The following is a 54491-nucleotide window of genomic DNA, read 5'->3' on the forward strand; positions in this document are numbered from 1 at the left end:
CTGGCCGGGAACCAGGACCCCGGCAACTACCATTCCTCTCCATGAGCGCCCGGGAGATAATCGACGGGGTGCGCTCCGGCGCTCTGAACTACGAGGACGCGCTGGACGCCCTGACCGGCGCACCCGCCGCCGAGACCGACGCCGCCCTGAGTGCGGCGCTGAGCGGTGAGTTCGAGCGGCTGTTCGCCAACGGCTGGCAGCCGGCCGAGTTGCACCGGGCGGTGGCCCGGCGGGGCAATCCGATCCAGGGGCGGCTGGTCGCCGACGCCGCCCGTGACTATCTGCGTGGCCGCGAGCCGGTCGACGAGCGCTGGCGGGACCAGGCGGACGGGTTGCGTACCGCCGAAGGTCGTAAGCCGGACCGGATCGCCGTGCTGGACGCCTCGCTGGATCTGCTGGCCGAGTTGCGGCGGATGCCGCGCATCGAGATCCTCGTCCCGCCGCCGGGCACCCCGCTCACCACCGTGCCGCACCACGGTGACCAGCGGATCCTCGACCGGGTGCGGGCCCTGCTGGCGAAAGCGGAGTCGACCGAGTTCCCGGCCGAGGCGGAGAGCTACAGCGCGAAGGCGCAGGAGCTGATCACCCGGTACCGGATCGAGGAGGTCACCGTCGCGGCGGTCGACGTGGTCCCGTTCGCCCGGCGGGTCGGTGTCGACCACCCCTACGAGAGCGAGAAGGCGGGCCTGCTCGACGCGGTCGCCGTCGCCAACACCTGCCGCACGGTCTGGTCGCAGGATCTCGGTTTCAGCACCGTCTTCGGGTTCGACACCGACATCGACGCGGTCGAGCTGATCTACACGTCGCTGCTGGTGCAGGCCAACCGGGCGATGGTGCGGGACGAGAAGAACGTCCGCAAGGCCCGGTTGAAGGCGTTCCGCCGGTCGTTCCTGGTCGCCTACGGTGTGCGGATCGGTGAGCGGCTGCGGCAGACCGTCGAGCGGGAGCTGACCGGCCACGACCACCTGCTGCCGGTGCTGCGCAACCGCGAGATCAAGGTGCACGCGGCGCTGGACAAGGCGTTCCCGCGTACGGTCCGGGTCCGGGGCAGCCGGGTCGACAGCCTGGAGGGCTGGGAGTCCGGGCGAGCCGCCGCCGACGAGGCCGAATTGCGTTGACATCGGGCCAGGCCGGAGCAGGATGAAGGCCATGCACCCGATTTGACGCTGACACCTCTATGCGGTGCACGCGCTGCAGGACAGCGTGCTCCTCTACCCGGTCTACGCGCTGCTCTTCGCCGACGCCGGGCTCACCACCGCCGAGATCTCGTCGCTGTTCGCGATCTGGTCGGTGGTCTCCTTCGTGTGCGAGATCCCGTCCGGCGCGCTCGCCGACGCCTGGTCCCGCAAACGCCTCTACGCGCTCGGTGAGGTCATCTCCGCGGCCGGCTGGGCGATCTGGCTGATCCGGCCCGACTTCGTCGGCTTCGCCGCGGGCTTCGCCCTCTGGGGGCTGGGCGGTGCGTTCGCCTCCGGATCGCTGGAGGCGCTGGTCTACGACAATCTCGGCGACAGCACGGCGTACACCCGGGTCATGGGCCGGGCCCGCATGGCGAGCATGCTGGCGATGCTCGCGGCGACCCTCCTGGCCACCCCGGTACTCCTGGCCGGCGGATACGTCCTGGTCGGCGCCATCAGCATCGCGACGGTCACCGCAGGCGGCCTGCTCGCCCTTCGCCTCCCCTCATCCGCCACGGACGAATCTGGTACGGACGAATCTGGTACGGACCACGAAAACGCCCGGAATGCCGATGAGGCGGGCGGATACCTCTCAGTGCTACGAGCAGGCCTGCGGTCCGTCACCGGCAGCACCCGCGTGCTCCGGTTGCTGGCGGTGGCGATGGCCGTCCCCGGGTTCTCCGCCCTCGACGAGTACCTCCCCCTGCTCGCCCGCGAGATGGGGGCGCCGACTCCGGCCGTACCCCCGCTGTTTGCTCTGACGGCCCTGGCGATGGCGGCCGGAAGCGGCCTCGCCGACCGTCTCCCCCCGGATTCGCCGCGTCCGCTGACCGGCGCCCTGGCCCTGGCCGCCGCGCTGCTGGCCGCCGGTTCCCTGGTGCCGCACCCGGCCGGAATGGTCCCGGTGTCGGTGGCGTTCGGCCTGCTCCAGTTCGCGATGGTGCACGCCGAGGCCCGCCTGCAGGACGCGATCACCGGCCCGGCCCGGGCGACCGCCCTGTCGGTGGCCGGTTTCGGCGCCGAGGTGGCAGCGGTGATCCTCTATGCCGCGTTCGGTCTGCCGGTGGCGCTGCCGCTGCTGTGCGCGCTGATGGCCGTCCCGCTGGCGCTGACCGCGCTGCTGGCCTTTCAGCGCTGAAATCGTGCGCAACCTTTCCGGCCCCACCGCACACCTACAGGGCAGTTTCCCCACTGAAAGGACGCATCCCCCATGCGATCCCGTCTCCGCAGGACCCTGCTGGCCGGGGTGACCGGCCTGCTCGCCGTGACCGCCAGTGTCTACGGCCTGACCAGGGCCGACGCCGCGACCTACCCGAACCCGGGCGTGGTCACCGGCTCGACCTTCGCGCACGACCCGACGATCGTCAAGAAGCCCGCCGGCGGCTACATCCTCGCCTACACGGCGCCGGGCATCGGGCTGAAGACCTCGACGGACCGGACGAGGTTCACCGACGCGGGCAAGGCCTTCCCCAACGGTACGCCGTGGGCCGACGCCTACACCGGTGGCGACACCAACCTGTGGGCGCCGGACATCTCCTACCGCGGCGGAAAGTACCTGATGTACTACTCCGCCTCGACGTTCGGTTCCAGCAAATCAGCGATCTTCCTGGCCTCCAGCACCACCGGCGCGGCCGGCACCTGGACCAACCAGGGCAAGGTCGTCGAGAGCACCACGACCAGCGGGTTCAACGCGATCGACCCGAACCTCACGGTCACGCCCAGCGGCGAATGGTGGCTCAGCTTCGGCTCGTTCTGGAGCGGCATCAAGATGGTCAAGCTGAGCCCGTCGACCGGCAAGCGGGCCGACTCGACGATCCACCACATCGCCGAACGGTTCGTGAACAGCAAGTCGGTCGAGGCGCCGCACATCTACTACCGCAACGGTTACTACTATCTGTTCGTCGCCTTCGACCTGTGCTGCAAGGGCGCGTCCAGCACCTACCGGACCATGGTCGGCCGGTCGACCAGCATCACCGGGCCGTACAAGGACCGGGCCGGGACGCTGATGACGGCGGGCGGTGGCACCGAGATCCTCGCCTCGCACGACGCCGTGTACGGCCCCGGGCACCCGGCGGTCTTCCAGGACGGCACCCAGGACGTGCTGGTCTACCACTACTACACCGCCGCCGGGGACGCGCGGCTCGGCATCAACCTGCTGAGCTGGAGCTCGTCCGGCTGGCCGACGGTGTACTGACATGCGGCGCATCCGACCTCTCCGAGCCCTGCTCGTGACACTCCTGATGACCGCACCGGCCTATGTGGCGGTCGCCTTCAACCCGCTGAGCAGCGACGCCGCCGTCGGGTTCACCAATCCGGTCGCGTCCGCCCCGTACGGTGCCGACCCGTGGATGGGCTTCGACAACGGCTACTACTACCTGGCCGCCACGACGTGGAACAACCAGGTCGTGATCAAGAAGGCGAAGTCGGTGGCAGCGCTGCCCGGCGCCACCGAGACCGTCGTCCACACCGGAACCGCGGCCGCCAGCTGCTGCAACGTGTGGGCGCCGTCGATGCACAAGCTGGCCGGCCCGAACGGGACCCGCTGGTACCTGTACTACTCGGCCGGGACGGCGGCCTGCTGCGACGGGCAACGGTCGTTCGTGCTCGAGTCGGCCGGCACCGACCCGATGGGGCCGTACACGTTCAAGGGCCAGCTGGACCTCCAGGCGAACAACGGCTGGGCCATCGACGGAAGTGTCGCGACGATCGGCGGGAAGAACTACTTCCTCTACTCGTCGTGGGTCGGTGACCTGCAGAGCCTGTTCATCGCCCCGATGAGCAACCCGTGGACGGTCAGTGCCCACGGCACCCGCATCTCCTACCCGACCTACGACTGGGAGAAGCAGGGCGGCAATACCGAGGAGGGGCCGTACATCCTCCAGCGCAACGGGCAGACGTTCCTGACGTTCTCCGCCAGCTCGTGCAACACGCCCGACTACAAGCTGGGCATGCTGACGCTGACCGGCTCCAACCCGCTGTCCGCCGCGTCGTGGACCAAGAAGAGCACCCCGATCTTCCAGCGCTCCGACACCAACGGCGTCTACGGCCCCGGCCACCACTCGTTCTTCACCTCACCCGACGGCACCGAGACGTGGATGGCCTACCACGCCAACGACACGGCGGCCCAGGGCTGCGGCGCGACCCGCACGACGAGGATCAAGAAGGTCAACTTCAACAGCGACGGCACACCCAGCCTGGGTACGCCCGACAAGCTCACGACCACCCTGACGGCCCCGTCGGGTGATCCGGGCGGCGGCGTCTCGTTCCCGGTGGCCACCACCCGCTACCGCGTCGTCAACCAGGCGACCGGCAAACTCCTCGACGCGAAGAACTGCGCCGTCACCGACGGCACCGGCATCCAGCAGTGGTCGTCCCTGGGCAACGCCTGCCAGCAGTGGACGTTCACGAAGACGACCGGCAACTACTACCGGATCACCAACGCCAACAGCGGCACCGTCCTCGACTCGGTCAACTGCGGCACCGCCAACGGCACGGCCCTCAACCTGTGGTCGTCCCTCGGCAACGCCTGCCAGGAGTGGAGCCTCACCCCGATCAACGGCGGTTACCTGATCGCCAACCGCGGCAACGGACTGGTCCTCGACGTCACGAACTGCGGCACCGCCGACGGCGTCGCGGTCCGCCAGTGGGCCTCGCTGGGCAACGCCTGCCAGCAGTGGAACCTCACCACCTGACGGTCGTCCTGATGCCCCGGCACACGGCCGGGGCATCACCGTCAGCCGCCGGACTCGTCGGTCTCGGCGCCTTCGGGGACCGTCTCGTCGTCGCGGCTGTCCAGCCAGCCGTGCGGGAGCGACACCTTGCCCGGCGCGTTCACCCGGCCCCGCGGCAGCCCGAGCGCCTCCACCGGGAACGGCACCGACGGGTCGAGCCTGGCCAGCAGGTCGTCGAGCTCGGCCAGCGACGAGATCATCGCCAGGCTGCGGCGCAGGTCACCGCCGACCGGGAAACCCTTCAGATACCACGCCACGTGCTTACGGAAGTCGGCGCAACCGTGCCGCTCGTCCTCCAGTGCCTCGACCAGCAACTGCGCGTGCCGGGAGATGATCTTCGCGACCTCTCCCAGGGTGGGCAGCACCGGCCGGTAGTCGGCGCCCTGTGTGAACGCGGCCTCCAGGTCGGCGAAGAGCCACGGACGGCCCAGGCAGCCACGGCCCACGACGACGCCGTCGCAACCGGTGTGCTCGACCATCCGCAGTGCGTCCGAGCCCTCCCAGATGTCGCCGTTACCGAGAACCGGCACGTCGAGCGCCTGTTTCAGGGTGGCGATGGCGTCCCAGTCGGCCTGGCCCGAATAGCGCTGCTCGGCGGTCCGGGCGTGCAGCGCCACCGCGGTCACGCCGGCCTCCTGCGCGGCGAGGCCGGCCTCGACATACGTCAGATGGTCGTCGTCGATCCCCTTGCGCATCTTGATCGTCACCGGGATGCCGTAGGGCTTGGCCGCCGCGACCGCCTGACTGACGATCCGTCCGAACAGCCGGCGCCGCCACGGCAGGGCCGAGCCACCGCCACGCCGGGTGACCTTGGGCACCGGGCAGCCGAAGTTGAGGTCGATGTGATCAGCCAGGTCGTCCTCGCCGACCATCCGCACAGCGGCCGCGGTGACATCCGGGTCCACCCCGTAGAGCTGGAGGCTCCGGAACCCCTCGTCCTCCGCGAACGCGATCATCTTGAGCGTCTTGGGGATCCGCTCGACCAGCGCCCGCGTCGTGATCATCTCGCAGACGTAGACCCCGCCGCCCTGCTCCCGGCAGAGCCGCCGGAACGCCACGTTGGTGATCCCGGCCATCGGGGCGAGCACGACGGGCGGGTTAACGGCATGGTCGCCGAGCATGAGCGGTGCAGCAGTCACGAGCACTAGCGTGACACGCCCACCCCGGCGACCCCGAATCGCCCGCTCCGGCTACTGCCGGCCGCCCCGCTCGATCAGCGTGTCCAGCATCCCGACGATCCGCTGCACGCTGTCCTTGAGCGAGAAGACGTTGAGGGAGAGCTGCGCGAGCGACGTGGCGTGCTCCGTGTGCATCGCGGTGTGCCTGTCGAGGATCGCGGTGTGCCTGTCGAGGATCGTGGTGTGCCTGTCGAGGATCGTGGTGTGCCGCGCGAGGGTCGCGGTGTGCTCCGACTGGGTTTTGGCGATGGCTTGAATGAGCCCGTGCTGAGCCTGCACCTTCAGGCCCAGGTCGGACAGATCACCGTCCCGGCTGGCGCAGAGCCGCTTCTGCTCTTCCATGTGGTTCTCCAGTCGGGTGACGCGCTCTTCGAGGGTGGGCAAAAGGGCCTCCGGGGGTGAAGGGTAGCCGGTCAGAGTTGCCGGCGCCGCGCTTTCCGCTAGCGCCGTAACTATAGCCTGGCGCCTAGTGGTGATGCGACACCTGAACGGGTGCAGGGCGGGCTGTTTTCTGACAGAGTCGGGGCGTGACTGATGAGGTGAGCCCACGGCGGCTGATCGCCGTGTTCGAGTCCCCGGTGTCGGAGATGCTGTTCCGATTCGGGGTGGAGCTCGGCTTCCAGACCGTCCTGGTCGAGCCCGATCCGGCCCGTCTCGCCGGGACGCCACGGCCGCACGGCGACACCTTCGTGGGTGATCTGGTGGCGGCCGGGCCGGACGAGCACACCGACATCCTGCTGACCGACCATCACCGGCCGGAGATCGGCGACCTGCTCAAGGAGGCGCTCGGCGGCCGGTCCCGGTGGATCGGCATCGTGGGCAACCCACGGGCCGAGGGTCCGCACGTGGCGGCGCTGCGCGAGCTGGGCGTCGCCGACGAGGAGATCGGGCGGGTGCATCGTCCGGTCGGGCTGAACATCGGTAGCCGTACCCCCTCGGAGATCGCCGTTGCGGTGCTCGCGGGACTCATCGCCGACCGCAACCACCGCCCCGGCGGTTTCCTCTTCTGACGCCCGCCACCCCGCCCGCCCCGGCGGTTTCCTCTTCCGATGCCCGCCACGCCGCCCCCACGGACCGGACCGCATAGGCGCACATCGAAACCGCCGGGTGCCCGTACGGGCCCCCGGCGGTCCGTGTCACGTCCGGATCAGCAGCCGGGGAGCCGCTTGATCAGGTAGTCCTCGATCTGGTCGAGGGAGACGCGCTCCTGCTTCATGGTGTCCCGGTCGCGCACCGTCACCGCGTTGTCGGTGAGGGTGTCGAAGTCGACGGTGACGCAGAACGGCGTGCCGATCTCGTCCTGGCGACGGTAACGACGGCCGATGGCCTGCGAGTCGTCGAACTCGACGACCCAGCGCTTGCGCAGGTTGGCTGACAGCTCCTTGGCCTTCGGCGACAGCTCCGGGTTGCGCGACAGCGGCAGGACGGCGACCTTGACCGGCGCGAGCCGGGGGTCGAACCGCATGACGGTCCGCTTGTCCACGCCGCCCTTGGTGTTCGGCGCCTCGTCCTCGTCGTACGCCTCGAGGAGGAACGCCAGCACGGCACGGGTGAGGCCGGCGGCGGGCTCGATGACGTAGGGCACCCAGCGCTCGCCCTTCTCCTGGTCGAAGAAGGACAGGTCCACACCGGAGTGCTTCGAGTGCGTGGTCAGGTCGAAGTCGGTGCGGTTGGCGACACCCTCGAGCTCGGCGAACTCGGTGCCGCCGAACTGGAAGCGGTACTCGATGTCGACGGTCCGCTTCGAGTAGTGCGAGAGCTTCTCCCGCGGGTGCTCGTAGAACCGCAGGTTGCTCTCGGACAGGCCGAGATCGCGGTACCAGTTCCAGCGCTCCTGCAGCCAGTACTCGTGCCATTCCTCGTCGGAGCCCGGCGGGACGAAGAACTCCATCTCCATCTGCTCGAACTCACGCGTACGGAAGATGAAGTTGCCCGGGGTGATCTCGTTGCGGAAGCTCTTGCCGACCTGCGCGATGCCGAACGGCGGCTTCTTGCGGGCCGCGGTCGCCACGTTGTTGTAGTTGACGAAGATGCCCTGGGCGGTCTCCGGGCGCAGGTAGTGCAGGCCGTCGGCGCTCTCGGTCGGGCCGAGGAACGTCTTCATCAGGCCGTTGAACATCTTCGGCTCGGTGAAGGTGCCCTTGTTGCCGCAGTTCGGGCAGTTCAGCTCCTGCAGCGAGGACGGCAGCTTGCCATGCTTGGCCTCGAAGGCCTCCTCCAGGTGGTCGGCCCGGAAGCGCTTGTGGCAGGACTGGCACTCGGTCAGCGGGTCGACGAACGCGTCGAGGTGACCGGAGGCCGCCCACACGTCACGGGACAGGATGACCGCCGAGTCCAGGCCGACGATGTCGTCGCGCTGCTGGACCATGGTCTTCCACCACTGCCGGCGGACGTTCTCCTTCAGCTCCACGCCGAGCGGACCGTAGTCCCAGGCCGAACGGGTCCCTCCGTAGATCTCGCTGGAGGGGAAGACGAAGCCCCGGCGCTTGGCCAGGCTGACGACGCTGTCGATACGGTCGGCAGGCATGTGCGGGTTTCCTCCTACGCCGGCTGGGTGTCGGCGGGGAAATCAAGAGTTACAGGACGAAAAGCGAGATTACTCCCCGAGGTCGCAGACCTCGAACTTGCCCGTCGACCTGTTCTGTGCCAGGTCGGCCTGCAACTGCGTCGAGTCGCCGTCGGGATAGAAGATCTCCACCGGCACGGTCAGCCGGACCCCCATGGACAGCGAGCCCACGCTGTAGGAGTCGAAGGGCTCGGTGTCGGCCATCCGGGCGGTGAAGTCGGCGAGGGTCTCGGAGTCCTGCGAGTCCTGGCAGAGCTGCCCGTAGGCGCCGTCGAAGTCACGAGCCTGGATGTCGTCGACATAGCGGCTCACCACCACCTCGGCCTGCTCGTCGAGCGCACTGGTGATCGACGTGGCCAGCCCGATGCCGGCGACCGCGCCGACACCGCAGACCAGCACGACGATGCCGGCGACGATGCCCAGGCTCGTCCCGATCCGCTTGCCCCGGCCCTCGACCGGAGGGGCCGGGAAGGGCGGGTGCACACCCGGGCCCGGCGGCGGAGGCGGAGGAAGACTCATGTTGCCAGCCTAGTGTTCAGCGCCAGGGTTCGGCCGCCCGGTCGCTCGCGGTGATCACGACGTCGGCGCCCGGCTCGGCGGAGGCGAGGGTCTCGAAGGCCGACGGCTCGTCGAGGGAGTGTGCCAGCAGCGGTGTGGCGTACAGCTTGACGTCGTAGTTGCCGAGGGCGCGCCGGTAGGCTCCCACCGATTCCCACTCGGTGACGAGAGTCCAGCCGGTCGGGTCCTCCAGGGCCCGGGTGAGCCGGCCGGACCGGTAACCGGGGGTGCGCGCCAGGGCGGCGAGGGCGGCGTGCGCCTGATCCCGGAAGCCGTCCTGCGTTTCCGTGGGGACCGTGAAGCGGTTGAGCACCAGCATGTGACGAGGGTACGCACACGCGACAGGAGCGACAGGTGACGCGCACATTCCTGCACCGGCTGGCCCGGGTGAATCCGACCGCCGCGTTCGCCGGGACGCTGGCCGTACTCCTGCTCGGCCTGTTCCTGCCGGGCATCGTGGGTGCTCTGCTGCTCGGTGTGCTGGCCGTCGGCCTGGCCGGCCTGACCATGACCACCTGGCCGGTGCAAACGCCGGTCACCCGGCTGGTACGGGTGGTCCTGCTCACCATCCTGCTGGTCGCCGCGGTATCGAAGACCCTGTGAACTCATGCGGCTTTGACAATCATTGTCATTATCGACCACAGTTGGTGGCATGATGCGCCGCCTGCTCCCCGCCCTGCTCCTGCTGCCCGCTCTCACCGGCTGCGGGTCGGACTCCGCCGGCGCCGACGGCAAGCTCTCCGTCGTCACCGCCTTCTACCCGCTCCAGTTCGTCAGCGAGCGGGTCGGTGGTGAGGCGGTGCACGTCTCCTCGCTGACCAAGCCGGGCGCCGAGCCGCACGACGTCGAGCTGACCGCCCGCCAGGTCGGTGAGGTCGCCGACGCCGGGGTGATCGTCTACCTGGGCGGTTTCCAGCCCGCCGTCGACGACGCGGTGAAGCAGAACGGCGGCGACCGGGCCCTCGACGCCACCACAGCGGTCGAGATGATCACCGCGCAGGAGGCGGACGACCACGCCGGGGAGGGTGATGAGCCCGCCGAGGAGCACGGCGGCACCGACCCGCACGTCTGGCTCGACCCGACCCGGCTCGCGGCCATCGCCGACCAGGTGGCCGAGCGCCTCGGCAAGGCCGACCCGGCCCACGCCGCCGACTTCACCGCCCGCGCCGCCACCCTGCGGACCGAGCTGACCGCCCTGGACGGCGAGTTCCAGAAGGGCCTGGCCGAGTGCGCCCGCCGCGAGCTGGTGACCAGCCACACCGCGTTCGGCTACCTGGCGAGCCGCTACGAGCTGACCCAGATCGGCATCACCGGCATCGACCCGGAGACCGAGCCGTCGCCGCAGCGCCTGGCCGCCGTGGCCGCCGAGGCCCGGGAGCACGGCACCACCACGATCTTCTTCGAGACGCTGGTCAGCCCCAAGGTGGCGGAGACGATCGCCAAGGAGGTCGGCGCGAAGACCGCTGTCCTCGACCCGATCGAGGGCCTCACCGACGACTCGGCAGACTACTTCTCGGTGATGCGCGCCAACCTGACCGCACTCGAACTGGGCCTGGAGTGTCAATGAGCGTTGTCGAGGTCAGTCATCTCGCGGTCGGCTACGACGGACGCGAGGTCCTGCGGGACGTCTCGCTGAGCGTGACGGCCGGTGACGTCGTCGCGATCCTCGGCGCCAACGGCTCCGGCAAGTCCACCCTGATCCGGACGGTCCTCGGCCTGGTCCCGGCCCGCCGGGGCGAGATCAGGCTGTTCGGGACGCCGCAGCAGCGGTTCCGCGGATGGGAGCGGATCGGGTATGTGCCGCAGCGGCTCGGCGCCGGCAGCGGCGTGCCGGCCACCGTCGGCGAGGTCGTCGCATCGGGCCGGCTGGCCCGGCGCGGCGTCTTCCGTTTCCCCGGCAGGACCGACAAGGCGGCGGTACGGGACGCGCTGACCGCCGTCGGCCTGCTGGACCGGATCGACGACCCGGTGACGACCCTCTCCGGTGGCCAGCAGCAGCGCACCCTGATCGCCCGTGCGCTGGCCGGTTCTCCGGACCTGCTGGTGCTCGACGAGCCGAACGCCGGGGTGGACGCGGCCAGCCAGGAGGCGTTCGCCGCGGCGCTGACCCGGTTCGCCGGCGACGGCGGGACGATCCTGCTGGTCCTGCACGAGCTGGGCCCGCTACGGCCGCTGATCGGGCGGGCCGTGGTGGTGCACGACGGCCGGATCGCGTACGAGGGGACGCCCCCCGAGCCGGCCGGGCACCACGCCGAACCGGACCACGAGCACCTGCACCCGCATGCCGAGGAGTTCAAGGCCGGCATCTGCGAGTGGGCACCGACCGAGGGAACGAAGGCGTACTGATGGAACTGCTCACGCAGCCGTTCATGCAGCGGGCCCTGATCGCCGCGATGATCATCGGGCTGGCCGCTCCGGCGCTCGGCATCTACCTGGTGCAGCGCCGGCTGTCACTGATCGGCGACGGCATCGGCCACGTCGCGCTCACCGGCGTCGGCCTGGGACTGCTCACCGGCAACGACCCGGTCTACACCGCGGTCATCGTGTCGGCTCTCGGCGCGGTCGGCGTGGAGCTGATCCGCGAGCGTGGCCGTACCTCCGGGGATCTGGCCCTGGCCATGCTCTTCTACGGCGGGATCGCCGGTGGCGTGCTGCTGGTCGGCCTCTCCGACGGCAGTGGCAACAGCAGCCTGATGCAGTACCTCTTCGGCTCCCCGCTGACCACCTCCTCGACCGACCTGGTCGTGATCGGCGGGCTGGGCGCGGCCGTGCTGACCGCCATGCTCTTCCTGCGCCCGGCCCTCTTCGCGCTCTGCAACGACGAGGAGTACGCGAGGGTCAGCGGCCTCCCGGTGCGGACCCTCAACATCCTGCTGGCGGTGACGACCGCGGTGACGGTGACCATCGCCATGCGTACGGTCGGGTTGCTGCTGGTCTCGGCGATGATGGTCGTCCCGGTCGCCGCCGCCCAGCAGGTGACCCGTGGTTTCGTCAGCACGATGTCGGCGGCCATGGTGATCGGCGTGAGCGCGGCCGGCGGGGGCATCCTGGTCTCGGCCGAGGCGGACACCGCTCCGGGCGCGACCACCGTGCTCCTGGCCCTGGCCGTCTTCGTGGTCACCGCGGTCGGCGGGTCGATCCGGCACCGGTTGCGCAGGCCCACGCCGCAACCCGTGACGTCCGAGCCGCCGGATGTCGTGTTGCATGGCTGACGCCGGCCTGCCTGTACCGTTGTCGCAACGATGACGACGACCACCGGTTACGAAGCGTACGAATCGGCGGGGGCGCTGCTGCGCGCTCTCTCCGCGCCGATCCGTGTCGCCATCGTGGTCGAGCTGGGCGTGGGCGAGCGCTGTGTGCACGATCTCGTGGAGAAACTCGGCGCCCCGCAGCCGCTGGTGTCCCAGCACCTGCGCGTGCTGCGCGGGGCCGGCGTGGTGCGGGGTGTGCGGCGCGGCCGGGAGATCGCATACTCCCTGGTGGACGAACACGTCGCCCACATCGTCGCCGACGCCGTGAGCCATGCCAGGGAGAGCCGACAGTGAACGCCGACAGTCAGATCCGCAACACCAAGCAGCGCAGCGCGGTCAGCGCCGTGCTCGCCGAGACCGAGGGCTTCCACAGCGCCCAGGATCTGCACGCGATGTTGCGCGATCGGGGCGAGCGGGTCGGTCTGACCACGGTGTACCGGACTTTGCAGGGCCTGGCCGACGCCGGCGAGATCGACGTCATGCGGCCGCCGGGCGGGGAGCACCTCTACCGGCGGTGCAGCCAGGGCCACCACCACCATCTGGTGTGCCGGTCGTGCGGGCGGACCGTCGAGGTGCTCGGCCCGGCGGTCGAGTCGTGGGCCGACAAGATGGCCGGTGAACACGGCTTCGTCGACGTGTCGCACACATTGGAGATCTTCGGCACATGCCCGGAGTGCGCCGCCAAAGCCTGAGTGCGACGCTTCCGGTGTGAAGCTCTACGCGGACCGTGTTCCGGTCGCCCTTCGCCAACTCGTCACCGACATCCTCGTCGTCCTGTGGGTCTACCTGTGGATCAAGGTCGCCCTGTGGATCCACGACGTGGTGGAGAAGCTGGCCGTCCCCGGTCAGAAGCTGGAGAGCGCCGGCAGCGGCATCGCCGACAACCTGGCTGACGCGGGTGGCAAGGTGGGCCGGGTCCCGATCGTCGGCGACGAGCTGACCGCGCCGTTCACCGGCGCCGCCGATGCCGCCCGCTCGATCGCCGACGCCGGTCACCAGCAGCAGGAGTTCGTCGCGCAGCTGGCACTGATCCTTCCGGCGCTGGCACTGTCGGTGCCGCTGGCGCTGGTGTTGTTCGTCTGGCTGCCGCTGCGCCTGCGCTGGATCCGCCGGGCCGGGGTGGCCGCGGCGGTCCGCGACGACCCGGCCGGCCCGGACCTGCTGGCGTTGCGGGCGCTGGCCTCCCAGCCGCTGACCGAGCTGGCGAAGCTGGGACCGGACATCGCGCAGAGCTGGCGGGCCGGCGACGCCGACGCGGTCGCCGCCCTGGCCGGCCTGGAGCTGCGCCGGCTGGGCCTGCGAAAGCGTTAGTCCGTGGCGGACGCGGCGTCCTCGTCGTCGTCGCCCCACTCGCGGTGGGCGAACGGCAGGATGGCCCAGTAGGTGAGGAACCAGCCACCGGTGACGACGGTCAGCGGGATCGCCCACTGCCAGTCCAGCAGGTAGTCGGTGATCAGCAGGACGCTGCTGGTCATCGCGATCAGCATGAACGCCAGGCCGCCGGTGGCCATCTTGTGGGCGTACCGGACCAGCTCGGGTTTGCGGCCCTGCCGGAACAGTGCCCGGTGGAAGGCCACCGGCGAGATGATCATCGCGGTGGCGAACGCCGCGCTGATCAGAGCGACCGTGTAGACGTCCTTCTGGAACGCTGTGACGTTCGGGAAGCCGCTGCTGAACGGCAGGGTGAGCAGGAACGCGAAAAGGATCTGCACACCGGTCTGCGCTACGCGGAGCTCCTGGAGGAGATCGGCGAAGTTCCGGTCCCAGCGCTGCTTCTCGGTCTCTCGGGGGGAATGTGTATCGACCGCCATGACGCGCCGAATTCCCCGGCCGGGCCCCCGGTCAAACGCCGACGCGTGCCAGGATCGCATCGGCCAGCTCCCGCGGTGCCTGCTCCGGCACCCAATGGCTGACGCCGCGCATCGCCACCAGCCGGTAGTCGGCCCGCACCCAGTCCCGGGTCCGTAGTGCCGCGGTCAGCCCGACCACCCCGTCCTGGTCGCTCCAGACGTAGGTGGTCGGCACCGTGACCACGCCGAGTCTCGCGACCTGGGCGGTGTCGAAGGCCCGGTACCAGTTGAGGCCGCCGGTGAGCCGGCCCGGTTCGCGCATCGCCGCCACGTACTGCTCGGCGCGCATGCCGATCGGCCGCAGCATCAGGCGCAGGGTCAGGGCGTGCTGGGCGAGCAGCAGTTTCTCGGCGAACGACCGCTGGAACACCTTGAAGTAGGCGAGCCGCGCCTTCTGGCTGGGCCGGACCCGGACGGCGAGCATCAGTGCCCGCGGGTGCGGCACGGAGACCGCGGTCAGGGTGCGCACCCGGTCCGGGTGGCGGGCGGCCAGCTGCCAGCCCACCTGCGCACCCCAGTCGTGGCCGACGACGTGCGCCTTCTCGATGCCGAGCGCGTCGAGGACGGCGATCGCGTCGGCGGTCACCGAGGTCATGCTGTAGGCGGCGACGTCGGACGGACGGGCGCCGGGCGAGCATCCACGCTGGTCCATCGCGTACGTCCGCAGCCCGGCCGCGTGCAGGTGCGGCAGGACCAGGTCGAACTCCCGGGAGTCCTGCGGGAAGCCGTGCAGCAGCAGGACCGGTTCGCCGTCCTCCGGGCCGCTCTCGTGAACGTCGAACGTCAATCCCCGGGCCTTGACCTCGATCACGTCTTCCCTCCCGTTTGCATGCCGCTAACCAGGTGTTACGGTCATCGAAGCACATCCAACGAAGCTTTTTCGCGACGGCGGAGACGATGTGCATCGCTCGGGCGATGCGTGAGTCGAGGCAGGTCGCGAAAAAACTTCGATCCGACAGGGGAGCGCACAGCGCTGAGAGTGCGGTGAAATCCGCAGACCCTAGTACCTGATCTGGGTAATGCCAGCGCAGGAAGCTCGGTCTCTCCAGCCGCGTCGTGCCCTGGGCATCGCCGCCCGGGGGAACACGGCGTGCGTCTCCTCCCGGTACCCACTGGGAGGCATTCCAATGAACGACATCAATCCCCGTAGGTGGCGGACGATAGACATCGTCATCGCCTCCGTCATCGCCGTGACCTTCGGCGTGATCTTCTGGGCCTGGGGCACGGTCTGGTCGGTCACCGAGGGCGCCTTCGCCTTCTTCCCACCGGCACAGACCCTGATCTACGGCGTCTGGCTGGTCCCGGCCGTCCTGGGCGCCCTGATCGTCCGCAAGCCGGGTGCCTCGCTCTACACCGAGGCGGTCGCGGCCACCGTGTCCGCGCTGCTCGGCAGCCAGTGGGGCGTCGACACGATCGTGTCCGGCCTGCTCCAGGGGCTCGGCGCGGAGCTGGCGTTCGCGATCCTGCTCTACCGCAACTTCAAGCTGCCGGCCGCGGTGCTGGCCGGCACCCTGACCGGGGTCAGCGCGGCGTGCTACGACTTCGTCAAGTACACCGCCGGGACGGACCTGTGGTCCTACCGGATCCCGTACGCGGTGATCACCGTGATCAGCGGCGCGATCATCGCCGGCGCCGGCTCGTGGGCGCTCGTCCGGGCGCTCGCTCCGACCGGCGTGCTGGACCGGTTCGAAGCGGGCCGGGAACGGGCATCCGTCTGAGACATGAGTGACGTTCAGCTCCGTGACTTCGGGTGGCGGCACGCCGGGCGCCGCGCCTGGGCGGTCCGCGGGCTGGACCTGGAGATCCGGCACGGCGAGCGGGTGCTCCTGCTCGGTCCCTCGGGGGCCGGCAAGAGCACGCTGCTCGCCGCACTGGCCGGGCTGCTACCCGAGGACTCCGGCGAGTCCGAGGGCACGATCCGCATCGACGGGCTCGACCCGCGCAAGGCACGCGAGCGCGTCGGCATCCTCTTCCAGGACCCGCAGACCCAGCTGGTGATGGCCCGCAGCGGCGACGACGTCGCGTTCGGCCCGGAGAACCGGGGCGTGCCGGCCGGTGAGATCTGGCCACGGGTGTCCGACGTGCTGGATCGCGTCGGTTTCCCGTACCCCATCAATCGTCCGACCTCGGCCCTCTCCGGCGGTGAGGCGCAACGCCTCGCCCTCGCCGGGGTCCTCGCGCTGCGGCCCGGTCTGCTGCTGCTCGACGAGCCGACCGCCAACCTGGACCCGCCGGGCGCCGAGCTCATCCGCACCGCGGTGGCCCGGGCCACCGGCGCGGACACCACGCTGATCATCGTGGAACACCGGGTCGCCGAGGCACTTCCGCTCGTCGACCGGGTGGTGGTCCTGGATCCGGGCGGCGGCGTCCGCGCCGACGGGACGCCCGAGATGATCTTCGCCGCCTACGGCGACAGACTCGCTGACGAGGGCGTCTGGGTTCCGGGTTTCCACACCCCGCCGCTCAAGACGAGATCAACGTCAAGAGATCATTTGATACGGGCTACGGGTGCCGCCGTGGGCAGACGTCTCGGCCCCGTCACCATTGAAGCGAACGGTGGCGAGGTCCTGGCCGTGACCGGTCCCAACGGCGCCGGCAAGTCGACGCTGGCGCTGGTGCTCGGTGGCCTGCTCGCTCCCACGTCCGGCCGGGTCGAGGCGTTCGGTGACCGACGGCCGCCGCACCGATGGCGGGCCACGACGCTGGCCGGGCGGATCGGGTCGGTCTTCCAGAACCCGGAGCACCAGTTCGTCACGTCGAAGGTCTCCGACGAGCTGGCTCTCGGGCCGCGACGGCTGGGCCGCTCCCCCGCCGAGGTCGGCCGCATCGTCACCGAACTGCTCGAACGACTGCGGCTCACCAGGCTCGCCGAGGCCAACCCCTACACGCTCTCCGGTGGGGAGGCCCGGCGGCTGAGCGTGGCCACGGCACTGGCGACGGCACCGCGGCTGCTCGTGCTCGACGAGCCGACCTTCGGCCAGGACCGGCGCACCTGGCGGGAACTCGTCGACCTGCTCGCCGGCCTGCGTGACGAAGGGCACGGGATCGTCGCCGTCACGCATGATGACGCGTTCGTCCGTACCCTCGCCGATCGGACCGTCCCCCTCGGCGTGCCGGAACCGGACCCTCTGCCGCGGCGGACGCGGCCGTGACCCTCTCCTTCGCACCGGTCGCCGATCCGTCGGCGCCGCTCGCCCGCCGCAACCCGGTCGCCAAGGTCGGCGCCGCGCTGCTGTTCTCGATGCCGCTGATCGCCACGATGGACCCGTTCACGCCGGCCGTCGCGCTCGCCGTCGAGCTCCTGGTGCTGCCGTTCTTCGGCGTCCGGATCGGTGTGCTGGCCCGGCGGTCCACGCCGTTGCTGCTGGCCGCGGCCGGGATCCTGGTCACCATGGTGCTGTTCGCCGCCGACCGTGGCGGCGAACTGGTGGTGTCGCTCGGCCCGATCGACGTCACCACCGGGGTGCTGGCCACCGCGGGAGCGCTCATCCTGCGGATCTTCGCGGTCGCGCTGCCGGGCATCGTCGTGTTCGCCACCACCGACCCCACCGATCTGGCCGACGCTCTGGTGCAGAACGCCAAGGCGCCGGCCCGGTTCGCGATCGGCGCGCTCGCCGCGTTCCGGCTGGTGCCGCTGCTCGGAGACGAGTGGCGGTCACTCAGCCTGGCCCGCCGCGCCCGCGGTGTCGACGCCGGGCACAATCCGGCCGCCCGCGTGCGGCTGTTCGTGTCGACGGCGTTCGCGCTGCTGGTCGGGGCACTGCGGCGGGGGGTGCGGCTGGCGGTGGCGATGGACGCGCGCGGTTTCGACGCCGAGACACCCCGGACGTACGCCCGCCGTCAGCACTTCACCCCCGCCGACACCGTCCTGCTCGTGCTGTCGCTGCTCACCGCCCTGGCGATCATCGCCGCATCGGTCGCTCTGGGTCACTTCCACCCGGTCATCTGAACACTCTTCGTCTTCAGGTAACTAAATTGACAGCGGGCGTTGTCCTGTTCGGACGAGGGTGTCCGCCATGGGTCACGGCCACGATCATCTTCACGACCACGCGCACGCCGCAGCCGCCGGGGGCGACCTCCCCGAGGCTCTCGATCTCTCTGTCCCGTCCGCCGAGCTGGCGCCGTCCGACGCGTCCCGCCGGCGCTTCCTGCTGGGCGCGGGCCTGCTCGGCGCCGGTGCGGCCGCCTCCGTGCTCGCCCAGCCGGGCGCCGCCGCGGCCGCCGGGCTCCAGCACACCCACGACCCGGTGGGCGGCGGTACCGGCAAGGGTGGTTTCCGCTGGCTCGCGGGTGACCACCACATCCACACGCAGTACAGCTCGGACGCCCAGTACCGGGTGCTCGACCAGGCGCAGAAGGGTCACGCCTACGGCCTCGACTGGCTGGTCATCACCGACCACGGCAGCGCCACCCACGCCAAGATCGGTGTGGACAAGGTCAACCCGGACATCGTCAAGACCCGGTCCGCGCTTCCTTCGTTGTTGACTTTCCAGGGCCTGGAGTGGAACATCCCGGCCGCCGAGCACGCGACCGTCTTCGTGCACCCCGGCCGGAACGAGGTCGACGTCCTCAAGCAGTTCGAGAACGCGTACGACGGCTCGCTCCTGCCCGCCACCAACACCCCCGCCCAGAACGAGGCGATGGCGATCGCCGGCATCCGGTTCCTCGGCGAGCAGGTCCGCAAGCGCAAGATCGACGGCGCACTGTTCTTCGCCAACCACCCGGCCCGGCGCGGCATCGACTCCCCGCACGAGATCCGCAACTGGCGCGACGCCGACCCCACGGTCGCCGTCGGCTTCGAGGGCGCGCCCGGCCACCAGGCCGCCGGCATCCCCGCCCCCACGGCCGGGGCGGCGCCCGCGGCTACTACGACAACAACCCGTCGGCCGCGTCGTACGCCGGATACCCGCTGGAGAGCTACCGCACGTGGGGCGGCTTCGACTGGATGACCGCCACCGTCGGCGGACTCTGGGACAGCCTCCTCGCCGAGGGCAAGGCGTGGTGGATCACCGTCAACTCGGACAGCCACGTCAACTACCTCGACCAGACCGAGCGCGGCCCCGGCAGCGACTTCAACGCCAACGGCAAGTACAACGACCCGGTCTACAACGGATCGATCAACACGTCGGCCGGTGACTTCTGGCCCGGCTACTACGGCCGGACCAACGTGGGCTCGTCGTCGTTCTCCTACAAGGCGGTCATGGACGGCCTGCGCGCCGGGCGCGTCTGGGTCGACCACGGCCGGCTGATCAAGGCCCTCGACGCCCGCGTCCGGGTCACCGGCGACCGCCGCGGCCACACTGGAACCCCGCTCGGCGGCGTCCTCCGGGTCAAGCGCGGCACCTCCACCGAACTGGTCCTCGACATCGACCTGCAGGACATCCCGAACTGGGCCGGATTCGTGCCCGTCCTCAAGCGCGTCGACGTGATCGTCGGCACGGTCACCGGGCCCGTCGGCGACAAGGACACCTTCACCACCCCGAACACCAGGGTGGTCCAGTCGTTCGAGGTGTCGAAGACCAGCGGGCGGATCTCGTTCAGCTACGACCTCGGCCGCCTGGACAAGCCGTTCTACCTGCGGGTCCGCGGCACCGACGGGAACCGTACCCAGCCCGGCCTGCTCGGCACTGGAGTCGACCCGTACGGGCCGCAGCTCGACGTCGTCGGTGCCGCCGACCCGTGGGGCGACCTGTGGTTCTACACCAACCCCATCTGGGTCCTGCCCCGATGACGCCTCACCAGGCATCCGGAGCCCCGGCCGCTTCCGCGGCCGGGGCCACCCGGCCCACCCCTTCCCTGGCTCCGGTGACACGGCCCGTTCCCGCCTACCCGGACGCCACCCGGCCCGGCCGCTCCCCCTCCGTCTCCTCCGCCGGGGCCGCGCGGATCGTCGGATTCAGCCTGGGGCACGCGACGCTCGCCGAGGCCGATCACTGGATCCAGGCGATCGTGCCGCCCCCGGTCCTCGCCTGCACGCATCTGGTGAGCGAGCCGTTCCCGCACGTGGCGATCAGCCTGCTCACCACGCACGCCCTGGAGACGGCCCCGGAGCTCGAACCGGCCGCCACCACCGCCGCGTCCGGACAATTCGGACGGGCAGTTCGCTTTCCCGGTGTCGAACGCCTGACCGGCGCACTCACCGTCAGCGAAATCCTGCAGCGGAGTTCCATCGCCCGGGTCGAGGTGCTCGGCAGCGGCCCGGCGGCCCCGGAGACCATCGTCGAAACCGGCGATTTCGTGCGCCCCCAGTTCCGGAACGGCGAACTGATCCTCGTCACCACCCCGGCCGCCGGCGGAACCCTGGTCCCCTTCGAGACCAGGACCCCGACGCCCTGCTGCGCCGACCACTGACCGTTTCGCCAGCCGTCGCTCAGACCCCTTTCGCCCCGCCGAATACCGTCGTGAGCGACGGCCGGCGAGCTCCGCCGCCTCGACACCCGCAACCCACCCGAAACCACCACAAACGACGGCCAACCAACCCAGCCGTCACCCTGATACCTACCAACCCGCCCGAAACCACCCAGAACGACAGCCAACCAACCCAGCCGCCCCACACGTGAGTGACGGCCGGCGAACTCGGCCGGGGCTGTGGACGATGCGGGGATGACGGGCTCGGGTCCGCTGGACGTTGGTGATGGGCGGTTCGGAGTGGATGCCTCTTTCGTGGATTCGGGGCTCGTGGGCGTACCGCTGAAGTTCGCTCTTCGGGATGGGGTGTGTGCGGTGACCGGTCCGCATTGCCGGACCCATAGGGTTGTCGCATGTCTCGTCACCCCCTGCCGCAGCTCTTGGCGGAGGCGCGCAGCGGCGTGCTCGTGTTCAGCATCACGCCGCCGCGGCGCAGCGCCACCGAGGAGCGGATCAAGGAGATCGCCGAGGTCACTCTGGACCGGCTCACCGCGCTCGACCTCGATGGCCTGATTTTGTATGACATCGACGACGAGTCGGACAGGAACCCGGAAGACCGCCCGTTCCCGTATCTGCCGACCCTCGATCCGGGCCACTTCTACGCCGAGCACCTGACCGGCTGGCGGCAGCCGGTGATCATCTACCGATGTGTCGGGAAGTATTCGGAGGACGAGCTCCGCAGCTGGATGGCCGGCGCCGACGAGCGGGTGCTGAGCGTCTTCGTCGGCGCGTCGTCGGGCGGTAAGGAGGTCCGCACCGGTCTGCGCCGCGCCCAGGAGCTGCGGGCCGAGGTGCGACCGGACCTGCCGCTCGGCGCCGTCGCGATCGGTGAGCGCCCCGACGAGCACCTGCGCATGCTCGCCAAGCAGGAGCGGGGCGCGTCGTTCTTCGTGAGTCAGGTCGTCTACCACGTCAACGAGACGAAAAACCTGCTCAGTGACTATTTCTACGAGTGCCGGGCCCGCGGCGCCACGCCCCGCACGGTGATCTTCACGCTGTCCCTGTGCGGGTCGCTGAAGACGCTCGAGTTCGTCCGCTGGCTGGGCGTGGACGTGCCCCGCTGGCTGGAGAACTCGATCAAGCACGCGGACGATCCCCTCGCCGAGTCCTATCGGCAGTGTGTGGCGATCGCCCGCGACCTGATCGACTTCTGCGAGCACATGGGCCTGCCCTACGGCTTCAACATCGAGAGCGTGTCGATCCGCAAAGCCGAGATCGAGGCCAGCATCGATCTCGCCGCCGAGGTGTCCGGGATGCTCCGTTACCGCCGCTGATCCATTTCGGCCATCTCCTCAGGGGTGAGCCGCAGGGCCCCGGCGGCGACGTTCTCCTCCAGGTGAGCGACGTCGCCGGTGCCCGGAATGGCTAGAACGTGCGCGCCCTGCTGCAGCGTCCACGCCAGCCGCACCTGATGCCCGGTGACACCGCCCCCACGAGCCGCCGCGATCCGCCACTCGGCCGCGCCACCCGCATCCATCCCGCCGACTTCCCACGCCTGGCCGCCCTCCCCGGCCTCCCCCGCCCGACCTGCTTCCGCCGCCCGACCTGCTTCCGCCGCCCGACCTGCTTCCGCCGCCCGACCTCCTTCCGGCTCGGCGGCCGTGCTGGCCTCGCCGGCCGGCGACGGGCCTGCCTCGCGGGCGGCCGCCGGTCCGCTCTCGCGGGCGTTTCCGGCGATCGTGAAGAACGGGACGAATGCGATCCCCGCCTCACCGCATTTCCGCAGCAGTTCGGTATGCCGCCGCAGGTCCACCGCGAACGCATTCTGGACACACACGACCGGCGCGACCCGTTGCGCCGCCTCGACATGCCGCCACCGCACATTGGACAGTCCGAGATGGCGAATCAGCCCGTCGGCCTGCATCTCAGCAAGCGCCCCGAAACGCTCGGCCACCTGATCCTGCCCGGCCGGCGCGACAATCCGCAGATTGACCAGGTCAAGCGTCTCCACACCGAGCCGGCGCAGGTTCTCCTCCACCTGCCGACGCAGCCGCTCCGCCGTGACCGCTTCACCCCAGCTGCCATCCGGCAGCGGATCCGGTCCGACTTTCGTCGCAATGAAAAGCTTTTCCGGGTACGGCCGAAGCCCGTCCCGAATCAGCTCGGCCGCATATCGAACCGCTCCCGGCTCCCCGTCGAGGATCCCGCCCGGCGAAAAGTAGAAGGCTGCCGTGTCGATGTGATCGACCCCGAGCTCAACGGCCCGCCGCAACACCCGAACCGCAAGGTCCCGATCGTCCCGAACGGTGATCCGCATCGACCCGAACCCCATCCGGTTGACGACCCGATCCCCGAGCCGCCACTGCCCCGCCACTGACGCATCGATTCGCTTCGTTACCACCCGGCGAACCTACGCACCCACCTCCCCGAGCGCACTCGCCCGCACACCCGATACCGACGAACAGCATTTACTGATAGTTTTCAGACACAGGATGATCGCCCCGTCGCTCTGCCAATTCGTCCTCGTGCGCGCGAACTCGCAGGTAGAGGGCAGCGATCTCAGCCAAAGCCGCAGTCACGGTTTCCTGGACGCCGCTGGTCCCCAGGAAAGCGGCGGCCTCCTCCAGAGCCTCCCGGTCGACTTCCACCAGCCGCTTGACCATTCAATTCACCGTCCCCGGCTCGGCGATCCACTCGACGGACTGACCGGTGACCCGTGCGACGTTCGCGAAATCCCGGTCGTAATGCAGGACAGTCATCCGATGCTCCTCTGCCGTCGCCGCGACGAGCAGATCGATTGCCCCGGCAGAGCGCTGCATTCCCTGTTTCGTCATGTCCTCCTGGACATCCGCCGCTCGATCAATTGCACGATCAGAGATCGGAACCCAGACATAGAAGGCCGCAAAGGTCTCCTGGAGTTGCCGCCGATGCTCCATGGATTGCGCGGTGTAGAGAATTTCCAGCTCGGTCAGGGGACAGAGTGCCAGCCTGCCCGCCGCCATCTGGTCGTTCCATGCCTTCTGCAGCTGAGGCTGGGCCGACAGACGCATGAAGGCGCTCGTGTCGACGAGGTAGGTAGCACTCACCGGCGGTAACTCCGCTTGTCCAAGAAGTCGTCGAAGTCTCCCCTGGCGCCGATCTCCCCCAGAAGCTCGAACGCCTCCACCCGGCGGCGGATCCTGCCGATCTCCCGCAGAGCGGCGTTGATCGTGTCGCTCCAGCCGGATGTCCCCAGAAGCGCGGCCGCGTTGGCGAGAGCCCCTTCGTCGATCTCCACGATGCTGCCTTCGCGCATCAGAACCCCCATACGGTTACCAGCCTCTCCATCGTAGGGACCTAGTTATGCGCCACGTGCGCATACGACAAGGCTAGTCGTTCGCATTGATCGACTCAAGCGGGATCGGGCTGGGAGGATGGGGGCATGCTGGTTGCCTTTTCCGTCACACCGATCGGGGCCGGTGAGTCCGTCGGGGACGCCGTCGCCGAGGCGGTCCGCGTGGTCCGGGCCTCCGGGCTGCCCAACCGGACCGATGCCATGTTCACCACCGTCGAGGGCGAGTGGGACGAGGTGATGGCCGTCGTCAAGCAGGCCGTCGACGCCGTCGCGGCGGTCTCGCCCCGGGTCAGCCTCTCGCTGAAGGCGGATGTCCGCGCGGGTGTCACCGGCGCGCTGACCGCCAAGGTGGAGCACATCGAGCGGGTGCTGGCCGAGTGAGACGTCTGGTGATGTGGGACATCGACTACACCCTGCTCCGCGGCGGCGGTGTGGCGTCGACAGCGTGGAAGGCGGCGTTCACCGAGGTGACCGGCGTGCCCTGGCAGGACACTCCGATCTTCGGCGGCCGCACCGACACGGACATCTGCACCGAGGTGTTCGCGACGCACGGGGTGACCGACTGCACGCACGAGCGGTTCTTCGCCCGCTATGTGGAGACCGTGCACGAGAGCAGGCACGAGTTCGCGATCCAGGGCCACCTGATGCCGGGTGTCCGTGAGGTCCTGGCTCATCTCGGTGCGGACCCGACGGTGGTGCAGACCCTGGTGACCGGCAACGTGCCCCAGGTGGCGGCGATGAAGGTGGCGGCGTTCGGCCTGGACGGCGCGTTCGACGCGGAGATCGGTGGTTACGGCACCGACGACAGTGTGCGGGCGACGCTGGTGCGCCGGTCCCTGGAGCGGGCCCGCGCCAAGTACGGCGAGGATTTCCGCCCGGTGGTGATCGGCGACACGGTCAACGACGTGACGGCAGCGCTGGCCAACGACGCGGTGGCGATCGCGGTGGCGACCGGCGCGACCTCGGCGGCCGAGCTGACCGCCGCGGGCGCCCACGTGGTGCTGCCGGATCTGAGCGATCTGGAGGCCGCGGTGCAGGCTCTCAGAGCCTGAGCTCGGGCGGCGAGCCGGTCCACCGGAGCTGCTCGGGCAGGTGCGACAGGTCGTTGAAGACGATCATCCGGGTCCGCCCGCTGGGGAAGTACCGGATCACGGTGAGCCCGGTGTTGGCCGGGATGACGTCCCGCCACCGCGACTCCGGTGTCTCCAGCGCGTCCCGGACGAACCACGCCACCTGGAAGGCGTGCGTGACGACCAGCTCGTGCCGCTCACTGGGGGACGGGCCGGTGAACCGGGCGATCATCGCGGCGGACGCGGCCGGCTCGTCGGTCGGGAACCGATCGTCGAGCTCGTCGGCGGCCTGGACCGGCACCCCCGGCAGGTGCGCCGAGACGATCGCCGCGGTCCGCACCGCCCGTGGGAGCGGGCTGTGGCTGATCGCCGCGAACGGGACGCCGCTCAGCCGCTCCCCGAGGAGCGCCGCCTGCTGCTCACCGGCGGGGCTCAGCCCCGACTCGTCACCGGTGGCCTCGGCGTGCCGGGCGATCCAGAGGTGGCGCACACCGCTCACGTGGGGCTGACCGGGTTGGGCAGCGCCCCGCCGAAGCGCCGGTCCCGCTGGGCGAAGAGCTCACACGCATACCACAGGTGGCGGCGGTCGAAATCGGGCCAGAGCGTGTCCAGGTAGACCATCTCCGCATACGCCGACTGCCAGAGCAGGAAGTTCGACGTACGCTGCTCGCCGGACGGCCGCAGGAACATGTCCACCTCGGGGATCTCCGGGTGGTAGAGGTATTTCGCGATGGTCTTCTCGTTGACCTTGTCGGCCTTGAGCTTGCCGGCCGCCACGTCCCGGGCGATGGCCGCCGCCGCGTCGGCGATCTCGGCCTGGCCGCCGTAGTTGACGCAGAACTGGAGCGTCAGTTTCGAGTTGCCCCGGCTCATCTCCTCGGCGGTCTGCAGCTCGGAGATGACGCTCTTCCACAGCCGGCCGGCCCGCCCGGACCAGACGACCCGCACACCGAGGTCGACGAGCTGGTCCCGGCGACGGCGGATGACGTCACGGTTGAAGCCCATCAGGAAGCGCACCTCCTCGGGCGAACGCTTCCAGTTCTCCGTGGAGAAGGCGTAGGCCGACAGGTAGGGGATGCCGATCTCGATGGCGCCCTCGATGGTGTCGAAGAGCGAATGCTCCCCCTGCTCGTGCCCCTTGGTCCGGGACAGCCCGCGCTCCTTGGCCCAGCGGCCGTTGCCGTCCATGACGATGGCCACGTGTTTCGGCAGGGCCGCGGAGGGCAGCTGGGGTGGCCGGGCGCCGGATATGTGCGGGGTGGGCGGACGCGGGCTCACGGTTTCAACTCCCGTCGATCGACAAGCGGGAGCGAGCGCAGCGCCCGCTCCATGTGCCACTGCAGGTGGGCGGCGACGAGCCCGCTGCACTCGCGGCGCACCGACGGCGCGGACGCGTCCGCCACCGTCCAGTCGCCGGAGCTGAGGGCGGACATCAGGCCGAGGGTGTCGGGGCTGGGGTGGGCGGAGCCGGGTGGGCGGCAGTCGGGGCAGACCGCGCCACCGGCCGGCACGGAGAACGCCGCGTGCTGGCCGGTGGTGCCGCAGACGGCGCACTCGGTGATCGCCGGGGCCCACCCGGCGAAGGCCATCGCCCGCAGCAGGTAGGCGTCGAGCACCAGGCTGCCCGAGTGCTCCCCGGCGGAGAGGGCCTTGAACGCGCCGAGGGTGAGCTGGAACAGGCGCAGCGCCGGCTCCCGCTCGACCGGGGTGAGGCGCTCGGCGGTCTCGCAGATGGCGCTGGCCGCGGTGTAGCGCGGGTAGTCGGTGAGGAAGCTCTTGCCGTAGAGCGTGACCGCCTCGACCTGGCTGACCGAGTGCAGCGCGCTGCCCACACCCTCGGGGGAGCCGGCGAGCTGGAGATCGATGTGGCCGAACGGCTCGAGCCGGGCGCCGAAGCGGGACGAGGTGCGGCGCACCCCCCGGGCGACGGCGCGCAGGCGGCCGTGCCGGCGGGTCAGCAGGGTGACGATCCGGTCGCTCTCACCGAGTTTCTGCACGCGCAGGACCACCGCGTCGTCGCGGTAGAGCTGGCGGCGGTATCCGGCGGGCACCCCGCCATTCTGCCCCCTGCCTACGACAGACCCTGACCCGGATCTCAGGGTCGTCTAGGGGACGGGACCGATGGTTTCCTCCGGGCCGCCAAAATAGCGTCAGGACATGACCCGCAGAGTTGCCCTGATCCTCGCCGCCGTCTCGGTGGGCGCCCTCGCCGGCTGTGACGGCGTGGTGGGCGCTCGGATGACCTTCGACGACACCGAGCCCGCCAAGGTCACCGAGGTCGTGCTGACCGGTGGCGCCAGCAACGTCACGGTGGAGGCGGACGCCTCGGCCACCGGGACACGCATTCAACGGGTGATCTACGGCGGCACCGCTCCGGGCGGCTCCTACGCCCTGGCCGGCGGTGTGCTCACCCTGGACGGCGACTGCGGCCGCGACTGCCGGGTCGACTTCGTGATCACCACGCCACCGGGTGCGGCGGTCAGGGGCGAGCTGCGTTCCGGCGACGTGCTGCTCCGAGGGACCGGTCCGGTCGATCTGAAACTGACGTCCGGCGACGTGGTGGTGGAGAACGGCACCGGTCCGGTCAAGGTGCGGACGACATCGGGTGATCTCAACGTGATCGGCGGCAAGGAGGTCAGCCTCGAGTCGCATTCCGGCGATCTCTCCGTGCTGGATGTGACCGGTCCGGTGACGGCCAAGGCGACCTCCGGCAACATCGATCTGAAGCTGTCCGCGGCGGCGTCCGTGACCGCGTCGGTGAGCAGCGGCGACATCGACCTGATGGTGCCCGCCGGCGACTACCGGGTGCGGGCCGTGAGCGGCTCCGGCGATCAGGAGGTCTTCGGGATCACCGACGACCCGACCTCCGACAAGGTGCTGGAGTTGCGGACGGGCAGCGGCGACCTCCGGGTCACCGGAGGCTGACGGCCGGCTCCGGCGCGGTCCGCCCGGCCGGAGCGGGCGACACGGGGATGGGGATCCGCCGGCCGGGCAGCAGCACCGGGGGCCGGCCGGCGGCCACGTCCTCGATCCAGCCGAAGGCCGCGACCAGGCCGGCCAGCAGGATCGTGACGATGGTGAGCCGCCAGCTGATGCCGACCCAGCCGATGATCGGCAGGCCATGCCTCTCGCCGAACCCGGTGACCGCCACGACGACCGGCACGTGCCACAGATAGATCGTGAGCGCGCGGGCGTTGAGCACGGTCAGCACCCGGTTCCCGCTGATCACCGGCCGCACGCAGCCGAGGACGACCAGGATGAAGGCGGCCGACCAGAGGGCGTTGCCGAGGGGGATGTCGTTGAGGTCCCAGCCGCGCGGGCTGGGATGGGTGGCGATCCAGGCGACGGCCGCGACGGCGACGGCCGCGGCGATGCCGAGCAGCCGCCGGCGGCCGAGCCGTTCGAGGTGGCCGTCGTGGTGGGCGAAACCGAGCAGCCACGCTCCGCCGTAGAGGGCGAGGCCCTGCGCGACCGGCGGCACGGTCAGCCCGGCCACCGTGATCACGATCAGGGAGACGTACGGAACGAGGAGCGTGACCAGCGGAAACCGGCGGTAGACGGGCAGCACCAGCGGTGAGAGCAGCACCATCCAGAGGAAGTCACGCAGGTACCAGGTGTGGCCGAGGCCCTGGATCCACCAGCCGGTCGCCTCCGGCGTGTCGATCGGGAAGCCCCAGAGCAGCAGCATCGGGTTCCACGTGGAGGTGCCGGTCGCCAGCATGGTGGTCACGGCGATCGCGGCGATGGCCCACAGCGACGGCAGCAGCCGGCGGATCCGTCGCTCGACCGCCCACACCCCGAAACGGTCGAGCGACGCCGCCATCAGTGACCCCGCCAGTGCGAACATCACCGACATCGCGGGCAGGACCACAGTGAACGCGGCCCACCCCGTGATGTGGTAGATCACGACCCGGACGGTCGCCACGGCACGCAGCAGGTCCAGGTACCGATTTCGCATGGACCAAGGTGTTACCCGCGCCGAGTCAACCTGTGCAAACTATGGTGAATTTCACCATAGTCAGCGAATGTCCAAGTTTCGATCAGAAACCGAGCTTACGCAGCTGTTTGGGATCGCGCTGCCATTCCTTGGCCACTCGAACGTGCAGGTCCAGATAGATCCGTCGGCCCAGCAGCTGTTCGATCTCCGCGCGGGCCCGCGTGCCGACCTCCTTGAGCCTTGCGCCGCGGGTGCCGATCACGATCGACTTCTGACTGTCGCGTTCCACGTAGATGTCCGCGAAGATCCGGGTGAGGTTGCCCTCGACCAGCATCTCCTCGACGAGCACGGCGATCGAGTGGGGCAGTTCGTCGCGCACACCCTCCAGCGCGGACTCGCGGATCAGCTCGGCGATCAGCACCTGCTCGGGCTCGTCGGTGAGCACGTCGTCCGGGTAGAGCTGCGGTGACTCCGGCATGTGACGGACCATGACGTCGGTCAGGGTCTCCACCTGGTGCCCGGAGACCGCGCTGACCGGGACGATCTCGGCGAAGTCGTACAGCTCGGAGACGGCGAGCAGCCGCTGCGCCAGGGTCTGCGGATCGACCAGGTCCACCTTGGTCACCACCGCGATGACCTTGGCCTTCAGCTCGCTGATCTCCGACGAGATGAACCGGTCACCACGCCCGATCGGCTCGTCCGCCGGGAAGCACACCCCGATCACGTCGACCTCGCTCCACACCTCGCGGACCAGGTCGTTGAGCCGCTCGCCGAGCAGCGTGCGGGGGCGGTGCAGACCCGGCGTGTCGACCAGCACGAGCTGCGCGTCCGGCCGGTGCAGGATGCCGCGGATCACGTGCCGGGTGGTCTGCGGCTTGTTCGAGGTGATCGCGATCTTCTGGCCGACGATGGCGTTGGTCAGGGTCGATTTGCCGGCGTTGGGCCTTCCGACAAAACAGGCAAAACCCGCGCGGTAGACGTCGTCTTGCGGTGCGGCGACACGCGCGGCCTTGTGCCGGTGCTTCTTCTGCGAAAACCCTTTCCCGGTACGGACGTCGCCATCCCCGGGAGCACCAGCCCGTCCCCGGGAGCCGCCGGCGATCCCGGCCTTACCCGCAGGTCCGGTCGGACCACCGCCTCCACGGGCCGCCGTCGCGTCCTGCCCGTCGACTGAACCGCCGCTACGGGGCTTCTTCACACCCGGCGCGTCGGCGGAACCGCCTCTACGGGGCGTTTTCGCACCCTGGCGGTCGGCGGAACCGGCCCCACGGGACGCCTTCGTGCCCTGACCGTCGGCAGCGCCGGCTCTACGCGTACCGGAGAAGCCGGAAGCCCTGCCCCCGGCAGACCCGCCGGGCTTGCGCCCACGCTGGTCCCCGGCCTGCTCCTCGGCCCGCCGGGCCGCCCTGCGCTCCTGCCGCCGCTGCTCGTTGCGCTCCCCCGCGGTGAGACGCCGCTCACCCTGCGCGGGCCGCTGCTCCCTCGAGGCCGAACCCGAACCCGAGGCCGCGGCCGGACGCGGCGAACCGGAACCCGAACGCCGTTCCCGCTTCTCGTCGGCCATCACTGGACCGTGCCGGACACGACGCCGTCCGGGCCCGCCAGATGCACCGGCGCACCGGCCGCGAGGTCACGCACCGCGGCAAGCCCGGCGCTCTCCACCTCACCCGCCCCGGTGACGACCGCTGCCGCCTCCAGCGCGGTGGCCCCCGACGACACGGCCTGCGCCACGGCGAGCTGCAGCGCGCTCAACGCCAGGCTGGGAAGGTTCACCGAAGCGGCCGCATAGGTGCGGCCGTCCTGGTCGCGCACCGCCGCGCCCTCGGCCGCACCCACACGGGTCCGGGAATGGCGCGCGAGGGTCACCAGCTTGGCGTCCTCGGCGCTCAGCGCATTGTCGGCAACGTACTGCTCAGGCATCGGCGGGTTGTCTTTCCTCGTTCTCGGCAACGTTCTCGTCGTCCTGCTCGGCTCCGGGCTCCGGACGGATCCGGCGCACCAGCACCGAGTCGATCCTGTTCCGCCGGCCGGTGGTGCCTTCGGCGGTCAGGTGCAGGCCCCTGACCTCTGCTTTCGCGCCGGGGATCGGCACCCGGCCCAGTGTCTGGGCGAGCAGCCCACCGACCGTCTCGACCTCGTCGGCGGGCAGCTCGACGCCGAACACGTCGCCGAGGTCCTCGATCGGCAGGCGGGCCGCGACACGGACCGCCCCGTCGTCGAGGTGCTCGATCGGCGGGCGCTCCACGTCGTACTCGTCGGTGATCTCGCCGACGATCTCCTCCAGGATGTCCTCGATGGTGACCAGGCCGGCGGTGCCACCGTACTCGTCGACGACGATGACCAGGTGGTTGCGGGCGGCCTGCATCTCGGAGAGCAGATCGTCGACCGGTTTCGACTCGGGCACGAAGTTGGCCGGGCGCATCGCGTCGGCGACCGCCTGCGCGGTGGCGGCCGGGTCGCCGTTCTGCGTACGCCGGATCACGTCTTTCAGGTAGAGCACGCCCAGCACGTCGTCGACGCTCTCCCCGATCACCGGGATCCGGGAGAACCCGGACCGCAGGAAGAGGTAGAGCGCCTGTTGCAGGGTCTTGGCCGCCTCGATCCACACCATCTCGGTCCGCGGGACCATCACCTCGCGGGCGATGGTGTCACCCAGCGTGAACACCGAGTGGATCATCTCGCGCTCGCCGTGCTCCACGACACCGCGCTGCTCGGCCAGGTCGACCAGCTCACGCAACTCCACCTGACTGCCGAACGGTCCCTCCGGGAATCCCTTGCCGGGGGTCACCGCGTTACCGATCAGGATCAACAGCTTGGCCAGCGGGTTGAGGACCTTGCCCAGCCAGCGCACCAGCGGGGCGGTCGCCCGGCCCACCGCGTAGGCGTGCTGGCGGCCGAGGGTCCGTGGGGCCACCCCCACCACGACGAAGCTCACCAGCGTCATCGCACCCGCCGACACCAGAGCGGCCTGCCAGCCGACACCCCAGGTGTCGACGGCCACCAGGGCCACCAGGGTGGTCGCGGTCAGCTCACAGAGCAGCCGCAGCAGGAGCAGCAGGTTGACGTAGCGCACCACGTCGGAGGCGACCGCGGCCAGAGCGCCGGCACCGCGTTTCCCCTCCCGGGCCAGCTCGGTGGCCCGGGCGTGGGAGACGGTCGCCAGTGCGGCATCCGTCATCGAGGCCAGGCCGGCGAGGAGAACCAGCAGGACCGCGAGGATGATCAGTTGCAGATCCGGTAGGCCGGCCGAGGCGGGGTCCATGATCAGCCGGCTTTGCGTCCGGCACGCCAGCTCTGGAGCAGCTTGTTCTGGAGAGCGAACATCTCCCGCTCCTCCTCCGGCTCGGCATGGTCGTAACCGAGCAGGTGCAGCGCGCCGTGGACGGTCAGCAGGTGCAGCTCGTCGGCGGCGGCGTGACCGGCGACGGTGGCCTGCTTGGCGGCCACCTCCGGTGAGAGCACGATGTCGCCGAGCAGCGCCGGCTCACCGGCCCCGGACTCGCCGGGGCCGTGGTCGACGCTGCCCTCGTCCATCGGGAAGGCGAGCACGTCGGTCGGGCCGTCGCTGCCCATCCACCGATGGTTCAGCTCGGCCATGTAGTCGATGTCGACGAGCAGGATCGACAGCTCGGCGAGCGGGTTGACCCCCATCTCGTCCAGGGCGTGCCGGGCAACCGCGAGAATCGCGTCGGTGTCGACCTCGACTCCCGACTCGTTGGCGATCTCGATGGACATAGTGGTGCGATTACCCCTTGTGTATCAGCGCCGTCGGCCCGGGGACCGGCCACCGCTGGCGGCCCGGCCCGGCACGGCGTGGACGGATTGTGCTGCCTGTTGCTCCTGCACCGCGTCGAAGCGGGCGTAGGCGTCGACGATCTCGGCGACCAGCCGGTGGCGCACCACGTCGGAGCTGGACAGCTCCGCGAAGTGCACGTCCTCGACGTCGCGCAGGATCTCCCGGACGACCTTGAGGCCACTGCTGGTGCCGCCGGGCAGGTCGACCTGGGTGACGTCGCCGGTGACCACGATCTTCGCCCCGAACCCGAGACGCGTCAGGAACATCTTCATCTGCTCGGGCGTCGTGTTCTGCGCCTCGTCCAGGATGATGAACGCGTCGTTGAGGGTGCGGCCACGCATGTACGCCAGCGGCGCGACCTCGATCGTCCCGGCCGCCATGAGGCGCGGGATGGTCTCCGGGTCGAGCATGTCGTGCAGGGCGTCGTAGAGCGGCCGCAGATAGGGGTCGATCTTCTCGGTCAGCGTGCCCGGCAGGAAGCCGAGCCGCTCCCCCGCCTCGACCGCCGGCCGGGTCAGGATGATCCGGTTGATCTGCTTGGCCTGGAGTGCCTGGACCGCCTTGGCCATCGCCAGATACGTCTTACCGGTACCGGCGGGGCCGATGCCGAAGACGATCGTGTTCTTGTCGATGGCGTCGACGTAGTGTTTCTGACCCAGGGTCTTGGGCCGGATGGTGCGCCCGCGCCGGGACAGGATGTTGAGGGTGAGCACCTCGGCCGGCCGCTCCGTGGTGTTCTCCTGGAGCATGCGGAGGGTGCGGCGGACGGCGTCGACGGTGAGGGTCTCGCCCTTCTCGATGAGCTCGATCAGCTCGGAGAAGAGGCGCTCGGCCGTCGCGTTCTCAGCCGGATCGCCGGTGATGGTGATCTCGTTGCCGCGGACGTGCACGTCGCTGTCGAGAGTGCGCTCGATGAGCCGGAGGATCTCGTCCTTGGCGCCGAGCAGGTTCACCATGATCTTCGGATCGCTCACCGAGATCTTGGTCTGCGCCCGCACCGGGCTGGTCGAGCCAGTGCTGGATTCGTTCGGCGTACCGGTCATAGGGTGGCCCGAAGGGCCTCCGCCACCTGCTCTCTTCTTCATCGCCGTCCGGGTCGGGCGGCTCGCTCAAGGATCGTGCCATCCTATCCGCTCGCCCGCCCGCACGCCGATGCCATTATCGCCGGTCCGCTATTCGGGGCCGTCGGTCGCCCGCCCTCCGTCGAAAGCCTCCTGGGCCCGGGTGAAGCGGTAGGTCGCCCAGTGCATCCGGGCCACCCCGCCACGATCGTCGCGGGTCAGCCGCAGCAGTTCGCCGGCCTCCCGTCCGGAGATCGTCCGCAGCACGTCGACCTCGTCCGGCAGGGACTCGAAGATCGCCGGCGGGCGGCTCGCCGGCGCGTCCACCGCACGTGCCTGCAACCGGCCGTCATGCCAGGAGAAGACGAACTCCATCCCCTCGCTCCACCAGCGGCCCAGCACCGGGCGGTAGGTGGCCGGCGCCGGTGGGGCCGGGCGCCACGGCCGGATCTCCGCCGGGTCCGAGTCGACGGCGATCCGCAGCAGCTCGTGCACCAGCTCGTTGGTCTGCCAGGCCGTCCCGGACGAGCCGAGCACCGCGCAGCCGAGCGCACCCGGGTTGCCGTCGCCGCCGCGCCGTCCGTAGACGCCGGCCAGGAAGCCCGGCATCGCCCCGTCGTGGCCGACGTGCACGACCCGGTGCGGTTCCGGCACGAGGATCAGGCCGAGACCGAACCCGAGCGCCCAGAGGTTCTCGTCGGTGGTGGTCAGCGGCCAGCGCATCTCGTCGACGGTGGCGGCGGCCAGCACCCGGCCGGCCGGGTCGACGATCTCCGGGCTGGCCAGGAACGCCGCCCAGCGGGCCATGTCGCCGGCGGTGCTCCAGATCTGGGCGGCGGGCGCGAGACCGGCCACGTCGACCGGGGGCTCCGGGCGGGCCGCGTCGGAGTACGCGTCGACCAGGTAGCCGATCGCGGCCTGCTCCGGCCGGGCGACGGTGGTGGCGGCCAGTCCCAGCGGGGCCAGGATCCGCTCCTGCACGATCTCGGCCCAGGTGCCGCCGCGCAGTTTGGCGACGAGCTGGCCGAGGACTGCGAGGCCGAGGTTGGAGTAGTGGAAGCGCCGGGCGTTGGGCAGGACCCGCTCGGCCCGGTCGAGTTCGGCGAGCATCCGGCCGGCGTCCGGGGCGAGCAGGCTGTCCCAGACGTCGCCGTACGGCTCCCGCTGGTATCCGGCGGTGTGCGAGAGCAGCCGCCGGATGGTGGCGTCGCCGTGCGCGGGCAGGTCGAGGTAGGCCGAGACCGGCTGGTCGAGGTCGATCAGCCCGTCGTCACGGGCCTGCATGACCAGGACCGCGGTGAACGTCTTGGTGACCGAGCCGATCCGGAACCGGGTGTCCGGCCCGAGCGGGTGCCCGGGGTTGCCGGAGTCACCGACGGTGAAGACCCACGGCTCCCGGTCGGCACGGTGCAGCGCGACGGCGAGGGCGGGGATCCGGCCGTCGGCCTGGGCCCGGCGGACGGCCCGCTCGTAACGCGGGGCCGGCGTGCTCACGGGCGGGCCAGCATCGGGCCGAGCGGCACCCCGCCGACGACGTGCGCGTGCACGTGGAAGACCTCCTGGCCGCCGTGTTCCCCGGTGTTGAAGATGACCCGGAAGCCGTCGGCCAGGCCCTCGAGCTCGGCGACCTTCGCGGCGGTGGCCAGCACGTCGGCGGCCGCGGCCGGGTCGGCGGCGAGCTCGATCACGTTCGCGTGGTGGGCGACCGGGATGACCAGGACGTGCGTGGGCGCCTTGGGGTCGATGTCCCGGAAGGCGACGGTGGTCGCGGTGCGGTGCACGACGGTCGCGGGGATCTCGCCGGCCACGATCCGGCAGAACAGGCAGGAGTTTTCCACCTGACGGATCTTATGGGCCCCGGGTGGGCTTAGATGGTCGACGGATCCTCCGACACACCCCTGGGAGCGCTCTCATGACCGACCTCGACGACCTTGTCCGTCAACTCACGCTGGAGGAGAAGGTCTCCCTGCTGACCGGACAGGATTTCTGGTCGCTGCCGGCGATCCCCCGGATCGGGCTGCGTTCGCTGGTCATGTCGGACGGCCCGGTCGGCGTCCGCGGCACCGGTTACACCCCCGACGACCCGTCGGTCGCCCTGCCCAGCCCCACCGCGCTCGCCGCCACATGGGACGTGGCCCTGGCCCGCCGGGCCGGCCGGCTGCTCGGCCAGGAGTCCCGGCGCAAGGGCGTGCACCTGCTGCTCGGCCCGACCGTCAACCTGCACCGCACCCCACTCGGCGGCCGGCACTTCGAGTGTTACTCCGAGGACCCGCTGCTCACCGGTGAGATCGCCGTCGGGTTCGTGGAGGGCGTCCAGCAGCACCACGTCGGCACCACGGTGAAGCACCTGGTCGGCAACGACTTCGAGACCGACCGGATGACCGTCGACGTACGGATCCCGGAGCGGGCGCTGCGCGAGATGTACCTCGCGCCGTTCGAGCGGGTCGCCGCGGCCGGCGGGTGGGGCGTGATGAGCTCCTACAACGGGGTCAACGGGGCGCCGATGGCCGCGAACGGGCGCATCCAGGACGAGATCCTGAAGCGTGAGTGGGGCTTCGACGGGGTGGTCGTCTCCGACTGGCGGGCGGCCCGCGACACGGTGGCGTCCGCTCTCGGCGGACTCGACATCGCCATGCCGGCGATGGACAACCCGTGGGGCCCGGCGCTGGTCGAGGCGGTCCGGTCCGGCGCCGTCGGTGCGGACGTGATCGACGAGAAGGTACGCCGTGTGCTGCTCCTCGCCGCGCGTACCGGAGCCCTCACCGACGTCTCCCTGGACGATGTGCCGCTCGACGAGGACGGTGACGACGTGGCGCACGACGTGGCCGTGGGCTCGTTCGTGCTGGCCCGCAACGTCGACTACGCCCTCCCGCTGGAGCCGGCCGACCTGACCCGGGTCGCGGTGATCGGCGCCCTGGCCACCGACGCCCGGGTGCTCGGCGGCGGCAGCGCCCAGGTCACGCCCCGGCACGTGATCTCACCGCTCGACGGGCTGCGCGCCGACCTGCCCGGAGTCGACGTGGCCTACGCGATCGGCGCCGACCCGCGGCCGTTCCTGCCGGCCGCACAGGGCCCGGACTGGGCGCCGTTCCGGTTCGTCGTCCATGATCACGACGTTCCGGTCGAGACGGCGACGATCCGCTGGATCGGTGACCCGCCGGCCGGGCTGGACGTGGCCGGGATCACCACCCTGGAGCTGCACACCGAACTGACTCCCGAGGTGGGCGGTGAGCACGTCCTGGCGGTCTCCGGATTCGGCGCGTTCGAGCTGGTCGTCGGCGGCGAGCGGCTCTACCAGGGCTCGCTGCACCCGCCCGGCACCGGCCGCGCCGACCTGCTGCTGCACCCGAAGGAGCAGCGGTTCCCGATCACGCTGGAGGCCGGCGTGCCGGTCCCGGTGCTGCTGCGGCAGACCTTCGAGGCGGGTGCGGCGCACTCGGTGTCGACCACGCTGGGTCACCGCGCTCCCGGCCCCGACGAGGAAGGGCTGATCGCCGAGGCTGTCGAACTGGCCGCCCGGTCGGACGTCGCCGTCATCGTGGTCGGCACCACCGAGCAGGTCGAGTCGGAGGGCTTCGACCGTTCCTCGCTGGCCCTCCCCGGCCGTCAGGACGAGCTGGTCTCCCGGGTCGCGGCGGCCAATCCACGGACGATCGTGGTGGTCAACGCCGGTTCCCCGGTGCTGCTGCCGTGGACCGAGGAGGTGGCGGCGGTGCTCCTCACCTGGTTCCCGGGACAGGAGGCCGGCGCCGCGCTGGCCGACGTGCTGCTCGGGGTCGCCGAGCCGGGCGGCCGCCTGCCGACCACCTGGCCGCGCAGCGAGAAGGACTGCCCGGTCCTCGACGTCCGCCCCTCGGACGGCACTCTCGGTTACGACGAGGGCATCTTCATCGGCTATCGCGGCTGGTTGCGGCAGGCGGCCGAGCCACTGTTCGCGTTCGGTTCCGGTCAGGGCTACACCGAGTGGTCGTACGACCACATGGCCTGTTCCCGGTCGGAGGTCCGGGTGACCGTCACGAACACCGGCTGGCGCACGGGCCGTGAGGTCGTGCAGGTCTACCTGGCCCCCGGCGCCGACACCCTGGTCACCTCCGCCACCCCGGACAGCGGCTCGCCGGTCGAGCGGCCGGAACGCTGGCTGGCCGGGTTCGCGACGGCGGACGCCGAGCCGGGTGAGTCGGTCACCGTGACGATCCCGATCCCGGAGCGGGCCTTCCAGGTGTGGAACGACGGCTGGCAGACGATCCCCGGCGTGTACACGGTGATCGCCGCCCACGCCCTCGACGACCCGCGCCGCTCTGTCGAGATCACCGTCTGACCGGTTCCGGGGCGGGGCCTCCGGGTCCCGTCCCGGTTAGGTTGGCGGTCATGACGACGCGCGAACGTGGACAGGTCTTCGGTGAACTGGCCGAGGTGTACCACCGGGTCCGTCCCGGTTACCCGGGCGAGCTGGCCACCGATCTGCTGGCGGCGGCCGGTCCCGGCCCGGTGCTGGAGGTGGGCGCCGGCACCGGCAAGGCGACGGCGCTGTTCGCCGCCCACGACATCGACCTGACCTGTCTGGAGCCGGATCCGCGGATGGCCGCCGTGCTGCGCCGGACCGTCCCCGGCGTACCGGTGATCGAGTCCACCTTCGAGCGCTGGACGCCGGACCGCGGCTACGGCCTGGTGATCAGCGCCCAGGCCTGGCACTGGGTCGACCGGGACCGCCGTGACGCGCTGGCCTTCGCCGCTCTCGCCCCGGGTGGCCTGCTCGCCCCGTTCTGGAACGTCTATCTCGTCCCCGACCGTGACCTGCACACCGCCCTGGCCGAGGTGGACGCCCGGCACGGCCTGACCGGCGACCACTCCCCGCACTCACTGCACCCCGACGACATTCCGGGCTTCACACGCCCGTTCGCCGAGCAGTGGCCGGAGCTGGCCGGCATCGAGGCCCTCTTCACCGACCTGCGTACGCTGCGCTACCGCGCGTCCCGCTCCTACTCCCCCGACGAGTACCGGGCCCACCTGCAATCGATCTCGCTGTACCGGATGCTCGACGAGCCCCGCCGCGAGACCGTGATCAACGACACCGTCGAGGTGATCGAGGCCCACGGCGCCACCATCGACTTCGCCGTCCACACGTTCGTGGCCCTGGCCCGCCGCCCCACCTGACCCGCATGCCGGACCGCACCCGTGGTTCAGGTCACCAGCGGCCGAGACGGGCGGCGAGGACCGCGAGGGACGCGACGCCGGCGGTCGAGGGGGGCNCCCCCCCCCGCCGCCCAGGCGCACCGGCACCGCGCCGGCCTCCCGGAACGCGACGAGCTCCGGATCGCTGATGCCACCCTCCGGGCCGACCACCAGCACCACGTCACCGGACCCGGGCAGTTCGGCCGCGGTGAGCCGCCCGGTCGCCTCCTCGTGCAGCACGAACGCCGCCGCGGCCGCCGACAACCGGGCCGCCACCTGCCTGGTCGAGCAGTCCGGGTCGCCGCCGACGACCGGTAGCCACGACCGCCGGGCCTGCTTGGCGGCCTCCCGCGCGGTCGCCGCCCACTTGTCGCGTGCCTTGAACCCGCGGTCGCCACGCCACTGCGCCACCGACCGCGACGCCGCCCACGGAACGATCTCGTCCACGCCGACCTCGGTCATCGCCTGCACGGCCAGCTCGCCCCGGTCACCCTTGGCGATGCCCTGCACGACGACCAGCCGCGGGTCGGCGGCCGGCTCCGCGGCGGCGCTGAGGATCGTCAGGTCGACGCTGCCCCGGCCGACCGCGGCCACCTCGGCCCGGGCGGTGCCGCCCCGCCCGTCGGCGAGGATCAGGACCTCACCGGCACGCAGCCGCTGCACGGTGGCGGCATGGCGCCCCTCCGGCCCGTCGAGGGTGAACGACGATCCGGAGGGCAGGTTCTCGACCAGGAAGAGCGGCGCGGACATGCCCGCACGCTACCGAACCGCCCGGCTCCACCTACGCCGGACCGCCGCCGCAAGCCCATGCCGGACCGCCACCAGACCCAGGCCCGGTCACCCCCCGATCGGCCGGGGAGAGCGGTCAGGCGTCAGGGCGGTCAGGGCGATGTCGATCGTGGCGTGCAGGCTCGCCCGATCGGCACCGGCAGCCGCGTGCACGGCATTGCCCTCGCTGACGACCATGACGTAGCGGGCCAGCGCGACCGGATCGGTCCCGTCCGGCAGGTCGCCCTCGTCGACGGCTCGGCCCAGGCGCGCGGCCAGCGCCCTCTCCCCGGTGAGCCGGCTCTCGGCCAGGAACCGCGCGACATGCCCGTGATCACTCCCGGCGGCGAGCCCACCCTGGATGGAGAGGCATCCGGCCGGCCGGTCGGCCCTGGTGAGCGCGTCGGCGTTCGCCCGGAGAAAACCCTCGATCACGGCGTACGCCGTGGGCTGCGCCAATGCCTCCCGGGCGTACGCCATGTCGATCTCGGCATAGCGGGCGACCGCGAGCCGGAACAGGTCGTCCTTGTTGCCGAAGGCCGCGTACATGCTGGGCCGGTTGATGCCCATGGCCTCGGTGAGGTCACTGAGCGAGGCGCCCTCGTACCCCTGCCGCCAGAACACCTCAACGGCCCGGTCCAGGGCGGCACCGGCGTCGAACGAGCGCGGCCGTCCACGGGTCTTCTCCGCCATCGGCTCCTCCGCTCGTCGTGACGCAGCTCATCTTAACCGATCGGTACAGAAATAGCCGGGCCCGTGCTAGCGTTCCGTCATTACATACCGATCGGTACAGAAATGGAGTCGGTCATGACCAGCGACTTCGGGCGGGTCGGCCTCTGGAGCACCGAACTGCGCGGCGCCGCCCGCGCCGAGGTGCAGGACGCCGTCGGCGAGCTGGATGAGCTCGGTTGGAACACGCTCTGGCTACCCGGCCTGGACGGCGGCGGCACACTGGACGACCTCGGTCATCTGCTCGCCGCGGCACCGCACAGCCGGGTGGTGACCGGGGTGCTGAACATCTGGGGCCAGTCCGCCGCCGCACTCTCGGCCCGGATCGCCGAGCTCGACGACACGTACGGCCCGCGATCCGTCGTCGGCCTCGGCATCGGGAGCCCGGCCGGCGCCGCCGCACACGGCCGGGAGTACGGCAGCCCGGTCCGGACGATGAGCCACTACCTGGACGAACTCGGCCCACAGATCCCTGCCGACCGGCTGCTCCTGGGCGCGCTAGGACCACTGATGGTCGGGCTCGCGGTGGCCCGGACCGCGGGCTGGCATCCGTTCCTGGTCACTCCGGACTACGTCGCGGCCGAACGGTCCCGCGTCGGCGGCCGGGCGTTCATCGCACCGCACCAGGCGGTGGTGCTGGAGACCGACCCGGTTCGCGCCCGGGCGGCGGCCCGCGCGGGCATCGGCATGTTCCTCGGCTTCCCCACCTACCGGGCCAACCTGAAACGACTCGGCTTCGGCGACGACGACCTCGTCCCCGGTGGCAGTGACCGGCTGATCGACGCCCTGATCGCCTACGGCACCGCCGCCGACGTGGCCCGCCGGATCGACGAGCACCTGGCCGCCGGCGCCGACCACGTCGCCGTGCATGTGCTGACCGACCCGGACTCCCCCGGCCTTCCCCGCCAGGCGTGGCGGGAACTGGCCGCCCTCACCCACTGAAACACCCCGTCATCAAAGGAGAAAGATCATGGGACAGCTAGACGGAAAGACCGCGCTCGTCACCGGCGCCACCTCGGGTATCGGCCTCGCCACCGCCCGGGCCCTGGCTGCGGAGGGCGCGCACGTGATTCTCACCGGCCGCCGGACCGACGTGCTGGACGCGGCGGTCGCCTCGATCGGGGCCGCCGCCACCAGGGTCCGTGCCGACGTCGCCGACCTGACCGATCTGGACCGTGTCGTCGCCGCGATCGAGGAGCGTGGGCGAGGGCTCGACGTGCTGTTCGCCAACGCGGGCGGCGGCGAGTTCGGTGCGCTCGGGGGGATCACTTGGCAGCACTACGCCGACACGTTCAACACCAATGTCGGGGGCACCCTCTTCACGGTGCAGAAGGCGTTGCCGGTCCTCAACCGGGGAGCCTCGGTGATCATCACGAGCTCGAACATCGACGTCAAGGGAGCCGCCGCGTTCAGCGTCTACGCCGCGAGCAAGGCGGCGCTGCGGTCGTTCACCCGCAGCTGGGCCGCCGAGCTGACCGGCCGGGACATCCGAGTGAACAGCATCGCGCCCGGCCCGGTCGACACGCCCGGGCTGAGCGGCCTCGCTCCCGACCCGGCCGCCGCCGAGCAGCTGCTCAAGGGCCTCGCGGCCGGCGTGCCGATGAACCGGCTGGGCCGCCCGGACGAGATCGCCGACGCGGTGGTCTTCCTGGCCTCGGCACGGAGCAGCTTCATGACCGGCGCCGAGATCTACGTCGACGGCGGCGCAAGCCAGGTCTGAGCCGGGGCGCGGCAGGATGCCGCGGAGGTACGACCGGGAGCGGCGGGTCAGTACGCCCGTCGCTGAATCCCGCCTCGACGCCACTGCACCGGTCGATCAGCCGCCGGGCGAGGAGCCGTTGATCAGCGTGGTCGTGTTCGAACGGTCCGGCGGCTCGGCTCTGGGCCGTCAGCGAGACACTGACCGACCCGGAGCCGAGCAACTGGGCGTACCAGAAAAGGGTCAGTGGCCGTTGAAAGCGTCCCGCATCCGGCTGAAGAAGCCGCCCTGCTTGCTCAGCTCGGCGACGTCCTCCCCGCGGGTCTTGGCGAACTCGCGGAGCATCCGCTCCTGGTCGGCGGTGAGCTTGGTCGGCGTCTTGACGTCGAGGTGCACGAAGAGCTCGCCGCGGCCCTGGCCCCGCAGGTGCGGAACGCCCTTGCCGCGGATGCGCAGTGTGCTGGCCGGCTGGGTGCCCGGCTTGACCTCGATGTTCTCCTCGCCGTCGAGGGTCTTGATGGTCATCCTGGTGCCGAGGGCGGCCGCCGTCATCGGCAGGGTGACGCGGCAGTGCAGGTCGTCGCCCTTGCGGGAGTAGACGTCGTGCGGCCGCTCGTGGATCTCCACGTAGAGGTCGCCGGCGGTGCCGCCGCCGGGGCCGACCTCGCCCTGCTGGGCCAGGCGGATCCGCATGCCGTCCTCGACACCCGCCGGGATCTTGACGGTGAGCGAGCGGCGTGTCCTTATCCGGCCGTCACCGGCGCAGGTCGGACAGGGGCTGGGAATGACCGTGCCGTGACCCTGGCAGTTCTGGCAGGGGCGGGACGAGACGACCTGGCCGAGGAAGGTGCGCTGCACCGACTGGACCTCACCGCGGCCGGAGCAGACCTCGCACGTCGACAGGTGGGTGCCGGGCGCGGTGCCGGCGCCCGAGCACTGGGTGCAGAGCACCGCGGTGTCGACGGTGATCGGTGCCTCCACGCCGAAGGCGGTCTCGACGAGGTCGAGCTCCAGCCGGAGGATCGCGTCGGCGCCGGGACGCGTGCGCGGGCGCGGGCCACGGGAGCCACCGCCCGCGGCCGTGCCGAAGAACGCGTCCATGATGTCCTGGAAGCCGACGAACGGGCCGGCGCCACCGGCTCCACCGGGCATGCCCCCGCCCGGCGCGAGCGGGTCGCCACCGAGGTCGACGACCTGGCGCTTCTGCTCGTCGGAGAGCACCTCGTACGCCGCGTTGATCTCTTTGAACTTGTCGTGCGCCTCGGGATCCGGGTTGACGTCCGGGTGGTACTGCCGAGCGAGTTTGCGGTAGGCGCGCTTGATCTCGTCGTCGGTTGCCTCCCGGCTCACACCGAGAATTCCGTAATAGTCCTTGGCCACGGGGTTTGGAGTCCTCAATGTCTGCGCGAATCCGTCAATTCTGTGCCAACAGGTCGCCAACGTAGCGTGCCACTGCACGAACGGTAGCGATAGTGCCGGGGTAGTCCATCCGGGTGGGGCCCAGCACGCCGAGCCCCCCAACGATCGTGGTACCCGGTCCGTAACCGCTGCTCACCACGGACGCCGACCGCAGGTTGTCGATCTGGTTCTCGTCGCCGATCAGGACCCGGGTGGTCCGGGGCTCCAGATCGCCTATGAGCTTCAGAAGGATGACCTCCTCCTCGAGTGCTTCGAGGACGGGCCGCAGTGTGCCCTGGAAGTCCAGCACACCCCCGCGTGTCAAGTTGGCCGTACCGGCCAGCGCGAGGCGCTCCTCACTCCGCTCGACCAGAGTCTCCAGAAGAACCGACGCCAAGCATGTCATCGCGGCGCGCCGCTCGACAGCGCACTCCTCCACGAGTTTCTGCACGAGGGGCGGGGTGTCTGCGAGCCGCTGACCGGCCAGCTTCTCGTTGACCCGCAGCCGCAGCTCCCACACCTCGCCGTCGGCCAGCGGGCCGGGCATCTCCACGAGGCGCTGCTCGACCCGGCCGGTGTCGGTGATCATCACCAGCATCAGGCGGGTGGTGGAGATCGGCACCAGCTCCAGATGGCGCACGGCGGAGCGGGACAGGCTCGGATATTGCACGACGGCGACCTGGCGGGTGAGCTGCGCGAGGAGCCGGACGGTGCGGTGCACCACGTCGTCGAGGTCGACGGCACCCACCATGAAACGCTCGATGGCGCGGCGCTCGGCCGGGCTCAACGGCTTTATCTTGGTGAGCCGGTCGACGAAGAGCCGGTAACCGGCGTCGGTGGGCACCCGGCCGGCACTGGTGTGCGGCTGCCGGATGTAGCCCTCCTCCTCCAGCACGGCCATGTCGTTGCGGACGGTGGCCGGGGAGACACCGAGCTTGTGCCGGTCGACCAGAGCCTTGCTGCCCACCGGCTCCTGTGTCTCGACGTAGTCCTCGACGATCGCCCGGAGCACCTCGAGCTTGCGGTCATCCAGACTCATATGACCCCTCCCCCGTTTGGCACTCCCGCTAATAGAGTGCCAGTCTACGTCGCGGGCGGTCACAACGCGATGATCGAAAGTACGGCGGACCGCCTTCAACCGGTTGTTCCCGGGGTCCTAGCGTGTCAGACATGACAGAGCCCCCCTACTCCGGCGGGTATCCTCCGCCCCCTCCGCCCGACCAGCCCTACGGCTACGGCTACCAGCAGGACCCGCTACAGGACCGGATGTGGATCCTGGTGACGCACTTCGGGGGCGCGGCCGGCGCCCTCTTCGGTGCCGGCATGCTCGGCTGGGTCGCGCCGCTGGTCGCGCTCGTGGTCCGCGGCAACCAGTCCCCGGTGGTCCGCTCCGAGGCCGTCAAGGGCCTCAACTTCCACCTGCTCTGGGGCATCATCGCCCTGGTCGGCAGTGTGCTGACCTGCATCGGCATCGGCGTGCTGATCCTCGGCGCGGCCACACTGATCGCCACGGTCGTCGGTGTCATCGCCGGTGTCAAGGCAGCCAACGGCGAGCCCTTCAACTACCCGATGAGCGCCCGTTTCCTCAGGTAGGGGCCCTCACAGCACGTCACGGACGACCGCGTCGGCCAGCAGCCGGCCCCGCAGGGTGAGCACGAGCCGCCCCTGCTCGTAGGCGCCGGGCTCGAGCAGCCCGCCGGCCAGCGCCCGCGCGGTCCCCGTGGCGTCGAGGCCGTCCAGCGGCAGGCCGTCCCGCAGCCGGACCCGGAGCATGACGTCCTCCATGTGCCGATCCGCGCCGGTCAGCAACTCCCGGGCGTGTCCGGGTGATTCCCCGGCGGTGAGGCGTTTCGCGTACGCCGACGGGTGTTTGACGTTCCACCAGCGCACCCCGCCGACGTGGCTGTGCGCGCCCGGCCCGAGGCCCCACCAGTCGGCGCCGGTCCAATACAGCAGGTTGTGCCGGCACTCGCCGCCCGGCCTGGCCCAGTTGGACACCTCGTACCACCCGAAGCCGGCCTCGCTCAGCGCCGCCTCGGCCGCCAGGTAGCGGTCGGCCGCCACATCGTCGGACGGGTACGGCAACTCGCCCCGCCGCATCCGCCCGGCCATCCGGGTCCCGTCCTCGACGATCAGCGCGTACGCGCTCACGTGGTCGACGCCGGCCTCGACGACCGCCCGCAGCGACCTGTCGAAGTCGTCGGCGCTCTCCCCCGGCGTCCCGTAGATCAGATCCAGGTTGACGTGCTCGAAGCCGGCCTCGCGGGCCTCGATCGCAGCCTGCGGGGCACGGCCGGCGGTGTGCTTGCGGTCGAGCACCCGCAGCACCCCGGCGGCCGCCGACTGCATGCCGAGCGAGATCCGGGTGAAACCGGCGCCCCGGAGCCGCCGCAGGTAGGCCGGGTCCACCGACTCCGGGTTGGCCTCGGTGGTCACCTCGGCGCCCGGGGCCAGCCCCCACGTGCGGTCGATGCCCTCCAGGATCCGGCCCAGGTCGTCGGTGCTGAGCAGGGTGGGCGTGCCGCCGCCGACGAAGACGGTGCCGACCGGGCCGGGCTCGATCACCCGGGCCGCGAGGGCGAGCTCGGCCAGGACGGTCTCCGCATACTCCTCGCGGCTCGCGCCACCGCCCAGCTCACTGGCCGTGTAGGTGTTGAAGTCGCAGTACCCGCAGCGGCTGGCGCAGAACGGGACGTGCACGTAGACGGCGAAACCGTTCTTCCCCACCTCACGGGTGGCTTCGTCGGGGAGGGACCCGTCGGAGGGTACGGGTTCACCATCGGGGAGTGCGCCGGCCATCCGTCAAGTGTGCACGTCTTACAGTTCCGGGATGGATCTGGTCCGTACCGTCACCGCCGCCGGCGTGACCACGATGACAATCGACAACCCCGCCAGCCGCAACGCGCTCTCCACCGCGCTGCTCGGGCAGCTGCTGGACGCGCTCGCCGCGTCGGCCGCCGACCCGGAAAGCCGTGTGGTGGTTCTCACCCACGAGGGCCCGGTCTTCTCCTCCGGCGTCGACCTGAAGGAGACGGCAGCGGCCGGTCCCGGTGACCGGCTGCCCGCCGAGATGCTCGCCGACGTGCTGGCCGTGCTCTGGGAGTTCGGGAAGCCGGTGATCGCACGGATCGCCGGGCCGGCCCGGGCCGGTGGCCTCGGCCTGATCGGCGCGGCCGACATCGCGGTCTGCACCCGCTCGGCCACCTTCGCCTTCACCGAGGTCCGGCTCGGCGTGATCCCCGCGGTGATCAGCTCGACGGTGCTGCCGCGCCTGTCGCCCCGGGCCGCCGCCGATCTCTATCTGACCGGTGACGTCTTCGACGGCACGCGGGCGGCCGAGATCGGCCTGGTCACCGCGGCCGTCGCCGAGGACGATCTGGACGACGCGGTGCGGCGTTACTGCTCCTCCCTCATCCGGGGCGGTCCGCTCGCGCTCGCCGGCACCAAACAACTTCTGCGGCGTACGCGCGCCGACTCGATCCGGGCCGACCTGGCCGATCTCGCGCACCGTTCGGCCGGTTACTTCAAGTCGGCCGAGGGGCGGGAGGGTGTGGCCGCCGTCCGCGAGAAACGCGACCCGAGCTGGATCCGCTGATCGCCCCGGTCGGGTGCCCCGGAGCACAGTGACGCCGGGTCCCGAGCGGTCGTTGTCTAGGCTTGGCGTCCGGCGTCAGAGGAGGTGCAGGTGCGCGCGAAGCCGATCGTGGGCGTTGTCGCCGTGCTGAGCCTCGCCGTCGTGGCCGGTGTGGTCGTCCTGATCAACAACCTCGCCGGCACGATCAAGCTGCCCGTTCTCGGTCCCGAGTGCACGGTCCGCGCCGACGGCCAGGTCACCCTCGACACCGCGCAGATGGCCAACGCGGCGACCATCGCCGCCGTCGGTGTCCGGCGCAACATGCCCGAGCAGGCGATCGTCGTCGCGCTCGCCACCGCCTTCCAGGAGTCGAAACTGGAGAATCTGGACAGTGGCGACCGCGACTCGGTCGGCCTGTTCCAGCAGCGGCCCAGCCAGGGGTGGGGCACGGTCGAGGAGATCAAGGACCCGCGCTATTCGGCCGGCAAGTTCTACGCGGCCCTCAAGAAGGTCAAGGGCTGGGAGAAGATGCGGGTCACCGATGCCGCCCAGAAGGTGCAGCGGTCGGCGTACCCGGAGGCCTACGAGAAGTGGGCCGACGAGTCGAAGGTGCTGGCCGCCGCACTGACCGGCCGGGCCACCGGTGCCGTCGAGTGCGTCGTGCCGGACATCCCGGCGGTGCGCGGCGCGGAGGCGGCGGCCGCGCTGCTGAGCAGCCTCCAGCTCGACTGGGGCAAGAAACTGACCGGTCAGGCCCGCAGCGCCGAGGTCGCCGGCCTCACCGTCGAGGTGGCCGATGCGAGTGTCGGCTGGCGGTTCGCGCACTGGCTGGTCTCGCACGCCTCAGCCACCGGCCTCGAACGGGTACGTTTCGGCGACCTGGAGTGGCACGCCCCGGAGGGAAAGTGGCAGCCGGTAACCAACGGCGACGGGAACGCTCAGGCCCAGGTCGTAGCGGAGGTCTTTCATTGAGAAACAGCCGGAAGTATCGGTGACTACCCGTAATGTCTCGCTTTCCCGATAGCGGTTGCGCTGCGTATACATCCACATGGACAGTCAGCAACCTCCCTGGTACTAAGTAGGTCGTGCTGAGGGCGATCGAGTGGATCCTGCTGGGAGCGGGCAGCGCCGGCGCCATCCTGTGGGGGGTGCACCGGCACCGTCCGACCCGTCGCGCCCCGTGGCTGCTCCTGGCCGGGGCGGTCGCGACTCTGGCGGCCGGGGACGTCTGGTTCGCCTACCACCGGATGGCACTGGCCGACACCGCCTACCTCGTGATGTTCGCTCTCGTGGCGCTGAGCCTGCTCCAGTTCACCCGGGGCGGCTCGCTGCTCGTCGACCGGGCCCGGCTCATCGATCTGGTTGCGTTCGCGTGCTCCGCGATGCTCGTGGTCTGGGTGTTCGTGATCAGCGTCGACAGCCGGTTCCGGACCGTGTCTCCGGCCGACGTGATCGGCGATCTGCTGCTGGTCGGCGTCGCCGTGCGCCTGGTGGCCGCCGACCGCCGCAACGTCGCCGCCATCCTGCTGGTCGGCGGTTCGGCCGGGATGCTGGCGGGGGACGTCCTCTACCCGCTCACCGGCGGGAGCCGGGCCGCCGAGTCCGCCTACGTGCTGCTCTACCTGGCGTGGGGGCTGTCCGCGCTGCACCCGTCGATGGTCCGGCTCACCGAGCCGCGCACGGCCCGGATGTCGCCGTGGCGGTTCCGCGACACCATCCTGCTCGCGCTCTCCGCGGCCACCCCGCCGTGCGTGCTGATCGTCGAGGCCCTCTCCGGGCCGGTCCGCAACGGGGTGGTGATCGCGGTGACCGGGGCGATCACGCTCATGCTCACGATCACGCGGCTCGGGGATGCCGTACACCAGCACAGCCTCGCCCTGACCCGGGAGCGCGGCCTGCGGGCCGCGAACACCGCGCTGGTCGCCGCGGCCGACGTACCCGCCGTCGAGGAGGCGGTCGAGGCCGCTGTCGCCCGCCTGCTGCCGGCTGGAGCGGTCCATCGTGTGATCCTCGCCACCGACGACGGCCGACTCGCCCGGCTGGGCCTGCCCCTGGCACCCCCCGACACCGCGACGCCCGGCCGGATCCCCCGCCCAACGCCCGCTGAGGCCGGAACACCCAGCCGGATCCCCCGTCCCACCCCTGCTGAAGCCGGGACACCCAGCCGGATCTCCCGCCCCGCGTCCGCCGAGGCCGGGACGCACAGCTGGTGGATCAACGACCGCACGCTGGTCTGCCCGCTCCGGCTGGAACCGCTGGCCGTGGCCCGGCCCAGCGGCGGCGCCCTGATCATCACCGCCCGGCGGGACGCCCTGGTGGCGGGGCGCGACGCGCTCGAGGTGCTGGCCGGCGAGACCGCGCTGGCGCTCGACCGGATCACCCTCGTCGAAGCAGTCGGCCGCCGCGACAGCGATCTCTACCTTCGGGCCGTCACCGGCAACACAGCGGAGATCATGGCGGTCGTCGACTCCGACCACCGGATCCGCTACGCGAGTCCGGGTCTGCGACGTCTGACCGGTGGCGGCGACCTGCCGCCACTCACCGTCTTCGACGATCTGGTTCATGCCGACGACCGGGCAGCGGTACGGGACGCGCTGCACGCCGAGGGCGACGGAACGGTGTACTGCGCCCTGCACCGGACGGACGGCACCCAGGTCCTCGTCGCCATGGCGTACCGGGATCTGCGCCACGACCGCCTCGTCCAGGGCCTGGTGGTGACATTGCGGCCGGTCGGCACCAGCAACGACGTCACCGACCCGGCGCCGCACCACGAGCATCAGGGTGAACTGCCGGCGTGGGTCAACCGGCGCAGCGCCCGCGACAAGTTCCGCTACTGATCGCGACGCACCCCGGCCGGCTCTTTCCCTCGCCAGTCCCGAAGGGTCGCTTCGGTCCCGCCGGTCGCTTCCGTCCCGCTCGTTGCTTCGGTCCCGCTCTTTGCTTCGGTCCCGCTCACTGCTTCGGTCCCGCTAAGTTGCTTCGGTCCCACCCTTTGCTTCGGTCCCGCTCACTGCTTCGGTCCCGCTAGTCGCTTCCGTCGCGTTCACTGCGGCCGGAAACGCGAGAAGCCGGCCCCGCCGTTGGGGTCGGCTTCTCGCGTATGGGTCAGACCGCGCGTCAGCGGGTCAGGCGGCGACGGCCACTGGTGCCGGCGACCAGGGCGACACCGATGGCGGCCAGGACGACCTGGAAGAAGAACTCGATCCAGTCGAAACCGCGGGTGTCCGCAACGCCGAGCGCACGAGCCAGCACGGTGCCCAGCAGAGCGGCGACAACACCGACGACCATGGTCAGCCAGATCGGGATGTTCTGCTTGCCCGGCACCACGAGCCGGCCGAGCGCACCGATGATCAGACCGACGATCAGGGCGACGATGATGCCGGTAAGCGTGAGTTCCATCAGGGTCCTCCTCGGGGGTGGAGCTTGTTGGTTGCGTCCGTCGAGCCCCTGTGTTCCCGACCCCCCGAGGAATCAAACCGCCCTATTTTTTGGCTGTCCCCTTGGTGTCAGCGGTGTCCGAGGTGGAGAGCGCGGCGATGAAGGCCTCCTGCGGCACCTCCACGCGACCCACCATCTTCATCCGCTTCTTGCCTTCCTTCTGCTTCTCCAGCAGCTTCCGCTTCCGGCTGATGTCACCGCCGTAGCACTTCGCGAGCACGTCCTTGCGGATGGCGCGAATCGTCTCGCGAGCGATGATCCGGCTGCCGATGGCCGCCTGGATCGGCACCTCGAACTGCTGACGCGGGATGAGTTTCTGCAGCTTGGCGGCGATCGTCGTGCCATAGGTGTACGCCTTGTCCTTGTGCACGATCGCACTGAAGGCGTCGACCGGCTCGCCGTGCAGCAGGATGTCCACCTTGACCAGGTCGGCCACCTGCTCGCCGGAGGGCTCGTAGTCGAGTGACGCGTACCCCTTGGTCTTGCTCTTGAGCTGGTCGAAGAAGTCGAAGATGATCTCCGCGAGCGGCAGTGTGTAGCGCAGCTCCACCCGTTCGGACGACAGGTACTCCATGCCGAGCAGGCTGCCCCGGCGGCTCTGGCACAGCTCCATGACGGCGCCGACGTACTCGTTGGGGACGAGGACCGTCGCCCGTACCACCGGCTCGTGGATCTCGGCGATCTTGCCGGACGGGAACTCGCTCGGGTTGGTGACCACCGAGTCCTTCCCGTCCTCGGTGAAGACCTGATAGACCACGTTGGGGGCGGTGGAGATCAGGTCGAGGTTGAACTCGCGCTCCAGCCGCTCGCCGATGATCTCCAGGTGCAGCAGGCCCAGGTAGCCGACGCGGAACCCGAAACCGAGCGCCGCCGACGTCTCCGGCTCGTAGGTGAGCGCCGCGTCGTTCAGCTTCAGCTTGTCGAGGGCGTCACGCAGCGCCGGATAGTCCGAGCCGTCGATCGGGTAGAGACCCGAGTAGACCATCGGCTTCGGGTCCTTGTAGCCGCCGAGCGCCTCCTTGGCCGGCCGGTTGTTGCCGGTGACGGTGTCGCCGACCTTCGACTGACGGACGTCCTTCACCCCGGTGATCAGGTAACCGACCTCGCCGACACCGAGCGCCGTGGCCTTCTCCATCTCGGGCGAGACGACACCGATCTCCAGCAGCTCGTGCACCGCGCCGGTGGACATCATCTTGATCTTGTCGCGAGCCTCGATGCGACCGTCGATCACACGGACGTAGGTGACCACGCCGCGATAGACGTCATAGACCGAGTCGAAGATCATCGCGCGGGCCGGAGCCACCGCGTCACCGACCGGGGCCACGAACTGCCGGACGATCTCATCCAGCAGGTGATCCACACCGACGCCGGTCTTGCCGGACACCCGCAGCACGTCCGACGGCTCGCAGCCGATCAGTTTCGCGAGCTCCTCGGCATACTTCTCCGGCTGCGCGGCCGGCAAGTCGATCTTGTTGAGCACCGGGATGATGTGGAGGTCGTTCTCCATCGCCAGGTACAGGTTGGCGAGGGTCTGCGCCTCGATGCCCTGCGCGGCGTCGACGAGCAGGACCGCACCCTCACAGGCGGCCAGGCTCCGCGACACCTCGTAGGTGAAGTCGACGTGCCCCGGAGTGTCGATCATGTTGAGGACGACGGACTCGCCCTGTTTGTCACCCTCCCGCACCGTCCACGGCATGCGCACGGCCTGCGACTTGATGGTGATGCCGCGCTCGCGTTCGATGTCCATCCGGTCGAGGTACTGCGCGCGCATCTGGCGCGGGTCGACCACCCCGGTGATCTGCAGCATCCGGTCGGCCAGCGTCGACTTGCCGTGGTCGATGTGGGCGATGATGCAGAAGTTGCGGATGCGGCTGGGATCGGTCGATCCGATCACGTTCACGCCGGGGTCGAGCGGTCCAGGCACGGTCTTCCGTTCTTCTCGGGCTTGGCTGCGGACGCCGGCTCAACCGCCGGCGACCCCTATCGTCCCACGCCCGGAAGGGCAGGTCCGATCACACCCGTTCCAGCGGGACCCGCGAACCCGGCGGCAGCTCCACCACAACCGGATCCCCCGGGCGAATCACCCCACCACGCAGCACGACCGCCATCACACCGGCCTTGCGGATCACGTTCCCGGAACCGTCCTGCCCGAGAACCTCCTTGAGCAGCCCCTCCCGGAACCGGTTGATCTGCACACACGGATTACGCAGCCCCGCCAGCACGATCGCCGGCCGAGGATCCTCCCCGACATCCCGCCCGGCGGCAGCAGCCACAGCAGCCGCGGCCCTGGCCGTGGCCGCATCCAGCCGAGCCCCGCGAGCCGCCGCAAGCACCCCGTCGAGAGCCCCCACCCCTCGGAGAGCCCCGACCCCAGCCGGAGCACCACCGGCCACGCCGTCACCACCAGCCACGCCGTCACCGCCAGCCACGCCGTCACCGCCGGTCACGCCGCCACCGCCAGCCGCGCCGTCACCGCCAGCCGCGCCCTCACCGCCAGCCGCGCCCTCACCGCCAGCCGCGCCCTCACCGCCAGCCGCGCCCTCACCACCGGCCACGCGGTCACCACCGGCCACGCGGTCACCACCGGCCACGCGGTCACCGCCGGCCACGGCCTCACCACCAGCCACGCCGAAGCGCAGGATCGTGCCCGGCGGCAGCCTGAGAAGATCCAGACCGAGGGTTGTCACGTTCTCCCCGAGCCCACCCGCGGGCACGTCGTACCCCTTCGCCGCGACCTCGCCGAACAACTCGGCCTGAATGAGATGCACCTGCCGAAGATTCGGCTGGGTGGGATCCGCCGCTACCCGGCTGCGATGCCGCACATGCACCCCGGCATGCACATCACCCTCCACACCAAGCCCCGCCACCAGCACGATCGAGTCGCGATTGGGCTTGGTGAACGTGTAGGCATCATTCCGGCTGACCGCGACGACCGTCCCCGACTCATCACTCATGCCCCGAGTCTGACCATCACCGGCACTCGTCCTCGACCCGTTTCCCGCCAAACGAACGACACCCGCCCACCGCCCGTCCAAGCCGGCCGCCCACCGCCCGTCCAAGCCGGCCCAAGGAGGATCTCCAGCCGCGACGAACCGCGCCCAGCCACTCATCTCACGGCGCCGACCAACACGACCACCATGTTCGCGGCAAATGGCCCCGCGCAACCATCGGTTCCTCGGCCACAGGCCCCGCAGCCGGAACCTCGCGACCTCGCGACCACGGCCGCTCGGCGACCGACTTCGCGGGCGCCCGATCTTCACCCAACTCGGTGGCGCCTGGCATGGCTGGAGCAACATGGATGACGGGTGACGGAACCGAGGGCTCTGACCGGTCCGGCCACGGCCAGAAGGCCATCAACCCGGCCACGGCCAGAAGGCGATCAACCTGGCCACGGCCGGAAGGCGATCAGTCCGGCCGCGCCCGGAAGGCGATCAGTCCGGTGGCTCCAGGAAGAGCGCGGCCAGCCGGGGCAGGCGGCGGCGCATCTCGTCCTCGTTGTCGAAGTCCCACAGGTCGGCGACCTCGGGGCGGGTGCGTGGTCGGTCCTCGGAGGGCAGCGGCTTGCCTGTGGCCTCCTCGTAGGCGCGGGCGGCGATGCCGAGCACCTCCTCGGCCTCGAACACCGCTCCGGTGTCGGCTGCCTCCTTGATCACCACGACATTGGCCAGCACATCCGGCTTCTGAACGGCGGCGGCCACGGCTTTGCGGCCATGGGCGATCAGCCAGCCGCGGAAGGCGTCGAAGCCCGCCTCGTCGGCGCCGCTGTTGATCAGATAGGCCGCGGCCCAGAGATCCTCCGTCCCCGAGGCGACCATCACCTTGTCCAGGTGACGGCCCCACGCGACGATCTCCTCC

The 54491-nt window shown here is 70.5% G+C and carries 59 protein-coding genes, 2 pseudogenes and 1 riboswitch (1 of these 62 running past the window's edge); of the genes and pseudogenes, 30 read left to right on the top strand and 31 right to left on the bottom strand.

Features of this window, described 5'->3' with window-relative positions; genetic code table 11:
* The first annotated feature begins 41 nt into the window (after positions 1-41).
* The 4 genes from ACFO0C_RS45960 (at position 42) to ACFO0C_RS45975 (ending at position 4870) form a co-directional block, all read left to right on the top strand.
* The gene (locus ACFO0C_RS45960) at positions 42-1118 is read left to right on the top strand and encodes a DUF2786 domain-containing protein (protein WP_378073201.1); all 1077 of its coding nucleotides are present in this window, start codon (positions 42-44) and stop codon (positions 1116-1118) included.
* Positions 1119-1182: 64 nt separating this feature from the next.
* On the top strand, positions 1183-2316 hold the full coding sequence (locus ACFO0C_RS45965; protein ID WP_378073202.1) for an MFS transporter: 1134 nt from the start codon (positions 1183-1185) through the stop codon (positions 2314-2316).
* Between the two features lie 72 nt (positions 2317-2388).
* The gene (locus tag ACFO0C_RS45970; protein ID WP_378073203.1) at positions 2389-3372 is read left to right on the top strand and encodes an arabinan endo-1,5-alpha-L-arabinosidase; all 984 of its coding nucleotides are present in this window, start codon (positions 2389-2391) and stop codon (positions 3370-3372) included.
* 1 nt (position 3373) lies between these two features.
* Positions 3374-4870: a family 43 glycosylhydrolase gene (locus tag ACFO0C_RS45975; RefSeq protein WP_378073204.1), complete on the top strand. Its 1497-nt coding sequence runs from the start codon at positions 3374-3376 to the stop codon at positions 4868-4870.
* Between the two features lie 41 nt (positions 4871-4911).
* On the opposite strand, the gene dusB is transcribed toward ACFO0C_RS45975, so the two are convergent.
* Both dusB and ACFO0C_RS45985 read right to left on the bottom strand, forming a co-directional pair.
* Positions 4912-6030, bottom strand: a complete 1119-nt coding sequence (gene dusB / locus ACFO0C_RS45980; RefSeq protein WP_378073292.1) for a tRNA dihydrouridine synthase DusB — start codon at positions 6028-6030, stop codon at positions 4912-4914.
* 69 nt (positions 6031-6099) lie between these two features.
* The gene (locus ACFO0C_RS45985; RefSeq protein WP_378073205.1) at positions 6100-6429 is read right to left on the bottom strand and encodes a hypothetical protein; all 330 of its coding nucleotides are present in this window, start codon (positions 6427-6429) and stop codon (positions 6100-6102) included.
* A 185-nt stretch (positions 6430-6614) separates the two neighbouring features.
* Here ACFO0C_RS45985 and ACFO0C_RS45990 point away from each other — a divergent pair, with 185 nt between their 5' ends.
* Positions 6615-7097 (top strand): XdhC family protein, encoded by a 483-nt coding sequence (locus ACFO0C_RS45990; protein ID WP_378073206.1) that lies wholly within the window; start codon positions 6615-6617, stop codon positions 7095-7097.
* 137 nt (positions 7098-7234) lie between these two features.
* Here ACFO0C_RS45990 and ACFO0C_RS45995 read toward each other — a convergent pair whose 3' ends face one another.
* From ACFO0C_RS45995 to ACFO0C_RS46005, 3 genes are all read right to left on the bottom strand, one after another.
* Positions 7235-8614 (bottom strand): glycine--tRNA ligase, encoded by a 1380-nt coding sequence (locus ACFO0C_RS45995; RefSeq protein ID WP_378073207.1) that lies wholly within the window; start codon positions 8612-8614, stop codon positions 7235-7237.
* A 69-nt stretch (positions 8615-8683) separates the two neighbouring features.
* Positions 8684-9172, bottom strand: coding sequence for a hypothetical protein (locus tag ACFO0C_RS46000; RefSeq protein ID WP_378073208.1), 489 nt, complete (start codon positions 9170-9172; stop codon positions 8684-8686).
* Positions 9173-9188: 16 nt separating this feature from the next.
* Complete coding sequence (locus ACFO0C_RS46005) at positions 9189-9530, bottom strand: antibiotic biosynthesis monooxygenase family protein (RefSeq protein ID WP_378073209.1); 342 nt, start codon at positions 9528-9530, stop codon at positions 9189-9191.
* A 35-nt stretch (positions 9531-9565) separates the two neighbouring features.
* On the opposite strand from ACFO0C_RS46005, the gene ACFO0C_RS46010 reads away from it, so the two are divergent.
* Genes ACFO0C_RS46010 through ACFO0C_RS46040 form a run of 7 tightly spaced genes read left to right on the top strand, consistent with a single transcriptional unit; the run spans position 9566 to position 13773 of the window.
* Positions 9566-9814 carry a DUF6703 family protein gene (locus ACFO0C_RS46010; protein WP_378073210.1) on the top strand — a complete coding sequence of 83 codons (249 nt, stop codon included), beginning with the start codon at positions 9566-9568 and terminating at the stop codon, positions 9812-9814.
* 49 nt (positions 9815-9863) lie between these two features.
* Complete coding sequence (locus tag ACFO0C_RS46015) at positions 9864-10778, top strand: metal ABC transporter substrate-binding protein (protein ID WP_378073211.1); 915 nt, start codon at positions 9864-9866, stop codon at positions 10776-10778.
* Complete coding sequence (locus ACFO0C_RS46020) at positions 10775-11557, top strand: metal ABC transporter ATP-binding protein (RefSeq protein WP_378073212.1); 783 nt, start codon at positions 10775-10777, stop codon at positions 11555-11557. Before ACFO0C_RS46015 ends, ACFO0C_RS46020 begins: the two co-directional genes overlap by 4 nt.
* Positions 11557-12423: a metal ABC transporter permease gene (locus ACFO0C_RS46025; RefSeq protein WP_378073213.1), complete on the top strand. Its 867-nt coding sequence runs from the start codon at positions 11557-11559 to the stop codon at positions 12421-12423. Before ACFO0C_RS46020 ends, ACFO0C_RS46025 begins: the two co-directional genes overlap by 1 nt.
* Positions 12424-12453: 30 nt before the next feature.
* Entirely contained in the window at positions 12454-12756 is a 303-nt protein-coding gene (locus ACFO0C_RS46030) for an ArsR/SmtB family transcription factor (protein ID WP_093621506.1), read from the top strand.
* Positions 12753-13154 carry a Fur family transcriptional regulator gene (locus ACFO0C_RS46035; RefSeq protein ID WP_378073214.1) on the top strand — a complete coding sequence of 134 codons (402 nt, stop codon included), beginning with the start codon at positions 12753-12755 and terminating at the stop codon, positions 13152-13154. Before ACFO0C_RS46030 ends, ACFO0C_RS46035 begins: the two co-directional genes overlap by 4 nt.
* Positions 13155-13170: 16 nt before the next feature.
* Entirely contained in the window at positions 13171-13773 is a 603-nt protein-coding gene (locus ACFO0C_RS46040) for a hypothetical protein (protein ID WP_378073215.1), read from the top strand.
* Here ACFO0C_RS46040 and ACFO0C_RS46045 read toward each other — a convergent pair.
* On the bottom strand, positions 13770-14273 hold the full coding sequence (locus ACFO0C_RS46045; RefSeq protein ID WP_378073216.1) for a DUF6328 family protein: 504 nt from the start codon (positions 14271-14273) through the stop codon (positions 13770-13772). The genes ACFO0C_RS46040 and ACFO0C_RS46045 overlap by 4 nt on opposite strands.
* Positions 14274-14304: 31 nt before the next feature.
* Positions 14305-15120 carry an alpha/beta fold hydrolase gene (locus tag ACFO0C_RS46050; RefSeq protein ID WP_378073293.1) on the bottom strand — a complete coding sequence of 272 codons (816 nt, stop codon included), beginning with the start codon at positions 15118-15120 and terminating at the stop codon, positions 14305-14307.
* Positions 15121-15259: 139 nt separating this feature from the next.
* Positions 15260-15364, top strand: a riboswitch (TPP riboswitch).
* A gap of 75 nt (positions 15365-15439) precedes the next feature.
* Here ACFO0C_RS46050 and ACFO0C_RS46055 point away from each other — a divergent pair.
* From ACFO0C_RS46055 to ACFO0C_RS46085, 7 genes are all read left to right on the top strand, one after another.
* On the top strand, positions 15440-16030 hold the full coding sequence (locus ACFO0C_RS46055; RefSeq protein ID WP_378073217.1) for an ECF transporter S component: 591 nt from the start codon (positions 15440-15442) through the stop codon (positions 16028-16030).
* Between the two features lie 3 nt (positions 16031-16033).
* Positions 16034-17464 (top strand): ABC transporter ATP-binding protein, encoded by a 1431-nt coding sequence (locus tag ACFO0C_RS46060; RefSeq protein WP_378073218.1) that lies wholly within the window; start codon positions 16034-16036, stop codon positions 17462-17464.
* Positions 17461-18261, top strand: coding sequence for an energy-coupling factor transporter transmembrane component T family protein (locus ACFO0C_RS46065; RefSeq protein WP_378073219.1), 801 nt, complete (start codon positions 17461-17463; stop codon positions 18259-18261). Before ACFO0C_RS46060 ends, ACFO0C_RS46065 begins: the two co-directional genes overlap by 4 nt.
* 67 nt (positions 18262-18328) lie before the next feature.
* Positions 18329-19261: a PHP domain-containing protein gene (locus ACFO0C_RS46070; RefSeq protein ID WP_378073220.1), complete on the top strand. Its 933-nt coding sequence runs from the start codon at positions 18329-18331 to the stop codon at positions 19259-19261.
* Entirely contained in the window at positions 19258-20043 is a 786-nt protein-coding gene (locus tag ACFO0C_RS46075) for a hypothetical protein (RefSeq protein WP_378073221.1), read from the top strand. Before ACFO0C_RS46070 ends, ACFO0C_RS46075 begins: the two co-directional genes overlap by 4 nt.
* Before the next feature lie 74 nt (positions 20044-20117).
* On the top strand, positions 20118-20663 hold the full coding sequence (locus tag ACFO0C_RS46080; RefSeq protein ID WP_378073222.1) for a hypothetical protein: 546 nt from the start codon (positions 20118-20120) through the stop codon (positions 20661-20663).
* Between the two features lie 410 nt (positions 20664-21073).
* Positions 21074-21994 (top strand): methylenetetrahydrofolate reductase, encoded by a 921-nt coding sequence (locus ACFO0C_RS46085; protein WP_378073223.1) that lies wholly within the window; start codon positions 21074-21076, stop codon positions 21992-21994.
* Here the strand turns inward: ACFO0C_RS46085 and ACFO0C_RS46090 are convergent.
* The 4 genes from ACFO0C_RS46090 to ACFO0C_RS46105 form a co-directional block, all read right to left on the bottom strand.
* Positions 21982-22977, bottom strand: a complete 996-nt coding sequence (locus ACFO0C_RS46090; protein ID WP_378073224.1) for an aldo/keto reductase — start codon at positions 22975-22977, stop codon at positions 21982-21984. The two genes, ACFO0C_RS46085 and ACFO0C_RS46090, sit on opposite strands and share 13 nt — an antisense overlap.
* Positions 22978-23128: 151 nt before the next feature.
* Positions 23129-23323 carry a hypothetical protein gene (locus ACFO0C_RS46095; protein WP_378073225.1) on the bottom strand — a complete coding sequence of 65 codons (195 nt, stop codon included), beginning with the start codon at positions 23321-23323 and terminating at the stop codon, positions 23129-23131.
* Positions 23324-23746, bottom strand: a complete 423-nt coding sequence (locus ACFO0C_RS46100) for a PIN domain nuclease (RefSeq protein WP_378073226.1) — start codon at positions 23744-23746, stop codon at positions 23324-23326. It lies immediately after the preceding gene.
* Positions 23743-23955 carry a DUF2191 domain-containing protein gene (locus ACFO0C_RS46105; RefSeq protein ID WP_378073227.1) on the bottom strand — a complete coding sequence of 71 codons (213 nt, stop codon included), beginning with the start codon at positions 23953-23955 and terminating at the stop codon, positions 23743-23745. Before ACFO0C_RS46105 ends, ACFO0C_RS46100 begins: the two co-directional genes overlap by 4 nt.
* Positions 23956-24081: 126 nt before the next feature.
* Here ACFO0C_RS46105 and ACFO0C_RS46110 point away from each other — a divergent pair, with 126 nt between their 5' ends.
* Together ACFO0C_RS46110 and ACFO0C_RS46115 are read left to right on the top strand one after the other, a co-directional pair.
* Positions 24082-24375: an MTH1187 family thiamine-binding protein gene (locus tag ACFO0C_RS46110; protein ID WP_378073228.1), complete on the top strand. Its 294-nt coding sequence runs from the start codon at positions 24082-24084 to the stop codon at positions 24373-24375.
* Positions 24372-25046 (top strand): HAD family hydrolase, encoded by a 675-nt coding sequence (locus ACFO0C_RS46115; protein ID WP_378073229.1) that lies wholly within the window; start codon positions 24372-24374, stop codon positions 25044-25046. The genes ACFO0C_RS46110 and ACFO0C_RS46115 overlap by 4 nt, the downstream gene beginning before the upstream one ends.
* On the opposite strand, the gene ACFO0C_RS46120 is transcribed toward ACFO0C_RS46115, so the two are convergent.
* From ACFO0C_RS46120 to recO, 3 genes are read right to left on the bottom strand one after another with little or no spacing between them, the layout of a single operon-like run.
* Complete coding sequence (locus tag ACFO0C_RS46120) at positions 25036-25554, bottom strand: histidine phosphatase family protein (RefSeq protein WP_378073230.1); 519 nt, start codon at positions 25552-25554, stop codon at positions 25036-25038. The two genes, ACFO0C_RS46115 and ACFO0C_RS46120, sit on opposite strands and share 11 nt — an antisense overlap.
* A 5-nt stretch (positions 25555-25559) precedes the next feature.
* Entirely contained in the window at positions 25560-26342 is a 783-nt protein-coding gene (locus ACFO0C_RS46125) for an isoprenyl transferase (RefSeq protein ID WP_378073231.1), read from the bottom strand.
* Positions 26339-27115 (bottom strand): DNA repair protein RecO, encoded by a 777-nt coding sequence (recO, locus tag ACFO0C_RS46130; protein WP_378073232.1) that lies wholly within the window; start codon positions 27113-27115, stop codon positions 26339-26341. The genes ACFO0C_RS46125 and recO overlap by 4 nt, the downstream gene beginning before the upstream one ends.
* A gap of 106 nt (positions 27116-27221) precedes the next feature.
* Here recO and ACFO0C_RS46135 point away from each other — a divergent pair, with 106 nt between their 5' ends.
* Positions 27222-27989 (top strand): DUF4097 family beta strand repeat-containing protein, encoded by a 768-nt coding sequence (locus tag ACFO0C_RS46135; protein WP_378073233.1) that lies wholly within the window; start codon positions 27222-27224, stop codon positions 27987-27989.
* Here the strand turns inward: ACFO0C_RS46135 and ACFO0C_RS46140 are convergent.
* The 8 genes and pseudogenes from ACFO0C_RS46140 to ACFO0C_RS46175 all read right to left on the bottom strand — a co-directional run bounded on the left by ACFO0C_RS46140 (position 27976) and on the right by ACFO0C_RS46175 (position 35696).
* Positions 27976-29022, bottom strand: a complete 1047-nt coding sequence (locus ACFO0C_RS46140) for an acyltransferase family protein (RefSeq protein ID WP_378073234.1) — start codon at positions 29020-29022, stop codon at positions 27976-27978. The two genes, ACFO0C_RS46135 and ACFO0C_RS46140, sit on opposite strands and share 14 nt — an antisense overlap.
* Positions 29023-29104: 82 nt before the next feature.
* Positions 29105-29983, bottom strand: a pseudogene (era, locus tag ACFO0C_RS46145) (GTPase Era); the annotation flags it as partial.
* Between the two features lie 581 nt (positions 29984-30564).
* Positions 30565-30921 (bottom strand): cytidine deaminase, encoded by a 357-nt coding sequence (locus ACFO0C_RS46150; RefSeq protein ID WP_378073235.1) that lies wholly within the window; start codon positions 30919-30921, stop codon positions 30565-30567.
* Positions 30914-32263, bottom strand: a complete 1350-nt coding sequence (locus tag ACFO0C_RS46155; protein ID WP_378073236.1) for a hemolysin family protein — start codon at positions 32261-32263, stop codon at positions 30914-30916. Before ACFO0C_RS46155 ends, ACFO0C_RS46150 begins: the two co-directional genes overlap by 8 nt.
* A gap of 2 nt (positions 32264-32265) precedes the next feature.
* Positions 32266-32736, bottom strand: coding sequence for an rRNA maturation RNase YbeY (ybeY, locus tag ACFO0C_RS46160; RefSeq protein WP_093621525.1), 471 nt, complete (start codon positions 32734-32736; stop codon positions 32266-32268).
* 24 nt (positions 32737-32760) lie between these two features.
* Positions 32761-33840 carry a PhoH family protein gene (locus ACFO0C_RS46165; RefSeq protein WP_378073237.1) on the bottom strand — a complete coding sequence of 360 codons (1080 nt, stop codon included), beginning with the start codon at positions 33838-33840 and terminating at the stop codon, positions 32761-32763.
* 129 nt (positions 33841-33969) lie between these two features.
* Entirely contained in the window at positions 33970-35352 is a 1383-nt protein-coding gene (locus ACFO0C_RS46170) for a serine hydrolase domain-containing protein (protein WP_378073238.1), read from the bottom strand.
* Positions 35349-35696 (bottom strand): HIT domain-containing protein, encoded by a 348-nt coding sequence (locus tag ACFO0C_RS46175; RefSeq protein WP_378073239.1) that lies wholly within the window; start codon positions 35694-35696, stop codon positions 35349-35351. Before ACFO0C_RS46175 ends, ACFO0C_RS46170 begins: the two co-directional genes overlap by 4 nt.
* Positions 35697-35770: 74 nt before the next feature.
* Here ACFO0C_RS46175 and ACFO0C_RS46180 point away from each other — a divergent pair, with 74 nt between their 5' ends.
* Positions 35771-38176 (top strand): beta-glucosidase family protein, encoded by a 2406-nt coding sequence (locus ACFO0C_RS46180; RefSeq protein WP_378073240.1) that lies wholly within the window; start codon positions 35771-35773, stop codon positions 38174-38176.
* 50 nt (positions 38177-38226) lie between these two features.
* Positions 38227-39012: a class I SAM-dependent methyltransferase gene (locus ACFO0C_RS46185; protein WP_378073241.1), complete on the top strand. Its 786-nt coding sequence runs from the start codon at positions 38227-38229 to the stop codon at positions 39010-39012.
* Positions 39013-39043: 31 nt separating this feature from the next.
* On the opposite strand, the pseudogene ACFO0C_RS46190 reads toward ACFO0C_RS46185, so the two are convergent.
* Positions 39044-39780 (bottom strand): annotated as a pseudogene (locus tag ACFO0C_RS46190) (16S rRNA (uracil(1498)-N(3))-methyltransferase).
* Between the two features lie 87 nt (positions 39781-39867).
* Complete coding sequence (locus ACFO0C_RS46195) at positions 39868-40491, bottom strand: TetR/AcrR family transcriptional regulator (protein ID WP_378073242.1); 624 nt, start codon at positions 40489-40491, stop codon at positions 39868-39870.
* Positions 40492-40605: 114 nt separating this feature from the next.
* On the opposite strand from ACFO0C_RS46195, the gene ACFO0C_RS46200 reads away from it, so the two are divergent.
* Positions 40606-41469 carry a TIGR03620 family F420-dependent LLM class oxidoreductase gene (locus tag ACFO0C_RS46200; protein ID WP_378073243.1) on the top strand — a complete coding sequence of 288 codons (864 nt, stop codon included), beginning with the start codon at positions 40606-40608 and terminating at the stop codon, positions 41467-41469.
* Between the two features lie 28 nt (positions 41470-41497).
* Complete coding sequence (locus ACFO0C_RS46205) at positions 41498-42247, top strand: SDR family NAD(P)-dependent oxidoreductase (protein WP_378073244.1); 750 nt, start codon at positions 41498-41500, stop codon at positions 42245-42247.
* Between the two features lie 222 nt (positions 42248-42469).
* On the opposite strand, the gene dnaJ is transcribed toward ACFO0C_RS46205, so the two are convergent.
* Both dnaJ and hrcA read right to left on the bottom strand, forming a co-directional pair.
* A complete protein-coding gene (gene dnaJ / locus ACFO0C_RS46210; protein WP_378073245.1) occupies positions 42470-43606 on the bottom strand; it encodes a molecular chaperone DnaJ in 1137 nt (378 codons plus the stop codon).
* A gap of 34 nt (positions 43607-43640) precedes the next feature.
* A complete protein-coding gene (gene hrcA / locus ACFO0C_RS46215; protein WP_378073246.1) occupies positions 43641-44663 on the bottom strand; it encodes a heat-inducible transcriptional repressor HrcA in 1023 nt (340 codons plus the stop codon).
* A gap of 131 nt (positions 44664-44794) precedes the next feature.
* On the opposite strand from hrcA, the gene ACFO0C_RS46220 reads away from it, so the two are divergent.
* Positions 44795-45217, top strand: coding sequence for a DUF4870 domain-containing protein (locus ACFO0C_RS46220; protein WP_378073247.1), 423 nt, complete (start codon positions 44795-44797; stop codon positions 45215-45217).
* 6 nt (positions 45218-45223) lie between these two features.
* Here the strand turns inward: ACFO0C_RS46220 and hemW are convergent, their stop codons facing one another.
* Complete coding sequence (hemW, locus tag ACFO0C_RS46225; protein ID WP_378073248.1) at positions 45224-46423, bottom strand: radical SAM family heme chaperone HemW; 1200 nt, start codon at positions 46421-46423, stop codon at positions 45224-45226.
* A gap of 31 nt (positions 46424-46454) precedes the next feature.
* On the opposite strand from hemW, the gene ACFO0C_RS46230 reads away from it, so the two are divergent.
* From ACFO0C_RS46230 to ACFO0C_RS46240, 3 genes are all read left to right on the top strand, one after another.
* Entirely contained in the window at positions 46455-47219 is a 765-nt protein-coding gene (locus ACFO0C_RS46230) for an enoyl-CoA hydratase-related protein (protein WP_378073249.1), read from the top strand.
* Positions 47220-47303: 84 nt separating this feature from the next.
* Positions 47304-48170, top strand: a complete 867-nt coding sequence (locus tag ACFO0C_RS46235) for a hypothetical protein (RefSeq protein WP_378073250.1) — start codon at positions 47304-47306, stop codon at positions 48168-48170.
* Between the two features lie 113 nt (positions 48171-48283).
* Positions 48284-50035 (top strand): diguanylate cyclase, encoded by a 1752-nt coding sequence (locus ACFO0C_RS46240; protein WP_378073251.1) that lies wholly within the window; start codon positions 48284-48286, stop codon positions 50033-50035.
* A gap of 280 nt (positions 50036-50315) precedes the next feature.
* Here the strand turns inward: ACFO0C_RS46240 and ACFO0C_RS46245 are convergent, their stop codons facing one another.
* The 4 genes from ACFO0C_RS46245 to ACFO0C_RS46260 form a co-directional block, all read right to left on the bottom strand.
* Positions 50316-50597: a GlsB/YeaQ/YmgE family stress response membrane protein gene (locus tag ACFO0C_RS46245; RefSeq protein WP_378073252.1), complete on the bottom strand. Its 282-nt coding sequence runs from the start codon at positions 50595-50597 to the stop codon at positions 50316-50318.
* Positions 50598-50679: 82 nt separating this feature from the next.
* Positions 50680-52560 carry a translation elongation factor 4 gene (lepA, locus tag ACFO0C_RS46250; protein ID WP_378073253.1) on the bottom strand — a complete coding sequence of 627 codons (1881 nt, stop codon included), beginning with the start codon at positions 52558-52560 and terminating at the stop codon, positions 50680-50682.
* An 88-nt stretch (positions 52561-52648) separates the two neighbouring features.
* Positions 52649-53590 (bottom strand): MOSC domain-containing protein, encoded by a 942-nt coding sequence (locus tag ACFO0C_RS46255; RefSeq protein WP_378073254.1) that lies wholly within the window; start codon positions 53588-53590, stop codon positions 52649-52651.
* A 477-nt stretch (positions 53591-54067) separates the two neighbouring features.
* Positions 54068-54491: the 3' portion of a DUF4240 domain-containing protein gene (locus tag ACFO0C_RS46260; protein WP_378073255.1), read on the bottom strand. It continues 110 nt past the right edge of the window; the window shows 424 of its 534 coding nt (coding positions 111-534); the start codon falls outside the window, past its right edge; its stop codon occupies positions 54068-54070.

Source organism: Actinoplanes subglobosus (assembly GCF_042650585.1).
Classification (GTDB): domain Bacteria; phylum Actinomycetota; class Actinomycetes; order Mycobacteriales; family Micromonosporaceae; genus Actinoplanes; species Actinoplanes subglobosus.

Coding starts and splice junctions, on each gene's coding strand:
- ACFO0C_RS45960 (WP_378073201.1), top strand. CDS start 42: ATGAGCGCCCGGGAGATAATCGACGGGGTGCGCTCCGGCGCTCTGAAC.
- ACFO0C_RS45970 (WP_378073203.1), top strand. CDS start 2,389: ATGCGATCCCGTCTCCGCAGGACCCTGCTGGCCGGGGTGACCGGCCTG.
- ACFO0C_RS45975 (WP_378073204.1), top strand. CDS start 3,374: ATGCGGCGCATCCGACCTCTCCGAGCCCTGCTCGTGACACTCCTGATG.
- dusB (WP_378073292.1), bottom strand. CDS start 6,030: ATGCTCGGCGACCATGCCGTTAACCCGCCCGTCGTGCTCGCCCCGATG.
- ACFO0C_RS45985 (WP_378073205.1), bottom strand. CDS start 6,429: ATGGAAGAGCAGAAGCGGCTCTGCGCCAGCCGGGACGGTGATCTGTCC.
- ACFO0C_RS45995 (WP_378073207.1), bottom strand. CDS start 8,614: ATGCCTGCCGACCGTATCGACAGCGTCGTCAGCCTGGCCAAGCGCCGG.
- ACFO0C_RS46000 (WP_378073208.1), bottom strand. CDS start 9,172: ATGAGTCTTCCTCCGCCTCCGCCGCCGGGCCCGGGTGTGCACCCGCCC.
- ACFO0C_RS46005 (WP_378073209.1), bottom strand. CDS start 9,530: ATGCTGGTGCTCAACCGCTTCACGGTCCCCACGGAAACGCAGGACGGC.
- ACFO0C_RS46015 (WP_378073211.1), top strand. CDS start 9,864: ATGATGCGCCGCCTGCTCCCCGCCCTGCTCCTGCTGCCCGCTCTCACC.
- ACFO0C_RS46020 (WP_378073212.1), top strand. CDS start 10,775: ATGAGCGTTGTCGAGGTCAGTCATCTCGCGGTCGGCTACGACGGACGC.
- ACFO0C_RS46025 (WP_378073213.1), top strand. CDS start 11,557: ATGGAACTGCTCACGCAGCCGTTCATGCAGCGGGCCCTGATCGCCGCG.
- ACFO0C_RS46030 (WP_093621506.1), top strand. CDS start 12,454: ATGACGACGACCACCGGTTACGAAGCGTACGAATCGGCGGGGGCGCTG.
- ACFO0C_RS46045 (WP_378073216.1), bottom strand. CDS start 14,273: ATGGCGGTCGATACACATTCCCCCCGAGAGACCGAGAAGCAGCGCTGG.
- ACFO0C_RS46055 (WP_378073217.1), top strand. CDS start 15,440: ATGAACGACATCAATCCCCGTAGGTGGCGGACGATAGACATCGTCATC.
- ACFO0C_RS46060 (WP_378073218.1), top strand. CDS start 16,034: ATGAGTGACGTTCAGCTCCGTGACTTCGGGTGGCGGCACGCCGGGCGC.
- ACFO0C_RS46070 (WP_378073220.1), top strand. CDS start 18,329: ATGGGTCACGGCCACGATCATCTTCACGACCACGCGCACGCCGCAGCC.
- ACFO0C_RS46075 (WP_378073221.1), top strand. CDS start 19,258: ATGACCGCCACCGTCGGCGGACTCTGGGACAGCCTCCTCGCCGAGGGC.
- ACFO0C_RS46085 (WP_378073223.1), top strand. CDS start 21,074: ATGTCTCGTCACCCCCTGCCGCAGCTCTTGGCGGAGGCGCGCAGCGGC.
- ACFO0C_RS46090 (WP_378073224.1), bottom strand. CDS start 22,977: ATGCGGATCACCGTTCGGGACGATCGGGACCTTGCGGTTCGGGTGTTG.
- ACFO0C_RS46095 (WP_378073225.1), bottom strand. CDS start 23,323: ATGGTCAAGCGGCTGGTGGAAGTCGACCGGGAGGCTCTGGAGGAGGCC.
- ACFO0C_RS46105 (WP_378073227.1), bottom strand. CDS start 23,955: ATGCGCGAAGGCAGCATCGTGGAGATCGACGAAGGGGCTCTCGCCAAC.
- ACFO0C_RS46110 (WP_378073228.1), top strand. CDS start 24,082: ATGCTGGTTGCCTTTTCCGTCACACCGATCGGGGCCGGTGAGTCCGTC.
- ACFO0C_RS46135 (WP_378073233.1), top strand. CDS start 27,222: ATGACCCGCAGAGTTGCCCTGATCCTCGCCGCCGTCTCGGTGGGCGCC.
- ACFO0C_RS46140 (WP_378073234.1), bottom strand. CDS start 29,022: ATGCGAAATCGGTACCTGGACCTGCTGCGTGCCGTGGCGACCGTCCGG.
- ACFO0C_RS46150 (WP_378073235.1), bottom strand. CDS start 30,921: ATGCCTGAGCAGTACGTTGCCGACAATGCGCTGAGCGCCGAGGACGCC.
- ACFO0C_RS46155 (WP_378073236.1), bottom strand. CDS start 32,263: ATGGACCCCGCCTCGGCCGGCCTACCGGATCTGCAACTGATCATCCTC.
- ybeY (WP_093621525.1), bottom strand. CDS start 32,736: ATGTCCATCGAGATCGCCAACGAGTCGGGAGTCGAGGTCGACACCGAC.
- ACFO0C_RS46165 (WP_378073237.1), bottom strand. CDS start 33,840: ATGACCGGTACGCCGAACGAATCCAGCACTGGCTCGACCAGCCCGGTG.
- ACFO0C_RS46180 (WP_378073240.1), top strand. CDS start 35,771: ATGACCGACCTCGACGACCTTGTCCGTCAACTCACGCTGGAGGAGAAG.
- ACFO0C_RS46185 (WP_378073241.1), top strand. CDS start 38,227: ATGACGACGCGCGAACGTGGACAGGTCTTCGGTGAACTGGCCGAGGTG.
- ACFO0C_RS46195 (WP_378073242.1), bottom strand. CDS start 40,491: ATGGCGGAGAAGACCCGTGGACGGCCGCGCTCGTTCGACGCCGGTGCC.
- ACFO0C_RS46200 (WP_378073243.1), top strand. CDS start 40,606: ATGACCAGCGACTTCGGGCGGGTCGGCCTCTGGAGCACCGAACTGCGC.
- ACFO0C_RS46205 (WP_378073244.1), top strand. CDS start 41,498: ATGGGACAGCTAGACGGAAAGACCGCGCTCGTCACCGGCGCCACCTCG.
- hrcA (WP_378073246.1), bottom strand. CDS start 44,663: ATGAGTCTGGATGACCGCAAGCTCGAGGTGCTCCGGGCGATCGTCGAG.
- ACFO0C_RS46220 (WP_378073247.1), top strand. CDS start 44,795: ATGACAGAGCCCCCCTACTCCGGCGGGTATCCTCCGCCCCCTCCGCCC.
- hemW (WP_378073248.1), bottom strand. CDS start 46,423: ATGGCCGGCGCACTCCCCGATGGTGAACCCGTACCCTCCGACGGGTCC.
- ACFO0C_RS46230 (WP_378073249.1), top strand. CDS start 46,455: ATGGATCTGGTCCGTACCGTCACCGCCGCCGGCGTGACCACGATGACA.
- ACFO0C_RS46245 (WP_378073252.1), bottom strand. CDS start 50,597: ATGGAACTCACGCTTACCGGCATCATCGTCGCCCTGATCGTCGGTCTG.
- ACFO0C_RS46255 (WP_378073254.1), bottom strand. CDS start 53,590: ATGAGTGATGAGTCGGGGACGGTCGTCGCGGTCAGCCGGAATGATGCC.